This window comes from Streptomyces marokkonensis (genome assembly GCF_008312835.1).
Classification (GTDB): Bacteria; Actinomycetota; Actinomycetes; order Streptomycetales; family Streptomycetaceae; genus Streptomyces; species Streptomyces marokkonensis_A.
The window spans coordinates 170,712-227,098 of the sequence record NZ_VSKS01000001.1 but is presented as its reverse complement, the minus strand read 5'-3'; the positions used below and the strand labels follow the sequence as shown (position 1 = coordinate 227,098).

Sequence of the window (56,387 nt, the reverse complement as noted above, 5' to 3'; positions counted from 1 at the left end):
CGCGTACGTGCGCATCCCCACCCCTCCCGTTCACCACACGATGTCGTCGGGCAGCACTGCTCCCCTCCGGTTCCGGCGCGGGACACCTGCCGGTGTCCGGCACCGGAACCTTCCGCAGTGCTCCCCGCGGCCATGATGCACGGGGGGCGCACGCACGCGCATTGCCGGTTTCCGGCAAGGTTCACTAGGGTCTGCGTGCCGACGCGTCAACACGAACGCGTCAGGGACGCGTCAAGTATCGAGGGGGACCGCGTGACGGAACGAGAGATTCCGGAGCTGTATCTGGACGGCTGCGCCCGGATACTGGCCGAGGTGGCGGCGACGGGCAGGCGGCTCACCCGGGACGAGATCGCCTCACGGCGGGCCCTGGGAGAGCGGGCCGCGGAGGCCGGTTTCGGACTGCGGTCCCTGGTCAGCGCACATCTGACCGCCGCCCGCGGGGCGTGGCCGCGCGGCGCGGACTCGGCGGACGGCGCGCTCGCGGCCGTTCAGCAGGTGGTGGACGCGTTCGCCGAGGGGTACGAGCGGGCCCAGCGGCTGGCTGTGCGTCAGGAGGAGGCGGCGCGGCGGGAGTTCATTGACGACCTGCTCTACGGCCGCAGCGATCTGGGCCGGCTCGCCGAGCGCGCCGAGCGCTTCGGTCTGCGGCTGTCCCACGAGCACGCGGTCGCCGTCGCGCGGGGGCCGGTGGCCTACGAGGAGGGCGACCCCGTACCCCGGCAGGTGGAACGCGCCCTGATATCCCGCTTCGGTGACCGCAGCATCCTGCTCACCACCAAGGACGGCCGGCTGCTGTGCATCGCGCCCGGGCACCAGACCGAGGTGCTCACCCACTTCGCCAAGCAGGCGCACGCCGCCACCGACGGCGGCCAGGTCGCCATCGGCCGCCCGCAGCCGGGCCCCGGCGGGGTCGTCCAGTCGTACGAGGAGGCACTGAGCTCCCTGGAGATCGCCGAGCGGCTGGGGCTGGACGATCCGGTGCTGCGCGCCGCCGACCTGCTCGTCTACCCGGTGCTGGCCCGCGACCGCCAGGCCATGGCCGACCTGGTCCACAACACCCTGGGGCCGCTGACCACGGCGCGCGGCGGTGCCCGGCCCCTCCTCGACACGCTCACCGCCTACTTCGACTCCGGCTGTGTCGCCGCGGAGGCGGCCCGGCGGCTCTCACTGAGCGTACGCGCGCTGACGTACCGTCTGGAGCGCATCGGCAGGCTCACCGGCGCCAACCCCTCCGACCCGTCGCACAGGTACATGCTCCAGACGGCGGTCATCGGCGCGCGTCTGCTGGACTGGCCGGCCGGCGACGGGTGAGCCGTCGGCCGGACCCCGGGTCCGCCTCATGTGCCGGTCGTCAGGACTGCCTCGCGCAAGGCGTCGGGTCCCATCGCCACCAGACGGGGGAGTTCGGTGTTCCATCGTGCGGCCAGTTCGTCCAGGGCGCCGGCCAGGGACCGTTGGAGGCGGCTTCGGGCCAGGCGGAGGGCGACGGCCGCCACCGGACGGTACAGGCGCCGGCCCCGGAGGCGTACGGTGACCGTCACGTCCCAGCGGCCGTCGAGGCGGCCGGGTGCGGGTACCACCCGCAGTTCCGCCCGGGCCGCGCCGCACTCCGCCCGCGCCCGCAGGGGTGCCGTACGCGCGGAGCGGCCCGTGTCCGCGGCCGCCCACCAGTCGTCGCACCGCAGCCGGGCCCCGCCGCTCACCCGGGACAGCGGGGACCACACGTTCTCCACCCGGGCACGCCCGCCGATCTCGACGAGGCGCGGACGGTCCGGCCGGTGCAGGGTGCCCCGCACCGCGGCACCAGCGTCCGGCGCCGACACGGCGAGCGCGAGCCGCAGCGCACGCCTGCGGTTCCACTCCCCCACGGTGATCCGTACCGGCTCCCCCGCCTCCACGTCCCCGTCGCCGGTGCTCTCGTACACCGCTCCGGGCCGAAGGTGACGCCCTTCGGCCAGCCGTACGTCCGGCACGGTCCGCCCGTCCCGCAGCACCAGCCGCCCCGCTTCCGCGCGCGTGCTCTCGGCCAGGTCCAGGAGGACGGCGACGGCATCGGCGAGCCAGGGGCGCGGGACGGGGGCGAGGACCACCGTGTGACGGAGAGCGACCATGGGGCCAGCGTGACGAACCGGCCGCGGGCCGGTCCACGTCCGGACCCGGCAGTACCGGTGCCGGGGTCCTTCCGGCCCCCGGCAGCCGGTGTGGGCCGGAAGGAACCCCGGCAGCCGGTGTGGGCCGGGGGACGCCGGTCAGGCCTGGAGCAGGGTGACGTCCTGGTTTCCGACGGCGTGGAAGACGGGCTCCAGGAGGATGCCGTCGGGGCGCAGTTCCACCACCGTGGCCTCGACGTGCGCCCGGCCGGCCTTCAGCACGTCGCCGGGTGCGCGGCCGGTGTTCTCCCAGCGGTGCTCCTCGCCGTCGCACACCGCGCGGGTGCCGCCGATGCCGTACCGGATCGTGGGCGTGGACTGGCTGACCGAGGAGCCGATGAGGACCGGTCCGGTGCCGGCGAGGCAGCGGTAGGTGCCGGAGAGGGTGACGGAGCCGTCGGCGGCGATCCGCCCCTCCGCGTCCACCGTCACGGTCTCCGTTGGGCCGGCCGACGCGGCCGCCGAGGGGGCTGCCGCGGCGGTGCCGAGCAGCAGGAGCGCGGCAGCGGCCGCCGCGCCGAGGAAGGGACGTGCAGGCACGGGGAAACCTCCGGAATGAGCGGAATGAGGCTCTCCACCAGTACCCGGTGCACGGGCCCGCGGCCACTCATCGTCACCCTTCGGTGGCGGAGCCGCACCGGCCGTGGGGGAACCGTCCCGGGATCGTCCTGGAGCTGTCACGCTTCACGGCGGGGTGTTCCGGTGCGTGCACCACCGGGCGCATGGTCGTTCCGTACGACCCCTTCGGACCGTTCCACCGACGTGGAGGTGCGCCATGTGTGCCCACCAGCCTTCCTGCCCCCGGACCGGGTCCCCCGCCCCGCACGTGGTGGCCGCCCGCCCCGAGCAGGGCTGGACCCTGCTCTGCGACGGTTCGGTCGTCTTCGACGACACCGGCGAGCTGCTCCCCGACGGCCGGGTGATCGCCCCGCACCGGGCGCCCGCCGGCCGGCTCGTGGTCGCCGCCTGACCCGGTCCCGCCGCTCACCCCTCCGCGACGAACCACCGCAGCAGGGAGGCGAGCCGCCGCGGCCGGTCCTCGGCGATCAGCGTCCGCGTGTCGGTGATCTCCACCAGCCGGCCCCGCGGAAGCAGTTCGGCCAGCAGGCGGCCGTGCTCGCGGGGCATCATCCGGTCCTCGGTCGCCCAGACGACCAGCGCGGGCCGGTCGAAGTACCGCAGCCCCTGGGCGGCCTCGAGCAGTTCGGTCCGCCGGACGTGGGTCCCGTAGTGCCGGAAGTCCCGCCGGATCGCCGGGTCGGTCCGCAGGGGGCGCAGCCAGCCGTCGACGATCTCGTCCGGCACCGGGCGCTTGGTGAGCGCGCCGAGGCCGACCGGGAGCCTGCGCAGCGGTTTCAGACCCAGCGTGCGGACCATGAGCGGGATGCCGCCGGGCACCCTGCACGCCAGGCCGATCATCTTGCCGGGCAGCCCCGGCGGGTAGTTGTCGAAGGCCTCGCAGGAGATCAGCACCAGCCGCGCCAGCCGCTCGGGGTGGCGGGCCGCGACCGTCTGGGCGCGTCCGCAGTCGCTCTCCACGAGGGTGACGTCCCGCAGGTCCAGCCGGTCAAGGAACTCCGCGATCAGCTCGTTGACCAGGTCGGGCGTGGGCGGCCGGGTCATCGGCCTGCGGTGCGAGCCGTACGGCAGGGTCGGCGCGAGCAGCCGGTGGTCGGTGCGCAGTTCGGCGATGACGTGCCGCCAGACGGAGGAGTCGTGCACGAGTCCGTGCAGCAGGACGACGACCGGCCCCTCACCTCCCGTGTCCTCGTACTCGACGGTTCCCGCGCTGAGTTCGATCTCCGGCATGGCGCCAGGCTACGGGGGCCCGGCGGTTCAGGGCAGGAGGGCGAAGCCGTCGAGTTCCACCAGCGCCCGTTCGTCCCACAGACGGACCACCTGGACGACCGCCATCGCCGGGTAGTCGCGGCCGGCCAGTTCCCGCCAGGTCCGGCCGAGTTCGCGGGCGTGACTGCGGTACGCGGCGACGTCGGTGGCGTAGACGGTGACACGGGCCAGGTCGGCCGGGGTGCCGCCGGCGGCGCGCAGGGCGGTGAGCAGGTTGGTGAGGGCCCGGGTGAACTGTTCGGGCAGGGTGTCGCCGGCCACCTTGCCGTCGGGGTCCAGGGCGGTCTGGCCGGCCAGGAACACCAGCCTTGAGCCGGAGGCGACGACGGCGTGCGAGAAGCCGGCCGGCGGGGAGAGTTCGGGCGGATTGACGCGCTCGGCGGTCACCGGTCCTCCTGGTTCTCGTGAGACCCCTTGTACGACTCGTTGTCCCTGTACAACTCCTTGGCGATGATCCCCCGTTGCACTTCGCTCGCCCCCTCGTAGACACGGGGCGCGCGGACCTCGCGGTAGAGGTGTTCGAGCAGGTGCCCGCGTTGCAGGGCACGCGCACCGTGCAGCTGGACGGCCCGGTCGACGACGTACTGCGCGGTCTCGGTGGCCAGCAGTTTCGCCATCGCGGCACGCCGGGGGACGTCGGCGGCGCCCCCGTCGTACGCCGTTGCCGCCGCGTACACCATGAGCCGGGCCGACTCCGTGCGCAGGGCCATCTCGGCGACCTGGTGGGCGACGGACTGCAGGTCCTTCAGCTTGCCGCCGAACGCGTCCCGCCGGGCGGTGTGGCCGAGGGTCGCGTCCAGGGCCGCCTGGGCCATGCCGACCGCGAAGGCGCCGACGCTGGGCCGGAACAGGTTGAGGGTGTCCATGGCGACCCGGAAGCCGCCGTCCGGCTCGCCGAGTACGTCGTCGGCGGTCACCGGTACGCCGTCGAAGCCGAGGGCGCCGATGGGGTGCGGGGAGAGCATGTCGAGGCGGTCGCCGGTGAGGCCGGGGCGGTCGGCGGGGACCAGGAAGGCGGTCACGCCCCGGGCGCCGGCGCCGGGGGTGGTGCGGGCGAAGACGGTGTAGAAGTCGGCCTCGGGGGCGTTGGAGATCCAGCGCTTCTCGCCCGTGAGCCGCCAGCCGGAGGGGCCGTCGGGGTGAGCCGTGAGCGACAGTGCCGCCGCGTCCGAGCCGGCTCCCGGCTCGCTGAGTGCGAACGCCGCGACGACCGTGCCGTCGCTCACCCCGGGGATCCAGCGGTCGCGCTGGGCGGGGGTGCCGTGGGCGTGCACCGGGTGGGCGCCCAGGCCCTGGAGGGCGAGGGCCGTCTCCGCCTCGGTGCAGGCGTGGGCCAGGGACTCGCGCATCAGGCACAGGTCGAGCGCGCCGGAGGCGAACAGACGGGGCAGCAGGCCGAGGGCGCCCAGTTCGGCCACCAGGGCGCGGTTGACCCGGCCGGGTTCCCCCTTCCCGGCGAGCGGGCGCAGCCGTCGCGCGGCCAGCGTGCGCAGCTGAGCGCACCAGGCGAGTTGTGCCCGTTCGAGCGAGAATGCGGTCATCGCCGGTCCCTTCCCTCGCCGCTGGGCCACTCCCGAGGTTATCGCGAACCGTTGACTGCCGTCACCAACACGATACGCTCCTGATGCGAGCCCACCACGCCGAGGGGGCGGATCGTCATGAATCCACGGGCCACCGCGCACGTCGACACCTTCGCCCGCGACCATCTCCCGCCACCCGGCCAGTGGCCCGAGCTCCGCTTCGGCCTGCCGGAACTGCGCTACCCCGAGCGGCTGAACTGCGCCGCGGAACTGCTGCACGGCCCGCCCGGCGACCGCCCGGTGTTCCGCGCGCCCGACGGCACGACATGGACGTACGGCGAACTGCGCTCCCGGGTGGACCGGCTCGCACACCTCCTCACCGGCGACCTCGGGGTCGTCCCCGGCAACCGGGTGCTGCTGCGCGGCCCCACCACGCCGTGGCTGGCCGCGTGCTGGCTGGCGGTGCTGAAGGCCGGAGCGGTCGCCGTCACCGTGCTGGCCCAGCAGCGCGCGCACGAGCTGAGCACCATCTGCTCGATCGCCGAGGTCCGCCACGCCCTGTGCGACGTCCGGGCCGTGGACGACCTCGCCAAGGCGGAGATCCCGGACCTGAAGGTCGCCACGTACGGCGGCGACTCCCCGGACGACCTGCTGAACCGTCCGGCGCCCGGCACACCGTACGAGGCCGTGCCCACCGCGGCGGACGACGTGGCGCTGATCGCCTTCACCTCCGGCACCACCGGACGGCCCAAGGGCTGCATGCACTTCCACCGGGACGTCCTGGCGATCGCCGACACCTTCTCCCGGCACGTCCTCAAACCCGTCCCGGACGACGTCTTCGCCGGCAGTCCCCCGCTCGGCTTCACCTTCGGTCTGGGCGGCCTCGTGGTCTTCCCGCTGCGGGCCGGCGCGAGCGCCCTGCTGCTCGAACAGGCGCACCCACGGCAGTTGCTGGAGGCGATCGCCGAGCACCGGGTGTCGGTGCTGTTCACCGCGCCCACCGCCTACCGCGCGATGCTCGGTGAGACGGCCGGCCACGACCTCTCCTCGCTGCGCCGCTGCGTCTCGGCGGGCGAGAACCTGCCGGCCGCCACCTGGAACGCCTGGCACGAACGCACCGGCCTGCGCATCATCAACGGCATCGGCGCCACCGAACTGCTGCACATCTTCGTCTCCGCCGCCGACGAGCACATCAGGCCCGGAACGACCGGAGTCCCCGTGCCCGGCTGGGACGCCCGCGTGCAGGACGCGGACGGCACGCCCGTGCCCGACGGGGAGCCGGGGCTGCTCGCGGTGCGCGGACCCGTCGGCTGCCGCTACCTCGCCGATCCGCGCCAGCGGGACTACGTGCGGGACGGCTGGAACATCACCGGCGACACCTACGTCCGTGATCCCGACGGCTACTTCCGGTACGTGGCCCGCGCCGACGACATGATCATCTCGGCCGGGTACAACATCGCGGGGCCGGAGGTCGAGGACGCCCTGCTGCGGCACCCGGACGTCGTGGAGGCCGCCGTGGTCGGGCGGCCCGACGAGGCGCGCGGCCAGGTCGTGGTGGCGTACACGGTGCTGAAGGAGGGCGCCGGACGCGACGCCGAGGCCCTGCGCGCCTTCGTGAAGTCGGAACTCGCGCCGTACAAGTGCCCCCGCGAGATCGTCTTCATGGAGTCGCTGCCGCGCACGGCCACCGGCAAGCTCCAGCGGTTCCGGCTGCGCGCCCCGGCGGGGGACGACCGGGGCTGATGCCGGGGAACGACGTCCGTCCGTACGACCTAAGATGATCAACGTGTCCGACCAGCATGCTCCACGGTCTCTCATCGTCACGCTCTACGGCGCGTACGGCCGCTTCGCGCCGGGCCCGGTGCCCGTCGCCGAGCTGATCCGGCTGCTGGCCGCGGTCGGCGTGGACGCCCCCTCCGTGCGCTCCTCGGTGTCCCGGCTCAAACGGCGCGGGCTGCTCGTCCCGGCGCGCACCGCACGCGGCGCCGCCGGGTACGAACTGTCCCCGGACGCACGCCAGTTGCTGGACGACGGCGACCGCCGCATCTACGCCACCGCCCCGCCGCGGGACGAGGGCTGGGTGCTCGCGGTGTTCTCCGTGCCGGAGTCCGAGCGGCAGAAGCGGCACGTGCTGCGCTCCCGGCTGTCCGGCCTCGGCTTCGGCACGGCGGCGCCGGGTGTGTGGATCGCCCCCGCCCGGCTGTACGACGAGACCCGGCACACCCTGGAACGCCTGCGCCTCGACGGGTACGTCGACCTCTTCCGCGGGGAGCACCTCGGCTTCGCGCCCACCGCGGACGCGGTCGCCCGCTGGTGGGACCTGGCCGGGATCGCGGGGCGGCACGAGGCGTTCCTGGACCGGCACGCGCGCGTGCTGCACGCCTGGGAGCAGCGCACCGACACCCCGCCCGAGGAGGCCTACCGCGACTACCTCCTCGCCCTGGACTCCTGGCGCCACCTCCCCTACACGGACCCGGGTCTGCCCGCGGCCCTGCTCCCCGGTGACTGGCCCGGTACCCGCTCGGCGGCCGTCTTCCGGGCGCTGCACCAGCGACTCCGCGACGCGGGGGCCGTCTACGCGGCGCTGGAGTCGGGGCGGCCCGAGCCGGCCCCGTAGGTGTTCCGCGTCACACGTGCCCCCGCCAAGGGAGCCCTCAGCGGCTTCTGACCCTCTTCTTAGGTTCGGCACCTAGTGTGGCGCCGCATGAGTCTCCTGCGCAGCGCGAACCGGGCCCTCGCCGCCACCACCGCCCTCCAGGTGCGGCGGGCTCCGCACAAACCGTCCCCGAAGCCGGCCCTGAATCCCGCCGAGCGCCCGGCGGCCCCCTACCGGTGCCCGTCGGCGGGAGAACGGGCGGCCGACCGGTTGCTGCGGCAACCGGTCTTCGTCATCTCGTCCATCCGCTCCGGCTCCACACTGCTGCGCATGATGCTGGGCGCCCACTCCCGACTGCACGCCCCGCACGAACTGCACCTCGGCGCGATCGACGTCACCTGCGCCAACTGGTTCTCGGAGCGTGCCATGAAGGCCCTCGGCCTGGACCGCGGCGACCTGGAGCACCTGCTGTGGGACCGCGTCATGCACCGCGAACTGGTCAAGGCGGGCAAGGAGTTCATCGTCGAGAAGACACCCGCCAACGCCTACATGTACCGGCGCCTGCGGGACTGCTGGCCCGACGCCCGCTTCGTCTTCCTGCTGCGCCACCCGGAGTCCGTCGCCCGCTCCTGGCACGAGAGCGACCCCGCGAAGCGGCCCTACGACAAGGCCGTCACCGACGTACTGCGCTACCTGAACGCGGTGGAGGAGGCACGCACCACCGGCCCGGACGGCTGCACCGTGCGCTACGAGGACATCACCGCCGACCCCGAGCGGGAGATGCGCCGCCTGTGCGGCTTCCTCGGCGTCGACTACGAGCCGGCCATGCTCCACTACGGCGGGAAGAGCGGCGGCGAACTGGTCAGGGGCCTCGGCGACTGGCGGGAGAACATCCGCAGCGGCACGGTGCAGCCGGGACGTCCGCTGCCCCGGCAGGAGGAGGTCCCCGAACGGCTGCGCGCGATGTGCGAGGCGTGGGGCTACGCCTCCTGAGCGGTGTCAGTCGCCCAGCGTGAGCCGGGGCTTGGGCGCGTCGGTGCGTCCGGTCCGCGGAGGGCGGCTGCCCGCACGATACGGCGCCGGCCAGACGACGCCCGGACCCTCGTAGCCCTGCTCGGCCGCCGCGTGCAGCGTCCAGTGCGGGTCGTAGAGATGGGGCCGGGCCAGGGCGCACAGGTCCGCACGCCCCGCCAGGATCAGGGAGTTGACGTCGTCCCACGAGGAGATCGCGCCGACCGCGATCACCGGGACGCCGGCCCGGTTGCGCACCCGGTCGGCGAACGGGGTCTGGTACGAGCGGCCGAACTCGGGTTTCTCGTCGGCCACCACCTGACCGGTCGACACGTCGATCGCGTCCGCGCCGTGCGCGGCGAAGGCACGGGCGACGTCGACCGCGTCCTCGGCCGTGAGGCCGCCCTCCGCCCAGTCGGTGGCGGAGACACGGACGGTCATCGGCCGGTCACCGGGCCAGACCGCGCGCACCGCGTCGAAGACCTCCAGCGGGAAGCGGAGCCGTTTCTGAGGTGAGCCGCCATAGGCGTCGGTGCGGTGGTTGGTGAGCGGGGAGAGGAAACCGGAGAGCAGGTAGCCGTGGGCGCAGTGCAGTTCCAGCAGGTCGAAACCGGCTCGCGCGGCCCGCACGGCGGCGGCCGTGAACTGCTCCCTCAGGTCGGTGAGCTGGGCGCGGGACAGTTCCCGGGGGACCTGACTGCCCGGCTTGTACGGCAGGGGCGAGGCGGCGACGAGGGGCCAGTTGCCCTCGTCGAGCGGCTCGTCCAATCCCTCCCACATCAGCTTGGTCGAGCCCTTGCGCCCGCTGTGGCCGAGCTGCACGCCGATCGCCGTGCCGGGCGCGCGGTCGTGCACGAAGTCGGTGATCCGCCGCCACGCCTCGGCCTGCCGGCCGGTCCAGAGACCCGCACAGCCGGGGGTGATGCGGCCCTCCGGGCTGACGCACACCATCTCGGTCATCACCAGTCCCGCGCCGCCCAGCGCGCGGGCGCCCAGGTGGACGAGGTGGAAGTCGCCGGGGACGCCGTCGGCCGCCGAGTACATGTCCATGGGCGAGACGACGACCCGGTTGCGCAGGGTCAGGCCGCGCAGCCGGAACGGCGTGAACATCGGGGGCGTGCCGGGCGGGCAGCCGAACCCGCGCTCCACCGCCTCGGTGAACCGGGCGTCGCGCAGCCGCAGGTTGCCGTGGGTGACGCGGCGGCTGCGGGTGAGCAGGTTGAAGGCGAACTGGCGCGGCGGCTGCCCGAGATACAGCGGGAGGTTCTCGAACCACTCCAGGCTGGCCCGGGCCGCGCGCTGGGTGGAGGCGACGACGGGACGGCGTTCCTCCTCGTACGCGGTCAGCGCGCTGTCGAGGGTGGGTTGTTCGCGCAGGCAGGCGGCGAGCGCCAGCGCGTCCTCCACGGCGAGCTTGGTGCCGGAGCCGATGGAGAAGTGGGCGGTGTGGGCGGCGTCGCCGAGGAGCACGATGTTCCCGTGCGACCAGCGTTCGTTGACGACCGTGCGGAAGGTGGTCCACGCGGAGTTGTTGGACCTCAGGGGGCGCCCGCCGAGCGCGTCGGCGAAGACCTTGGCGCAGCGCTCGACGGACTCCGTCGCGTCCGTCTCGTCGAATCCGGCGGCGCGCCACACCTCTTCGCGCATCTCGACGATCACGGTGGAGGCGCCGGCCGCGTAGGGGTAGCCGTGCAGCTGCATCACGCCGTGCCCGGTCTCGGCGATCTCGAAACGGAAGGCGTCGAAGGCGAAGTCCGCGGCGAGCCAGATGTAGCGGCAGCGGTGTGCGGTGATCCGGGGCCGGAACACGTCCGCGAAGGCCTCACGCGTGGTGCTGTGCACCCCGTCGGCGGCCACCACCAGGTCGTACGTCTCCGCCAGCCGGGCCGGGTCGGGGACCTCCGCCCGGAAGCGGAGCTCGACGCCGAGGGAGCGGCAGCGCTCGTGCAGGATCTCCAGGAGGCGGTGGCGGCCGAGGGCGGCGAAGCGGTGCCCTCCGGAGGTGTGGCGGGTGCCCCGGTGCACGATGTCGATGTCGTCCCAGCGGACGAAGTCCCGCTCGAGGGCCGCGTAGACCCGCGGGTCGGCGTGTTCGATCCCGCCCAGGGTCTCGTCCGAGAGGACGACGCCGAAGCCGAAGGTGTCGTCCGGGGCGTTGCGCTCCCAGAGGGTGACCTGCCGGCCGGGGACGAGGCGTTTGAGCAGCGCGGCGGTGTAGAGCCCGCCGGGGCCTCCGCCGATGACCGCCACGCGGAGGGGGCGGGTGTGCTCGCCGGGCGGCTGCGGGCCGTCCGCGGCTCGTCGCGCCCGCGCGGATGCGGTGCCCGGCGCCCCCGGGGCGGGTGTGGTCCCCTTGACCGGGAGCATCCGCTACCTCCCCCGCCACTTCGGGGAGCGCTTCTCCATGAAGGCCGCGTGGAACTCCGCGTAGTCCTCGCCGTTCATCAGGAGTGCCTGGGTCGACGCGTCCAGTTCCACCGCCGCCGCCAGGGGCATGTCCAGTTCGGACGTGAGGAGGGCCTTGGTCTGGGCGTGGGCCAGGGCGGGACCGCCGGCGAGCCGGCGTGCCAGGGCCCGGGCCGCCTCGTCGGCGTGGCCCTCGTCGGTGAGCTCGCTGATCAGGCCGATCCGCTCGGCCTCCGGTGCGCGCACCGGATCGCCCAGCATCAGCAGCCGCGTGGCGTGGCCCAGGCCGACGACCCTCGGCAGCAGGTACGCGGCGCCCATGTCGCCGCCCGACAGGCCGACCCGGGTGAAGAGGAAGGCGAAGCGGGCGCTGGGATCGGCCACCCGGAAGTCGGCGGCCAGGGCGAGGACGGCGCCGGCGCCCGCCGCGACTCCGTGCACCGCGGCGATCACCGGGAAGGGGCACTCCCGTACGGCGCGCACCACCTGGCCGGTCATCCGGTTGAAGTCCAGCAGCTGGGCGGTGTCCATCGACAGGGTCGCGCCGATGATCTCGTCGACATCGCCGCCGGAGCAGAAGCCGCGCCCCTCGCCGGCCAGTACCAGGGCCCGTACGGCCCGCTCCCGGGACAGCTCGGCGAGCAGGTCGCGCAGGTCGGCGTAGGCGCCGAAGGTGAGCGCGTTGAGCTTGTCGGGGCGGGCGAGGGTGACCGTGGCGACGCCGTCGGCCAGGTCGACGCGGAGATGCTCCCAGCGGGCGGTGCGGGCGGCGGAGCCGGTGAAGGGACTCATGAGGGCGGCCTCCTCGGGCGGCGCTGCGCTGCTCACTGAGCTCTGCACCATGAAGTTATCACTCTTTGGTGACTGTCGTCATGGGTGCGCGATACGCCGTTCGAGGGGGCCGTCACATCCGTCACGGCTCGTCGACATGCCGGTAACGGTGGGACCGGGCGTGCGAGGCGCGGCACCGGCGTGGGTAGGCCGCCCGTTGCCGGGGCCGGACGCCCCGGACGGCGCCCGGACAGGCTCCGGGGCCCGCCCCCTCGAAGGGCGGCACCGGGTGCGCCGTACCATTGTCGGTTGAACGCAGGAGCACCCGCTCCATGAACGGACCCGCTGTGCACGAACCCCCCGCCGCTTCCACCTCCTGGCGCGTCGCGCTGCCGCACACCACCGCGGCAGTGCCCGTGGCGCGTGCGCTGGTCCGCACGGCGCTGGCCGAGCGGGAGCACTCCGCCGACAGCGACACGGCGGAGCTGCTGACGGCGGAGCTGGTGGCCAACGCCGTGGAGCACACCTCGGGGAGCGCCCCGATAGAGCTGGTGGTGCGGCTTCTGCCGACCGGCTTCCAGGTCGAGGTGCACGACGCCGACCCGGCGCCGCCCGGCGACCTCACCCGCCCGGTGTCCGGCGCGCCGGACCCCTGGCAGGAGCACGGGCGCGGACTGCTGCTGATCCGCACCCTGAGCTCGTCCTGCGGCCACCGCCCCACCGAGTCCGGCAAGGCGGTCTGGTTCCGGCTGCCGGGTCAGCGGCGCCCGCTCTGAGGGGGCCGGGGCGACCCGCTTCAGGCCAGGGTGGCGACCAGGACCGCCTTGATCGTGTGCATGCGGTTCTCCGCCTCGTCGAAGACCAGAGAGTGCGCAGACTCGAACACCTCGTCGGTCACCTCCAGCGACTCCAGGCCGTGCGCCTCGTACACCTCGCGGCCCACCTCGGTGCCGAGGTCGTGGAAGGCGGGCAGGCAGTGCAGGAACCCGACGTCCGGGTTGCCGGTGGCGCGCAGGACGTCCATGGTCACCGCGTACGGCGCGAGGGCGGTGATCCGCTCGCCCCAGACCTCCTTGGGCTCGCCCATGGACACCCAGACGTCCGTGGCGACGAAGTCGGCGCCCGCGACGCCCTCGGCGATCTCCTCGGTGAGCGTGACGCGGGCCCCGCTGGACGCGGCGAGCCCGCGGGCCCGGTCGACGACCTCCTGGGCGGGCCAGTAGGTCTTCGGGGCGACGATGCGCACGTCCATGCCCAGCAGGGCCGCGGTGACGAGGTAGGAGTTGCCCATGTTGAAGCGGGCGTCACCGAGGTAGGCGAAGGCGATCTCCGTGAGCGGCTTGGTGCTGCGCTCGGTCATGGTGAGGACGTCGGCGAGCATCTGGGTGGGGTGCCAGTCGTCGGTGAGGCCGTTGTAGACGGGAACGCCGGCGTACCGCGCCAGCTCCTCCACCTTGGCCTGGCTGTCCCCGCGGTACTCGATGCCGTCGTACATCCGGCCCAGCACCCTGGCCGTGTCCCTCACGGACTCCTTGTGGCCCATCTGCGAGCCCGACGGATCGAGGTAGGTCGTCGAGGCGCCCTGGTCGGCGGCCGCGACCTCGAACGCGCAGCGCGTGCGCGTCGAGGTCTTCTCGAAGATCAGCGCGATGTTCCTGCCCCGCAGGTACCGGCGCTCGGTCCCGGCCCGCTTGGCGGCCTTCAGCTCGGCGGCCAGCTCCAGCAGGCCGAGGAACTCCTCCGCCGTGAAGTCCACCTCCTTGAGGAAGTGGCGGCCGGCGAGGGCGGTCGGGACAGTCGCCATGGGACGCTCCAGGGACGAGGGACACGAACCCTTGGAAGTGTATACGAGGATTTGTATTTCTATACGGCGTCTCGCTCTACGGGACAGCTCATGCAGCGCGGCCCGCCCCTGCCCCGGCCCAGTTCGCTGCCGGGGATCTCTATCACCTCGATGCCCTGCTTGCGCAGATGCGTGTTGGTGGTGGAGTTGCGTTCGTAGGCGACGACGACGCCCGGTTCGACGGCCAGCACGTTGCAGCCGTCGTCCCACTGCTCGCGCTCGGCCGCGTGGACGTCCTGGGTCGCGGTCAGCACCCGGATCTCGCTGAGCCCGAGCGCGGCGGCGATCGCGCGGTGCATGTGCTCCGGCGGATGGTCGGTGACCTTGAGCTCCTTGTCGTCCGCGCCGGGCTCGATGGTGTACGAGCGGAGCATGCCGAGACCCGCGTACTGGGTGAAGGTGTCGCCGTCGACCATGGTCATCACGGTGTCGAGGTGCATCAGGGCGCGTCTCTTCGGCATGTCGAGGGCCACGATCGTACGGGCCGAGCCGGCCGCGAAAAGTTTGTGCGCGAGCATCTCCACGGCCTGCGGGGTGGTGCGCTCGCTCATCCCGATGAGCACCGCGCCGTTGCCGATGACCAGCACGTCCCCGCCCTCGATGGTGGACGGGTAGTCGGCCTGCCCCTCGGACCAGAGGTGGAAGGACTCCCCGCGGAACAGCGGGTGGTGCCGGTAGATCACCTCGAAGTGCACGGTCTCGCGCTGCCGGGCGGGCCAGCGCATCGCGTTGATGGAGACGCCGTCGTAGATCCAGGCGGAGGTGTCGCGGGTGAAGAGGTGGTTGGGCAGCGGGCGGAGCAGGAAGTCGTCGAGCTCCATCACGTGGAAGCGCACGGAGGTCGGCTCCGGGTGGGCGTCCAGGAACTCCCGCTTGGTCATCCCGCCGACCAGCACCTCGGCCAGTTCGGGCGCCGGGAGCGTCTCGAACGCGGCGCGGAGGTGGTCCGTGGCCAGCGGGCCGTACTCCTTCTCGTCGAAGACGCGGTCCAGGACGAGCGCGCGGGCCGCCGGGAGCGCGAGCGTCTCGGAGAGCAGGTCACCGAAGAGGTGGACGGTGACGCCGCGGTCGCGCAGGACGTCGGCGAATCCGTCGTGCTCGGCGCGCGCCCGGCGCACCCAGAGCACGTCGTCGAAGAGCAGGGCGTCCTTGTTGCTGGGGGTGAGCCTTTTGAGCTCGAGATCGGGCCGGTGCAGGATGACGCGGCGCAGCCGACCGGCCTCGGAGTCGACGTGGTAGGTCATGCCTCCATCCTGACCACCCGGCCGCCCGTTCACCCCTCACTCGGGCCGATCTGCGGTCCCGCGTCGGTCACCCGGTGCTCGGCCCCGGCGGCAGCAGCTCCGGCCGGGCCGGCATCCGCCGGGCGCCCGGGCCGGTTCCAGCGCCGCCCGGGCGACGATCCGTCCGGCGAGCGGATGCGGGTCCCGGGGCTCCCGTTCCAGCTCCTCGGCATACCGCTTGACGGCGGCCCCCGGGTCCCCCACGGCGAGGAACTCGTCCGCGGTGCGCGGCTCGGCGGGCGGCACGGCGAAGGCGTGGGTGCGGACGTCCGGCCAGGAGGCGCGGCCGGACCGGAAACGGAGGCCGTCCGGCTCGGCGGACGCGCCGGCGGCGGGGCCCCCGGGTGGCACGGAGTGCCCTTCCGGGCCGGGGGAGGCGGCGTGTCCTGGCAGGGGCGGTGGGGCGATCTTGCGCAGGCGCCACTCCGTGCGGTGCGGGGCGGCGGCGGTGCGGGCCCGGGCGGGCGGGGCGACGGGTTCGCGCAGCCAGGTGTCCAGGGTGCGGGCGAGGCCGGTGACCAGGGCGTGACCGGCCTCGGTGAGCCGGCCGCTGGTCAGGAGGGTACGCACGACGAGGCGGCGCAGCGCGGTGGACGTATGACATACCCCGGCCCGGTCCGTACGGGGCGTGGACTGCACGCCCCGTACGGACCAGGTGCGGGACGTGTCCGCTACAGGCGGGGGTCCACCGGTTCGGACTCCAGCGCCAGTACGGCGAAGACCGGCTCGTGGACGCGCCACAGCGGCTCGCCCTCGGACAGGCGGTCCAGGGCCTCCAGGCCGAGCGCGTACTCGCGGACCGCGAGCGAGCGCTTGTGGTTCAGGGAGCGGCCGCGCAGGCGGGCCAGGTTCTCCGGGCGGGTGTACTCGGGGCCGTAGATGATCCGCAGGTACTCGCGGCCACGGCACTTGACGCCCGGCTGCACCAGGCGGCCCGACGGGTCGCGGACCAGGGCGCCGACCGGCTTGACGACCATGCCCTCGCCGCCGCGTCCGGTCATCTCCAGCCACCAGTCGACGCCGGCCCGCACCGACTCGGGGTCGGCGGTGTCGACGTAGAGGCGCCGGGTGGTCTGCAGCAGACCGGTGGCGTCGTGCTCGACCATGCGGTCGATCAGGGCGAGCTGCTCGTCGTGGGGCAGGGCCGCGAGGCTGCGGCCCTGGACGGCGAGGAGCTGGAACGGCGCCAGGCGTACGCCGTCCAGGCCGTCGGTGGTCCAGCAGTAGCGGCGGTACGCCGCGGTGAACGCCGAGGCGTCGTCGGCCCGTTCGCGCTGCCGGTCCAGCAGGTCCCGCACGTCGACGCCCCGGGCCGCCGCGCCCTCCAGAGCGGCCAGGGCGCCCGGGAAGACCGCGCCGGAGGCGGCGCCGACCGCGGCGTACTGGGACCGCAGCAGTCCGGACGCCTTCAGCGACCACGGCATCAGCTCGGCGTCCAGCAGCAGCCAGTCCGTGTCGAGTTCGTCCCAGAGCCCGGCCTCGGCGACGGCCGTGCGCAGGCGGGCGAGGATCTCCTCCGTGACGGCGGCGTCGTCGAAGAACGGGCGGCCGGTGCGGGTGTACAGGGATCCGGTGGGACCTTCCGCCCCGAAGCGCCTGCGGGCCGCGTCGGCGTCCCGGCAGACCAGGGCGACCGCGCGGGAGCCCATGTGCTTCTCCTCGCACACGACCCGTGCGACGCCGTCCTGACGGTACTGGGCGAACGCCTCGACCGGGTGCTCCAGAAAGGGTTCAGCAGCGGCCGGGCCGCGGGCCTCGAGGTGCGAGGTCGCCGTGGGCGCCATGGTCGGCGGGAGGTACGGCAGCAGGCGCGGGTCGATCGCGAAGCGGCTCATGACCTCCAGGGCCGCGGCGGCGTTCTCCTCGCGGACGGAGACGCGGCCCGCGTGCCGGGTCTCGACGACGCGGCGGCCGCGCACGTCCGCCAGGTCCAGCGGGCGCCCCTCGTGGCCGCCGGGTGCCTCGGTGCGCAGCGGACGGGCCGGTTCGTACCAGACCCGCTCCGCCGGTACGTCGACCAGTTCCCGCTCCGGCCAGCGCAGCGCGGTGAGCTTGCCGCCGAACACCGCGCCGGTGTCCAGGCAGATGGTGTTGTTGAGCCAGGTGGCCTCCGGGACCGGGGTGTGGCCGTAGACGACCGCAGCCCGGCCTCGGTAGTCCTCGGCCCACGGGTAGCGCACGGGCAGGCCGAACTCGTCGGTCTCGCCGGTGGTGTCGCCGTACAGGGCGTGGCTGCGGACCCGGCCGGAGGTGCGGCCGTGGTACTTCTCCGGCAGACCGGCGTGGCAGACCACGAGCCTGCCGCCGTCGAGGACGTAGTGGCTGACCAGACCGTCGATGAACTGCCGTACCTCGGCGCGGAACTCCTCGCTCTGGCTCTCCATCTGCTCGATGGTCTCGGCGAGCCCGTGGGTGTGCTGGACGTTGCGGCCGCGCAGGTGGCGGCCGAACTTGTTCTCGTGGTTGCCGGGCACGCAGAGCGCGTCGCCCGACTTCACCATGGCCATCACGCGGCGCAGCACGCCGGGGCTGTCCGGGCCGCGGTCGACGAGGTCGCCGACGAAGACGGCGGTACGGCCCTCGGGGTGGACGCCGTCGTCGTAGCCCAGCTTGCCGAGCAGGGCCTCGAGTTCGGCGGAGCAGCCGTGGATGTCGCCGATGATGTCGAAGGGGCCGGTGAGGTGGGTGAGGTCGTTGAACCGCTTCTCGGTGACGACGGTGGCGTGCTCGATCTCCTCCACGCCGCGCAGCACGTGCACCCTGCGGAAGCCCTCGCGCTCCAGGTGGCGCAGTGAGCGGCGCAGTTCACGGGTGTGGCGCTGGATGACCCGGCGCGGCATGTCGGCGCGGTCGGTGCGGGCCGCGTTGCGCTCGGCGCACACCTGCTCGGGCACGTCGAGCACGATGGCGACGGGCAGGACGTCGTGCCGCTTGGCCAGGTCGATCAACTGCCGCCGGGCGTCCTGCTGGACGCTGGTGGCGTCGACGACGGTGCGGCGGCCGGCGGCGAGGCGCTTGCCGGCGATGTAGTGCAGCACGTCGAAGGCGTCACGGGACGCGCTCTGGTCGTTCTCGTCGTCGGCGACGAGGCCGCGGCAGAAGTCGGAGGAGATGACCTCGGTGGGCTTGAAGTGCCGGCGGGCGAAGGTGGACTTGCCCGATCCGGAGGCGCCGATGAGCACCACGAGGGAGAGGTCGGTGACGGGCAGGGTGCGGCCCTGCGCCGTGGGGGTGGTCCGGCTGGTCATGCGGCCTCGGCCTCCTTCGCGGTCCCGGCCTGGAACACGGCCATCTGGGTGGGCGGTCCGACCTCGGGGTCGTCCGGCCCGACGGGTACGAACTCCACGCCGTAGCCATAACGTTCGGCCACCTTCCGCGCCCAGGCGCGGAACTCCTCACGGGTCCACTCGAAGCGGTGGTCGCCGTGCCGGACGTGGCCGGCCGGCAGGCTCTCCCAGCGCACGTTGTACTCGACGTTGGGGGTGGTCACGAGGACGGTCCGGGGGCGGGCGGCGCCGAACACCGCGTACTCCAGGGCGGGCAGCCGGGGCGGGTCGAGGTGTTCGATCACCTCACTGAGCACGGCGGCGTCGTAACCGTCGAGCCGCTTGTCGGTGTACGCGAGGGAGCCCTGGAAGAGCTGCACGCGCGCCGCCTGCCGCTCCCCCATGCGGTCCAGCTTCAGCCGCCGGGAGGCGATGGTGAGCGCCCGCACCGACACGTCGACGCCCACGATCTCGGTGAAGGACGGGTCCCTGAGCAGCTCCTGGACCAACTGCCCCTGGCCGCAGCCGAGGTCGAGCACCCGGGCGGCGCCGCGGGCGCGGAGCGCGGTGAGGATCGCGTCCCGCCGCAGCGCGGCGAGCGGGGTGGGCTTCTCCTCCTGCTCGGCCTCCGCCGCGACGGCGTTGTCGATGTCCTCGACCTCGCTGTCGTCGGCCTCGGCCAGCCGGACCAGCTCCAGCCGCTCCCATGCCTGCCGGGTCAGCGACCAGCGGCGGGAGAGGTACCGGCTGGTGATCAGCTTCTGCTCCGGGTGTCCGGGCAGCCAGCCCTCGCCGGCCCGCAGCAGCTTGTCGACCTCGTCGGAGGAGACCCAGTAGTGCTTGGCGTCGTCGAGGACGGGGAGCAGCACGTAGAGGTGGCGCAGCGCCTGGGCGAGGGTGAGCGTGTTTGCGTCCAGGACCAGGCGTATGTATCGCGAGTGGCCCCACTGCGGGAACTCGGCGTCCAGCGGGACGGGTTCGGCGGTGACCGTCCAGCCGAGCGGTTCGAAGAGCCGGCGGACGAGTTCGGGGCCGCCGCGCGCGGGCAGCGCGGGCACCTCGACGCGCAGCGGGCGCGGCCGGTCCGGGAGCTCCGGGCGGGCGTTGCACACGCCGCGCATCGCGCTGGAGAAGACACCGCTCAGCGCGACGGCGAGCAGGGAGGAGGCCGCGTACGGGCGGTCGTTGACGTACTGCGCGAGGGCGGCGTCTGGGGCGCCGCCGCGGCCCCTGCCCTTGCCGCGCCTGACCAGTGCCACCGCGTCCACCTCCAGCAGCAGCGCCGCAGTGCAGCGCTCGGCGCCGGCCTCGGGGTAGAGGACGTGTGCCGTGCCGTAGGACGTGGAGAACGCCTGCGCCTTCCCGGGATGCTTGTGCAGCAGGAATCCGAGGTCGGTCGCCGGGCGCTCGGCGGAGCCGGTGGTACTGATCGTCAGGAACACGGTGGTCACACCTCGAAACACCTGGTGAACTGCGGGTATGCACCGGGACTCCGGCGCGTCCGGTCAACGTACAGCGAAGGCGTCCCGGGGTCTGGGGAATTTCGGGGTGCCGGCGGCGGGGAGCCGCCCCGGCGGGAGGCGGTCCCCCGCCGGGCGCGCGTCACGGCAGCTGCGACTGGACCTCGGAGGAGATCAGCTCCAGGTGGTCGAGGTCGGAGAGGTCGAGGAGCTGGAGGTAGATGCGCCGGGAGCCGGTCGAGGCGTAGCGGCCGATCTTGTCGACGACCTCGGCCGGGGAGCCCGCCAGGCCGTTGGCCCTGAGTTCGCCGGCCTCGCGGCCGATCGCGGCGGCCCGGCGGGCGACCTCCTGGTCGTCCTTGCCCACGCAGACGACGAGGGCGTTGGAGTAGACGAGGTCGTCCGGGTCGCGGCCGGCCTCCTGCGCGGCGTCGCGGACCCGCCCGAACTGGCGCGCGGTGTCCTCCACCGAGGCGAAGGGCATGTTGAACTCGTCCGCGTACCGGGCGGCCAGGCGCGGGGTGCGGATCGCTCCGTGGCCGCCGATGAGCACCGGCACCTTGGCCTGGGCGGGCTTGGGGAGCGCGGGGGACCTGGTGAGGTCGTAGTAGGTGCCGTGGTGGTCGAAGGTCTTGCCGGGCTCGGTGGCCCACAGGCCGGTGACGATCTCCAGCTGTTCCTCGAGGCGGGCGAACTTCTCCTTGGGGAAGGGAATGCCGTAGGCCTTGTGCTCCTCCTCGAACCAGCCCGCGCCGAGGCCCAGTTCGATGCGGCCGCCGGACATCTGGTCGACCTGGGCGACCTGGATGGCGAGCACGCCGGGGAGGCGGAAGGTTCCGGCGGTCATCAGGGTGCCGAGCCGGATGCGCCGGGTCTCGCGGGCGAGGCCGGCCAGGGTGATCCAGGCGTCGGTGGGGCCGGGCAGGCCGTCCACGGAGCCCATGCTGAGGTAGTGGTCGGAGCGGAAGAAGGCGTCGAAGCCCAGATCCTCGGTGGCCTTGGCGACGGTGAGCAAGGTGTCGTAGGTGGCCCCCTGCTGGGGCTCGGTGAAGATGCGAAGATCCATGTCTCCATCCTGCACGCTTCCGGGCCGGGGCCGCTCCGCCCGCCCTTCCGGCGTGCCACGGGCCACGGCCGGGTGAAATCGGCCGGGGCCGGTGGTGCGGTGCGACCGGCCCCGGTGAAGATCGTTGGCTCGGGCGGAGCCGGAGCGCCCGGCTCGCGCGCCGGCCGGTGTGCGCCGGGGTGTCACCGTGTCGGTCCTCGGGTCCTGTCGCCGCCTGCCCGCCGTCCGCCCGCCGGGCAGGCCGGGGGGTGACGGCGGTGCCAGGGGCCACGGGCCGGGGAGGCCGTCATGTCCCAGGAGAACGTGCCGCAGCGGGGTGGGGTGGCCGAGGGGCCGCCGAGGGGGCTGTTGCGGCAGATGGAGGAGCTGATGGCGGCGCTGAACGCGGACCTGTCGGCGCTGGGCGCGGATCTGCGGGCGGCGAGGCCGGTACGGGGCGGTGGAGCCGACGGCGCGGGTGCCGAGGACGGGAACGAGGGCCGCTGAACCTGCGGAGCGGGAAGGCCGGTGGGTTCATCCGGCCTCCCGCTCCGTCAGGACCGCGTCGCGGTCCGCCAGTCTGCGGAGCATCTCCAGGACCCGGTCCCGGGACTCGTCCGCCGCGTCGATGGCCTCCATGCACTGCCAGTAGGTCGCCTCGTCGTCCGCGGAGCAGGCCATGCCGACCAGGGCGATGCCGACCTCGCCGAGCAGACCGCCGAGACACATCAGGGACTGGCGGGCCTCGCCCAGTTCGGTGAGCTGGGCCGCGCGCAGCTCACCCGGTGCGAGCTCCGGGGTGCCCAGCACACCGCAGCCGCGGCCCGCGAGCTCGGTCAGTCCCAGTGCCTCACCGCGCAGTTCGGGCGGTCCGGCGACCGCGAGCCTGCTGCCGATCGCCTGCGCCAGGGCCTGCGCCTGCCAGACCTCGGTCAGCTGCTCCGGCACGCCCTTGCTCGCGGCCAGGGCCCTTCTGCTCGTCACGATGAGCCGCACAGCGTCCATGCGCTGCCCCCGTCTGTCCGACGCGCTGCCCACGCGTCCGCATCCGTTGAACTCCCATGTTCACTACCCAGAGTGAGGGGGCGTGAGACAAAAAGCCAGAGGAAGACCGAAATCTGTGGACAACAATTCGAGCGGGGTCGAGTTTTCGAACACGGAGAGTAAAAGTGGAGCCTTATGCTCCTTCACGGGGACCCGCGGTCCGGCTTCCCCGCCGGGAACCTGTGCTCGTTCCGGTCGATCTTGGCGGCGAGCGCTGCCAGCGGGTCGACATCGAGGACCCCGCACAGCTGGAGCAGATAGGCGAGGACATCGGCGACCTCGTCGGTGACGCGGTGCGCGGTGTCCGGGTCGTCCATGACGCGGGCGGACTCCTCGGGCGTCAGCCACTGGAAGATCTCGAGGAGTTCGGAGGACTCCACGCTGAGCGCGGCGGCGAGGTTCTTCGGGGTGTGGTACGGCTGCCAGTCGCGCGCGGCGGCGAAGTCGGCGAGCCGGCGCTGGAGTCCGGCGAGGTCGAGGGGGCGGCGCGCGGCCGCGTCGTCGTGCGGATCAGTCACGGTCCAGGTGTACCACCGTCACTCCGGGCACTCCCGCGGCCCAGGAGGCGTCGCTCACCGCGCCGGCCAGGCGGATGTGCCCGCGCGCGCACATCCGCGCGGCCAGACGGAGCAGTTCCGTGCGCTGTCCGGGGTCCAGGGACCGGTCCAGGCCGTCGGCGAGGACCGTGAGGGTGCGCAGCGCGGCCGGGACCTCGCCGGGCACGTCGGTCTCCAGTACGCCGGGGCCGGTGAGCAGCACCAGCGCGAGCGCCGTGTACCGCAGCTCGCCGTCGCCGAGCCGCCGCAGCTCGGTGCGGGTGCCGTCGCCCCGGTCGAGCAGGGCGCGGACCAGGCGGCCGGCGTCGTACGGCTCGGAGAGCAGGTCGGTGACCGGCCCGGCGCATCCGGCGCGCACCGCCTCGACGAGGAGCGCGTGCCGGCGGGCGCACTCGGCGCGGGTGCGCCACAGCACGTCGGCGAGGTTGCCGCAGCCGCCGAGCAGCCGGCCGGATCCGGCCGGCACCGGCTCGCGCATCCGGTCGGGACGGGGGTCGCAGGGGAAGACGGAGCGCAGGGCGACCACCATCTGCTCGGCGGCGGCGAGCACTCTGCGCTGACCCGGCGTCTTGCCGGCGACGCGCAGCGGCAGCAGCGCGGTGCCGAGCCGGTCGTCCGGCAGCGGGGCGCGGGTCACCGGGGCCGCCCCGGCCGTGTGCCAGGCGGCCTGCACGGCGCGGCGGCGCGGGTCGCGCAGCGCGGTCTCCAGCAGGACCTGCCCGTCCGCCGTCAGCCGCTCCCCCACGATCCGCAGCTCGGGCTCGGCCTGGACGGCGACCTCCAGGCGGACCGGTCCCCCGGGGCCGTCGGCGGTACAGCCGATGCGGAATCCGCGGCGCCGCTGGGCGTCGGCGCGGGCCCGCTCCGGCACACAGGCGCCGGGCTCCGGGAAGGCCTCCCCCAGTTCGGCCCCGCCACCGAGCCGGGCGAGCGCCTCGTAGGCCCGCAGCGCACTGGTCTTCCCGCTCCCGCTGGGCCCGGCGATCAGCGTGAGCGGCCCGAGGGGCAGTCCGACGCCACGGTGCCCGGCGAACGCGGACAGCAGCAGCTCGGTGACCCGGGGCAGCCCCGGGCGGCCGCTGTGCGCGGAAGCGGCGGGTGCCGGGGCGGTGGTGTCCGGGCGGGGAAGAGGTGGTGAGGTCATGGGCGGGACGCTAGGGGCCCGCAGCGGGGCGAACCGTTCCGCTTGACCGGGCTTCCTACGAACGGGCGACGCGAGCGGCGCGGCCGCTCACGCCCCCGGAACCCCCATCCCCTCCATGAGCCCCGTGACCTCCGTGCCGGACGGGGTCAGGAGGAAGACGTTGCGGTCGACCCGGTGCATCCCGCTGGCCAGGCCGAACACGACGCCCGTGCTGAAGTCCAGGACGCGCTTGGCGACATCGGACTCCGCGCCCGTCAGGTCCAGCAGCACGGGTATGCCGGACATCAGCGTCTCGGCGACGTCGCGGGCGTCCGCGAACACGTTCACGCGCAGGACGACGAAGCGGCGCCGCGCCTCCGTCTCGGCCTCGGGCAGGGCACGGTGCCCCACCGCGGACGGCCACGCGTCGCGGCCCCGCAACGGAACGACCTGAGCGAGCCCCTCCCACTGTTCGTCGGTGACATCGTGGCTGCTCACCGGCATGCTCCGTCCCCTGTCGCACTGGCTGTCTGCATCGGGCAATTCTTACCCATGGTCACCCGTTCAGCCCAATAACGACACGCTCCGCCATCGCGGCACGCGCACCGGGAGGCGTCTGCGCGGCACCACGGGCGGCGTGTTCGCCGGACGCCTGCAGCTTCCGGCAGCCGCCGCCCGGCGTCACCGTGCCGCGTACGGCCGGGGCGGCCGGCCCCTCCCCCCGCGCCGGGACCGGCCGGCCGTCGCGGTCGCCCGACTGCCGGGCCGGGCACCCGCGTTGACCGGGATCCCGCCGGCCGGTTGCATGGGCCCATGGCTGATGAAGCGGACGGTGTGGTGGGGCCGGTGCGCGCCTTCGGGACGCAGGCGGACTGGGAGGAGTGGCTGGCGGAGCATCACGGCGACCCCGGCGGGGTGTGGCTGAGGATTCCGCGGAAGGGATCCGGGATCGCCGGGGTCGACTACGCCACAGCGCTGGAGTCCGCGCTGTGCTACGGCTGGATCGACGGGCACAAGAAGAAGCTGGACGACACGTACTGGCTCCAGCGTTTCACTCCCCGGCGGCCGCGCAGCCGATGGTCGGCGGTCAACCGGCAGAAGGCCCTGGACCTCATCGAGCAGGGGCGGATGCGGCCGCCCGGCCTGCGGGAGGTGGAGAAGGCGCGGGCGGACGGCCGCTGGGAGGCCGCGTACGCGAGCCCGAGCACGGCGACCGTCCCCGACGACCTGCGGGCCGCGCTGGACGCGGCACCCGGCGCCCGCGACTTCTTCACGACCCTGGACAGCCGCAACCGCTATGCGATCCTGCACCGGATCGAGGAGGCGAAGCGGCCGCAGACCCGGGCGGCGCGCATCGGGAAGTTCGTCGCCATGCTCGCCGAGGGGAAGACGATGCACCCCTGACCGCCGGGGCCGCGGCGGCGGGTCAGCCCGCGACGACCGCCTCCGCGGCCGCCACGCCGCACACGCGGGCCGCGCCGTGGGTGGCGACGTGCAGGGCGCCGCGCGGCGCGGACTGCGGCACGCCCATCTCCACGACCACGGTGTCCGGATCGGCGGCGAGCAGCGTGTCCACGGCCGTGCGCATCCACGGGTGCCGGTGCTCGTCGCGTACCACGGCGACGACGCGCCGGCCGGCCGCCGCCCTCAGCGCCCGGTCACCGGCGTCGGGGCCGGTGAAGCTGCCGGTGGCCGTGCCCGGCAGCAGCCGCTCCAGCTCCGCGCCGACGCCCCACGGGGTCTCGTCGCCCACGGCGATGTTCGGGGCCGGGCTGAAGGTGGCTACGTACAGCGGTCCGGTGACCGGCGCGGCGGCCGCGGCTCGGGTGACGGTCACCGCGCGGCGGGCCGCCATGAGGCCGATCCCCGGCTCGGGGGCGGCCGTCGCGGCCGGGGAGCGCCGTACGCCGGCGGTCCATTCGGCCAGGGCGCGGACCCGGGCGGCGGCGTCGGCGAGCCGCTCCTCCGGCAGTTCGCCGGAGCGCACGGCGTTCACCAGCGCGTCCTGGAGGCTCTGCACCGTGCCCTCGTCGCACAGCCCGCCGCCCACGCAGATCGCGTCGGCGCCGGCGGCGATGGCGAGGACGACCCCGTGCTCCAGTCCGTACGTGCCGGAGATGGCGCGCATCTCCATGCCGTCGGTGACGATCAGTCCGCGGTAGCCGAGCTCGCCGCGCAGCAGGTCGGTGAGGATGCGCCGGGAGAGCGTGGCCGGGCGGTCCGGGTCGAGGACCGGCACCCGGATGTGCGCGCTCATGACGGCCCGGGTGCCGGCCGCGATCGCCGCCCGGAACGGCTGGAGTTCACGCTCGTGCAGCGTCGTGGCGTCGAGGTCGATGTGCGGGAGAGCGTGGTGGGAGTCGACGCTGGTGTCGCCGTGGCCGGGGAAGTGCTTGGTGCAGGCGGCGACGCCGGTGGACTGCAGGCCCTCGACGTAGGCCGCGGTGTGCCGGGCGACCAGGGCGGTGTCCCCGCCGAAGGAGCGCACGCCGATCACCGGGTTGTCGGGGTTGGCGTTGACGTCGGCCGACGGGGCCCAGTTGAAGTTGACCCCGCACTCGGCGAGCCTGCGGCCCAGTTCGCGGGCGACGCCCCGGGTCAGGCCGGTGTCGTCGACGGCGCCGAGGGCGTGGCTGCCGGGGAAGGAGGAACCGGTGCGGACCTCCAGGCGGGTGACGTCGCCGCTCTCCTCGTCGATGGCCACCAGCAGGTCGTCCCGCTCGGCCCGCAGTTGCGCGGTGAGGGCGGTGACCTGCTCGGCGGTGGTGACGTTGCGGCCGAAGAGGGCGACGGAGGCGAGGCCCTCGCCCAGCCGGCGGCGCACCCAGTCGGGCGCGGTGGTGCCGGCGAAGCCGGGCTGCAGCACGGCGAGCGCGTCCCGGGTGAGGGTGTCGGTGCCGGTGGTGAATGTCGTCATCGGGTGGCGTTATCCCTTCACGGCGCCCGCGGTGAGGCCGCTGACGGCCCTGCGCTGCAGGAAGACGAAGAGGATCAGGATCGGGACGGCGAACAGGGACGAGGCGGCCATGGTCGCGCCCCAGTCGTTGCCGAACTGGGTCTGGAAACTGGAGAGCCACAGGGGCAGGGTCTGCGCCCCGGCGTCCTTGTTGAGCACCAGCACGAGCGGGAACTCGTTCCAGGCGGTGATGAAGCCGAACATCGAGGTGGACATCAGGCCCGGCGCGAGCAGCGGCAGGATGACCCGGCGGAAGGCCTGGGCGCGGGTGCAGCCGTCGACCATCGCCGACTCCTCCAGCTCCTTCGGCACGGCGGCGACGAAGCCGCGCAGCGTCAGGACGGTGAAGGGCAGGATCATCATCATGTAGAAGGCCGTGAGGGGCACCAGGCTGTTCAGCATCGAGGCGTCCCGCACGATCATGTAGATCGCGATGACCATGACCTCCCACGGCGCCATCTGGGCGAGCATGAAGCCGATGACGAAGCCGCGCCGGCCCTTGAACCGCATGCGCGCCAGGGCGAAGGAGCCGGCCAGCGCGATGATCAGGGAGAAGACGACGGCCAGGCCGGTGACGGTCAGCGAGTTGCGGACGTACGTCCAGAAGTGGTCGGCGTCGGTAGCCGTCCTGAAGTGCTCGAACGTGACCTCGGTCGGGAACCAGACGGGAGTCTCCGAGATGATGTCGCCGGTCGGTTTGAACGCCGTGGCGAACATCCAGTACACGGGGAAGACGAAGACGACGAACAGGACGACGGCCGTGGCGTTGGGCCACAGGCGGCCGAAGAGCGAGCGCTTCACAGCTCGTCCTCCTCTTGCTTGAGCACGATCCTGAGGTAGTAGGCGGTCAGGCCGAGCATGATCAGGACGGTCAGTACGGCGATCGCCGCGCCCATGCCGTAGTGCTGGTTGCCGACGCCCTCGATGTAGGCGTAGACGGGCAGGATCTCGGTGAGCCGGTCGGGGCCGCCGCCGTTGAAGGTGAAGACCTGGACGAACGCCTTGAAGATCCAGATGATCTCCAGGAACGTCGTGGCGTAGAGGAACGGCCGCAGGACCGGCAGGGTGACCGTGGTGAAGCTCCGCCAGGCGCCGGCGCCGTCGAGGGAGGCGGCCTCGTACAGTTCGCCGGGGATGGTGGTGGTCGCCGCGTAGAGGTTGATCGCGACGAACGGGATGGACATCCAGACGATCAGCAGGGTCACGACGAAGAACGTCGACATCTGGCTGCTGGTCCAGCTGTAGTCGGCCATGGAGTGCCAGCCGAGCTTGTCCAGGACCCAGTTGACGACGCCGAAGCGCTGGGCGAACAGCCACTGGTAGACGGTGGTGGCGGCCACCACGGGCATGGCCCAGGCCAGCACCAGGCCGATCAGCAGGGTGAACCGCATGCGCTTGCCGAGGCGGGCGAGCAGCAGGCCGGTGAGCGCGCCGAGCACCATGGTCAGGACGACGTTGACCGCCGTGAACAGGATGGAGCGGAGGGTGACCCGCCAGAAGTCCTCGCCGGTGAGGACCTCCTTGTAGTTGTCGATGCCGTTCCACTCGGTGACGTGCTGGATCAGCTGCGCCATGTTGAGGTTCTGGAACGACAGCAGCACGTCCTTGAGCAGCGGCCAGCCGAGCAGCAGCACGGTGGCCGCGCAGGCGGGCAGCAGCAACAGGTACGGGGCGAGCGCGCCGGCGCGCGACGCGGCTCGCGGTGTGGGCCTGCCGGATCCCCCGTCGTCCGTCTTGCGGACGTCCGCCGGGCCGGAGGGCGGCCGTTCGGTCTGCACGGTCATGCTCGCGATCTCTCTTCTCGGCCTGTTCAACGCCGGGGCGGGGACCGTCGTACGGCCGGTCCCCGCTCCGGTCGGAGTGCTTGCGCTTCTACTGCTGCTGCGCCAGGCGCTTGTTGAACTCGCCCTCGACCTGCTTCGCGGCCTCGGCCGGGGACTTGCCGTTCAGCACGGCGGTCAGGTACGTCTTGATCGGGTTGGGCGCGTTCTCGACCGCGGCCCACTCGGGGATCAGCGGCGTGGTGCCGCCCACGGCGGCGGCAGGCGCGGCGGCCTCGGCGGGGGCGTTGCCCTCGAGGTTGCTCTGCAGCGACTCCTTGTTGGGGATGACGCCGTTGAGCTTGGCCAGCTGGCCCTCGAACTTGTCGGAGAGGGCGATCTTCAGGAACTCCTTGGCGAGGTCCTGCTTCTTGCTGCCCGCGGCGACCGCGAGGTTGGAGCCGCCCAGGAAGACGCCCTCGGGCTTGTCGGCGGTCTCACCCGGGATGGTGAAGTAGCCGATCTCCTTCTCGATCTTCGGGTTGGCCTTGATCGCGATGCCGGCTTCCCAGCCCATGCCGATGAACGCGCCGGTCTTGCCCTTGGCGAAGACCTCGCCCTGCTGCGGGGTGGCCTCGTCCTTGTCCTTGGGCGCCTCGGACAGCGCCTGGAACTTCTTGTAGGTCTCCGCGGCGGCGGCGACCTTCGGGTCGTCGAGGTTGGAGACGTACGTGTCGCCGTCCTTCTTGACCAGCTCGCCGCCCTCGCCGATCACCAGACCGACGAAGTGGTACCAGTTCTGGCCGGGCAGGTAGATCGGCTCGGCGTCGGTCTTGTCACCGATCGTCTTGAGCGCGTCGTAGAACTCGTCGCGGGTCTTCGGCGTGTCCTTGAGGCCGGCGTCCGCCCAGACCTTCTTGTTGTAGAGGACGACGCGGTTGGCGAAGTACCAGGGCGCGGCGTACTGCTTGCCCTCGAAGATGGACGACTCGTTGAGCGACTCGGTCCACTCGCCGCCGATCTCGGACTTGAGGTCGGCGAGGTCGGCCAGGCCGCCGGTCTTGGCGTAGGCCGGGGTCTGGGTGTTGCCGATCTCGAAGACGTCCGGGGGGTTCTCCTCGGACAGCGCGGTGGTCAGCTTCTGCTGGATGCCGTTCCACTGCTGGACCTCGAACGTGACCTTCGCCTTGGTCTTCTTCTCGAACTCGGCGGCGAGGTCCTTCTGCCACTGGTCCGGCGACGAGCCGTCCATCACCCACACGGTGAGCGTCTCGCCGGCGTAACCGTCCGCGCCGGCCTTCTTGCCGCCGTCACCGTCGTCGCCGCCGCACGCGGCGACGGAGAACAACATGCCCGCGACCCCGATCGCGGCTATCAGCTTGCGCTTCACGCGCCACCCCTCCTCAGGAATGCCTTGCACACCCACGCCCTCGGCGGTGACCCTCACAACGGCGCAACAGCTCGGCGGGCTGGGACCCGGCTTCCTCTAAATGGTTTAGACCAGCAAGGGGAGCTTGGCCTAGACCTATGGCTCTGTCAAGGGTCGCGGACCCACGCCCGGATAACGGCTCGGACACCTCCACGGGACCGCAGAACTCCACCCAAAGGCGGGCGGGTCGACCGTTGGACTAGACCAAAGCGAGAACTCACGGTTATAACGGGATCGCCGAGCGTGCGGCGCCGAACCCGGCCGTCCGCCGACGTGCACCGCGGCCGGCCCCCGCCGTCCGCGCGCCGGACACCGCAGCCGGAAGGCAGGTCATGAGCACGGACGTCAGCAGCGCCCAGGCAGACACGGGGGCGCCGGGCCGTATCGGTCGCGTTCCGAAGTACTACCGCATCAAGCAGCGGTTACTGCAGATGACCGACGAGCGCGCACCGGGCTCCCCGATGCCCGCCGAGCGCCTGCTCGCCGTCGAGTTCCGCACCTCCCGCACCACGGTGCGCAAGGCCCTGCAGGAGCTGGTGGGAGAAGGCCGGCTCGACCGCATCCAGGGCAAGGGGACGTTCGTCGCCCGCCCCAAGGTGTACCGGACCCTCCAGCTCACCTCGTACACCGAGGACATGCGGGCCCAGGGGCTCAACCCCGCCTCGCAGGTCCTGGACATCGGCTACGTCCCCGCCGACGCCGAACTGGCGGCCCTGCTCGAGATGGAACCCGGGGACAGGGTGCTGCGCGTCGAGCGGCTGCGGCTGGCCGGCGGCGAGCCGATGGCGATCGAGGCGACCCACCTGTCCGCCCGGCGCTTCCCCCAACTGCGCCGCAACCTGTCGCGCTACACCTCGCTGTACACCACCCTCGCCGAGGTGTACGGCGTCCGGCCGGCGGAGGCCGACGAGACGATCGAGACCTCCCCGGCGACACCGCGCGAGGCCGGGCTGCTCGACACGGACGTGGGCCTGCCGATGCTGCTGCTGTCCCGCCACTCGCGCGACGAGACGGGGACGCCGGTGGAGTGGGTCCGCTCGGTGTACCGCGGCTCGCGCTACAAGTTCACCGCGACCCTGACGCGTCCGAGGCCCTGACCGGGCCGTTCGTCGTCAACGCGGCGCGGTGCACCGGGAGTTCGCGTGTCCGTTCCTTGACACACTCCATTGGTCCAGTCCACCATCGCATTGGTCTGAACCATTCGTGGCGCGTTCCTCTCGCATCCGCCGCGTGCACACCCCCGCACGGAGGTCCCGCATGACCGAGAGCAGCCACCCGCGACTGCTGCGGTGGGCGCACTCCGTGCTCCAGCCGGGCTTCGAGGGGACGACGGTGCCCGACTGGGTACGCCGCCGGATCTCCGAGGGGCTCTCCTCCGTCGTCCTGTTCGGCCGGAACATCAACGGTCCGGAACAGGTCGCGGGGCTCACCACAGCCCTGCACGCGGAGAACCCCGGCCTCGTCGTCGCCGTCGACGAGGAGGCGGGCGACGTCACCCGGCTCGAGGCCCGCACCGGGGCGTCCCGTCCGGGCAACCTGGCCCTCGGTACGCTCGACGACATCGATGTCACCGAGCAGGTCGCCCGGGACGTCGGCCGGGAACTGCACGGTCTCGGCATCACCCTGAACTACGCGCCGAGCGCCGACGTCAACACCAACCCGCTGAATCCGGTGATCGGGGTGCGCTCCTTCGGGGCGCGCCCCGACGTGGTCTCACGGCACGCCGCCGCCTGGGTGCGGGGGCTGCAGTCGGCGGGTGTCGCCGCGTGCGCCAAGCACTTCCCCGGCCACGGTGACACCGTCGTCGACTCCCATCACGGGCTGCCGCGGGTCTCGGCCGGCGCCGGCACGCTCGCGCTGACCGCGCTGCCGCCGTTCATCGCGGCGATGGACGCGGGCGTACGGGCCGTGATGACCGCGCATCTGCTCGTCCCCGCCTACGACGACCGGTGGCCGGCGACCCTGAGCCGCCCCGTCGTCGGTGACCTGCTGCGCGGCGAACTCGGCTTCACGGGACTGGTCGTGACCGACGCCGTGGAGATGGGCGCCGTGGCCGACCGCTACGGCATGGCGGGCGCCGCCGTCCGGGCCGTCGCCGCCGGTGCCGACACGGTCTGCGTCGGCGGCGGGCACGCCGACGAGGCGACCACGGCCCGGCTGGCCGGCGCCCTGGTGAGGGCCGTACTGGACGGGCACCTGCCGGAGCGGCGACTGGCCGAAGCGGCCGGGCGGGTAAAGGAGTTCGCCGAGTGGGCGGGCACCCTGCGACGCACGGCCCCCGAGCCCCGCTGCACCTCCCCCGGCCTCGGTCTGGCGGCGGCCCGGCGGGCCGTCCACATCCACCACAAGCCGGACCTGGACACCCTGTTCCCGCTCGTGGGCACCCCCCACGTGGTGGAACTGGCCCCCGACACCACCCTCGCCATCGACCCCGGGACCCCCTGGGGTGTGGCGGAACCTCTCAGGACGCTGCGCCCGGGCACCACGTCCGTCCGGCTCGGCGAACCGCAGCTCCGGGACGGCGACGAGGTGCTGGATCTGCTGGCGCTCCGCCCGGCGGACGGCCGTCCGCTGGTCGTGGTCGTCCGGGACGCCGCCCGCTACGGCTGGATGACCCGCGCGCTCGCCCGCCTGGTCCGCCGCCGTCCCGACGCGTGCGTCGTCGAGATGGGCGTACCCGTGGGTGCGCGTCCCGGTGCGGTGTATCTGGCGACGTACGGGGCCACGCGGGTGTCGGGCATCGCCGCGGCCGAGGTCCTGGTGGGACACACCGGACCGTAGGGCACCGGCCTTCCTCCCTCTTTCCCTCCTTCTTCCCTCTTCCCTCCTCCTTCCCTTCTTCCTTCCGTCCTTCCGTCCTTCCGTCCTTCCTTCCGTCCTTCCTTCCCTCATTCCTTCGGTCCGCACGCCGTGAGTGATCCCGATCTCCGGAGTACCGCATGACGACGCACCACCGCTACTTACACCGCGCCGCCTCCGAGCGCCCCTACTTCAGCGCCGACGGTGAGACCTACCTCGCCGAGACGCAGCTGAGGCATCTGACCAAGGACCTGCCGCTGCGGGTGCTCTCCGAGGAGCAGTTCGCGTCCTGGCAGAACCACGGCTACGTGGTGGTCCCGGAGGCGATCTCCCCCGACGCGGCCAAGCTGCTGCTGGAGTTCGCCTGGGAGTTCCAGGGCCTCGACCCGCGGCGCCCCGACACCTGGTACCGGGAGCGCACCTTCCGCTCGGACCTCGACCGGGACCTGTTCGTCTACGGCTTCGTCGAGGCGTACCACCACCAGCTGATCTGGGACAGCCGGCAGACCCGGCGGGTCCACGACGCCTTCGTGGACGTCTGGGACTGCGAGGAGCTCTGGGTCACCCTGGACCGGCTCAACCTGAATCCGCCCAACGTGAGGAACCGCTCGCGCTCCCTGATCGATCCCGCGGACGAGGGCTTCGACATCGAGCTGCACTGGGACGTGGACACCACGGCGAGTGTGCCGCCGCAGCGGGTGCAGGGCATCATCGCGCTCACCGGCACGGAACCGGGCCACGGCGGCTTCCAGTGCTCTCCGGAGCTCTTCCGCCGGTTCGACGAGTGGAAGGCCGGGCAGCCCCCCGGCCGGGACCCGATCCGGCCCGGGGCCGACCGCACGGAGTTCCCCGTCGTCCGGCCCCGGCTCGAGGCCGGTGACCTGCTGATCTTCAACGGGATGCTGGCGCACGGCGTGGCCCCCAACACCTCGGCCGACGGGGTGCGGGCGGTGCAGTACCTGTCGATGATGCCCGCGCTCGAGGAGCACGAGATGCTGCGCCGGTCGCGGGTGGAGTCCTGGCGCACGCTCAGCACGCCCGACTGGAACGCGACCCTGCTCGGCGACGCGGAGCGGCACGAGTCCCTGCGCTACGGGCCGGCCGAACTCAACGGCCTGGGGCGCACGTTGCTGGGGCTCGACGCCTGGCACGAGGGGACACGATGAGGCGGGGAACCGACGTGCACCGGATATGCCTGGCCCTCCCGACCAACAGGGAGTGCTCCGCGGCCATCACGGCCATCGGCGCCGAAGCCGCCCACGCCGTCCGGAACTTCGACGTCGAAGTGCGTCTGCTGATCCTCGACTCCTGCGACGAAGCGACCCTGGCCGCCCACGCCCGGACGGTCGCCGCACTCCCCGAGGTGCCGCACGTCGTCGTGCACCACCTCGACGAGACGGCCCAGCGGGACTTCCTGCGCACGGCGATCGAGCGGTCCGCGCTCCCCGGGCCGGACCGGCTGCTCGACCTCATGCTCCCGGACGCCGTCTCCTACGGCGCCTGCACCAACCGCGCCTTCCTCGTGGCGGCCGCACTGGGCTGCCGCTCGGTGCACCGGCGGGACTCCGACTCCCGTTATCAACTCCTCGACGGAGAACCGGTCTTCCCCGTCCACCACGAGCTGGCGTCCCTGGGCCGACGCGCCTCGGAGGCCGTGACCGCGGTGTCGGAGGTGGCCCTCGACCCCGCGCTGGCCCATCGCCCCGTCTCGATGGTGGGCGCCTCCTTCATCGGGGAACTCTCCGTCGACATCGGCGAGATCCAGGAGCTCGACAAGGAGGTGTACGAGGAGGTCGTCGGCCTGTGGGCGCCCGCACACTGGCCGGACGAGGAGAAGCGGGCCCTGGTCGAGGAGTCCTTCAGGGGCGCCGGACCGGTGCCCTTCACGGGAGACCACTCGACGCTGACGCTGGTCGACCCGATGCGCGTCGACATGTCCAACATCGCGTTCACCCGGGACGTGTACGAACGGCTGCCGCTGCCGCCGGCCACCGCGACCATCGGCAGCGACTACTTCCTCATCCACGCCGTGTACGACGCCGAGCTGCCCGGGGTCCTGCACAACCGGCACATCGAGAACTACTACACCGGGGAGCGCCGCACCCACGCCGGATTCCTGGCGTACCAGACCCGGTTCGTGAAGTTCCTGCTGTCGATGCCGTACCTGCACCACGTCTACGACCGGATGGCCGGGGCGGGAGCCGGGCTGCTGGACGACGAGGGGCGCCTCGACCCGGCGCCGTTCGCCGCGTTCCTCACCGAGAGCGTGGGACTGGACCGCACCGGGAACGCGCACCGGCTGGACACCGTCGAGGCGGCGTACACCCGGCTGGGCGGTAAGTACGCCGAGTTCGCGCGCGGCATGGCGGCGGACCGGGAGCGGCTGCTGGAGGAGGCGGCGCGCGACACCGAGGACTTCGTGCTGCTGATCGAGTCCTGGGAGGCCCTGGTCACAGCGAGCGGGGGCGTCGAGGTGCGGGGAACCCCCCGGTGAACGGGGCCCTGCGTTCCGCTCTCGCGGCCGCCACCGAGGACGCGCTCGTCTACGACCTGGACGGGGTGGCCGCCCGGTACGACACCCTGATCGGGGAACTGCCCGGCGTGGACGTGCGGTTCGCCATGAAGGCGTGTCCGGTTCAGGAGGTCCTGGCCCGCCTGGCGGGCCGGGGCGCCGGTTTCGACGCGGCGAGCCCCCGGGAGATCACCCTCGCTCTGGCGACGGGTGTGCCGGTGCACCGGATCCACTACGGCAACACGGTCAAGTCCGACCGGAACATCGCCGAGGCGCACCGGCTCGGCATCCGGGACTTCGCCACGGACAGCGTGGAGGACGTGGCGGCGCTGGCCGGACACGCGCCGGGCGCACGGGTGTTCTGCCGGGTGGCGACCACCGGTGAGGGCGCGCTGTGGGGGCTGAGCCGGAAGTTCGGGTGCTCGGCGGACGACGCCGTGCGGGTGCTGGAGACGGCACGGGACGCGGGCCTTGTCCCCGCCGGGCTGTCGGTGCACGTCGGTTCCCAGCAGATGACCGCCGAGGCGTGGCAGCAGGCCTTCGCGACCCTGGCCGACGTCCTCACGGCACTGCACGGGCGGGGGATCGTGCCGGACCACGTCAACCTCGGCGGCGGGCTGCCGGCACTCGGTTACGTCGACCGCCGGGGCGCACCACTGGACCCTCCGCTGGACAAGATCTTCGCCGTGCTGCGCGAGGGCATGGAGCGGCTCGCCGGCCTCTCGCCCCGTCCCCTGGGCTTCGTGGTGGAACCGGGCCGCCATCTGGTCGCCGGCCACGGAGCGATCAGGGCCCATGTCGCCCGGCTGACGTCACGGCTGCAGCCGGACGGGGAGCGTGAGCACTGGCTGTATCTGAGCTGCGGCAAGTTCAACGGGCTGTACGAGATGGACGAGGTGCAGTACCCGCTCGTCTTCCCGTCCCACCCCGGCCTGACCGACGCGGACCTGGTGCCGGCCGTCGTCGCGGGCCCCACCTGCGACAGCGACGACGCCTACGCCCACGAGCACCGCCGGGTACGGGTGCCGCGGGAGGTCGCGTCGGGCGACCCGGTCTGGGTGCTGTCCACCGGCGCCTACGCCGCCAGTTACACGACCGAGGGCTTCAACGGCTTCGGTCCGCTCCCGCGCGTCTGCGTGGGCGGTGACGGTCCGGACGTACGCATCCGTGCCGTCACCGAGGGCGACTGGCCGCGGATCGCCGCCCTGGAGGCGGAGGCGTACGCGCCTGCCTCCCTGTCCGAGGGGGACCGGGCGCTGCGCTCCCGGGGCCGGGCGTCCCCGGGGACCTGCTTCGTCCTGGAGACCGGGGACCGTGTGGCGGGCTACGTCCTCGCCCTGCCCTACCCCCGGTTCCGCTACCCCGATCTGACCCGGCCGGAGGAGCGGACGTTCGACTCGCGCAATCTGCACCTGCACGACCTCGTGATCGCGGACGACCTGCGCGGCCGAGGGCTGGGGAGCAGGCTCCTGCGCCACCTCACGGCGGTCGCGGGCAGGTCGTCGTACGAGCGGATCTCGCTGATCGCCGTCGGCGGGACGGAGAGCTTCTGGGTCCGGCACGGCTACCGGCCCGACCCGGGGGCCGAGCTCCACGGGAGTTACGGCGACGGCGCCGTCTACATGTCCTGCCCGGTCCAGTACCACCGCTCCGGCGGCCCGGAAGAGGGGTCCTGACGCTCATGCTGTCCACACTCGGCGATTTCCGCCGTGACCAACTGGCGACGGCCGCGCTGTTCTGCTTCCTCGGCTTCCAGTACGCCACCTGGGCCTCCCGGCTGCCCGCCCTGAAGTCCCGGTTCGGCCTGGGCGAGACACAGGTGGGTCTGCTGCTGATGGTGTGCGGGGTCGGGGCCGCGGTGGCCTTCCCGCTGATCGCCCATCTGATGCGGCGGCTGGGCTCACGGCGGCTGGCGCTCTGGTCCGCCCTGGTCATGGTGGCGGTGCTGCCCGCGCTGTCCACGGCCGGCAGTTACCCGCTGGTGCTGCTGGTGATCTTCGTGGACGGGGTGGCCGTCGGCTGCCTCAACGTCGCCATGAACGCGCAGGGCGCCGCACTGGAGTCCCGTCACGGGCGGGCCGCGATGGCCCAGCTGCACGCGACGTTCAGCGGCGGCTCGCTCGGGGGCGCGCTGCTGGCCTCCGGCATGAACGGCGTGACGCACTCCCTGACCGCGCACTTCGCGGTGGCGGCGGCGCTGTCGGTGCTGCTGCTGGCCGGCGCGCGGACCCGCCTGTCGCCCGACGACCCGGCTCCCGCGCCCGGGGAGCGGCCCACGGAGGAGAAGAAGGGCCTGCGGAGCCTGTCCGGCGCCTCGCGCACGGCCCTCTGGCTGGGCTGCGCCATGGTGTTCGGCACGGTCGTCGAGGGCGCCATGAACGACTGGTCGGCGCTCTACCTGACGGAGGAGACCGGCGCGTCGGGGCAGCTGGCGCCGCTGGGCATCGCCGTCGTTTCGGTGATGATGGTGCTGGCGCGGCTGCTGGGGGACGGCTGGCGGAGCCGCTGGGGCGACGCGCGCCTGGTCCGGGTGGGCAGCACCGTGGCCGGTGCGGGACTGGCCCTCGCCCTGCTGGCCGGTGGCACCTGGCCCGCGCTCATCGGCTTCGCCTGCGTCGGTCTGGGCATGGCGACGGTGACCCCCTGTCTCTACGTCGCCGCGGCGGCCGAGGGACCGGGCGCCCTGGCCCTGGTCGCCGCCATGGGCACCACCGGCCTCCTCGCGGGCCCGGCCCTCATCGGCTTCGTCGCCGGACACACCGATCTGACGGTCGGCATGGCGGTGGTCGCGGCCTCCGCGGTGCTGGTGGCGGTGTGCTCGCGGTGGGTCGGCTGGAGGGAACGGGAGGGCGAGGCCGTACCGCGCTGAAACGGCGTCGGCCCCCCGTACGGATGCGAGGGCCCGGCCGTGCCGTCAGGGGGCGAGCTGCGGACGGCCGTCGAGCGCGGGAGGGGGGAGGTGACGGAGCCGGGCCCCGGGCGGGGTACCGGCCGGGGATGATCCGGGCCATGAGGACGAGAGGGGCCGGCACGTAGGTGGTGCGGCTCCACGCGGTCACCCCGCGCTCCTGCCGGCGGTCACCGTCCGGGGTGTCCTCCTCCGCGGCCGGCTCGGTGTCGGGTCCGGGCAGGCCGCGGGCGTTCTGCGCGACGTCCGTGACCGCGTCCATGGCCCCGGCGAGGAACGACGCCGCCGCGAACAGGGCCAGGGAGCCGGCCGGACCGGCGGCCGGTGTGCCGGCGCCCGTCAGCAGCGTGCCGAGCACGGCGTCACGCGCCGGTCCCAGCCGGCGGACCAGCGCCCCCGCCCACGTGGGGAAGCTCGTCATGCACCCCCAGGTGTGTGCACGCGGCCGTCCGCCATGACCAGCCGGACGCGTCGCAGTGCCTGGAGATCGGTCAGGGGATCGCCGCCGACGACCAGGAGGTCCGCGCGGAGACCGGGCAGGAGGCGGCCCGTGACCCCCCGCAGCCCGATCGCCTCCGCCGTCTGGCAGGTGGCCAGGTCCACGATCTCCGCCGGGGTGCAGCCCAGATGGGCGAAGAACTCGAGGCTGGACACGAAGTCGTCGAAGACCGCCCGGCTCACGCCCGCGTCCGTGCCGGTGAGCAGCCGCACGCCGCGCTCACGCATGCGCCGGATCCCGCCGAACATCTCCGCCGCGCGCTCGGCGCCGCAGCGCTCGGCGAAGCCGCGCCAGTCGGGGCTGGCCGCCGGGCAGACCCGGATGTCACGGGCGGCGATCTCGTCGACGACGTCGTCGAGGAGCCGGAACCCGTCCCGGTCGACCCAGGTGCAGTGCTCGATCGTGCTCACACCGGCCGCAACCGCCGCGACAATGCCCTCGGTGCCGTGCGCGTGCGCCGCCACCGGCAGGCCCGCGCGCGCCGCCTCCTCCACGACGGCCCTCAGTTCCCCGGCCGTGAACTGGGGCGCCCAGATCGGCGGACCGCCCTTGGTGATGCCCCCGCCCGTGGCCATCACCTTGACGAGGTCGGCGCCCCGCTCCACGTTGCGGCGGACCAGCGCCCTCACGGCGTCCTCGCCGGACACCTCGCCGCCCAGGAACCAGCAGTGTCCGCCGGGTGCCGTCAAGGGAGTGCCCGCCGCCAGGACACGGGGGCCGGGCAGCCGGCCCGCCCCGACGGCGTCGCGGAACTCCGTCACCAGCCCGTTGCGGTCGCCGAGGTCCCGCACGGTGGTGACCCCCGTGCTCAGCAGGCCGAGAGCACGCTCCGCGATGCCCTTGGCCACGGTCGCGTCGTCCGCCCCGCACAGCGCCGTGACCGGGTCGGGCCCGGCGTCCAGGGCGAGGTGGACGTGCGCGTCGACGAGGCCGGGCAGCAGCGTGCCGTCGGGGTGGTCGTGGCGGGGGACGCCCGCCGGGGCACGGGACTCCACCTCGCGGCGTGGTCCGGTGTCCGCGATGACGCCGTCGCGGACCAGCACGGCGCCGTCCGCCAGGACCTGGGAATGAGGTCCGGCCACCACGCGCCCGGCCGTGATCAGGGTGTCCACTGTCGCTCCTCGTTCAGGACTGTGCGGCCAGCGCCTCGGAGAGGCGGGTCAGCTGCCGTACGTCGGCCGCCAGTCCGGAGTCGCTCCCCTCGGGCAGGGCGACCGGGACGGCCCGGGAGGGCGCCGCCGCGCCGGAGGCGTACGCCCGCAGCGCGGTCCGCAGATGACGTGCGGCGACCTCGGGCGGGAGGGGCGCGTCGGCGTCGGCCGCGGCCGCCTCCAGCGCCAGGTAGGGACTGATCCTCACGAGACCGTCCCGGCACTCGATGACGCGGCGGTAGTAGCGCCGGCGCGCTCCCCGGGGACTCAGCACGTTCCAGCGGCGCCCGGAGGGCGTGCGTTCGAGCGCGTCCTCCGGGAACGCGGTGTGCAGTGCCGTCCACAGCGGGGCGAGCCGGCGGTGGACACGGCCGTGGTGCCACCACAGGCGGATGCTGGCCCAGCGCGTCACGAGCCCCGGCCAGACCACGCCGGCCACGAAGAGCGGAATCGCCAGGTCGAGGAGGAGCTTCGCCCCGGTGATCACGGGTCGGGGCACCTCCCCGCCGAGCAGCCGGACCAGGGTCAGCCCCTCCCGCGCCGTCGAGGCCAGCACCATGCCGGCCAGGGCGGCCGCCACCATCCACAGTCCCGTCACCAGGGGCCGGCCCGCCAGTCTCGCGTACCGCACCGTCCAGAACAGCGCCATCGCCAGGGCATAGGTGAGGTAGGCGCCGGCCGAGAGGTAGAAGACCGCGACACCGGGGACCCGCATGTCCGCCGTCGCGTACGTGTGGCCCCGGTCGGCGTGCGGCGTCACGGCCATGGCCGCGGAGACGACCACCGCGGTGGCGGCGAACGGCACCACCTGCCGCCGTACCCGTGCCCGGGCGTCCGCGGGGCCGGACGCCGAGTGGATGAAGAAGCATCCGAGGAAGTGCACGGCGCCCAGCAGGCAGAGGTTCTGCAGCAGCTTGGCGGCACCGTCCCCGGTGAGCCCGTCGACGACGCGGACGCAGGCGGGCAGGCCGAACGGGAAGGACAGGCCGGCGCAGAGCAGGCAGCGGAACACCGCGCGCAGCAGCCGGTCGGACGGATCGCACAGCACCTGACGCACGGTCCACAGCAGCGAGCCGTACAGGACCACGGCGAGTACCAGGGACAGCACGGTCACAGCCACCCCTGCCGGTCGGCCAGCGCCGTGTGCACCCGCCGGGCCGAGACGTCACCGGGGGCGCGAGGGGTGATCCGGTCGAGGACCGACGCCCACTCGAGGATGATCGTGGCCACGAGTTCGGCCTCCCGCTCACGCGCCTCGCCGTACGAGGTGCGCCGCAGCGCGCGGTTGACCGCCTCGGCCGAGAGGTCCGGCAGCAGGTCCTGCCAGACGGCGTCGTCGTCCCCGTCCCCCCGGTGGTCCGCGAGGATGTGCCCGACCTCGTGCAGCACGATGTGGTCCTGGTGCGCCTGGCTGGTTTCCTTCTGGTGGAAGACGTAGTCCGCGTGCGAGCCGGCGATCCACAGACCGTAGGGCCCCGGCACGGGCAGGGAGTACGGGATCAGCCGGATCGGCCGCCCCCGGTGCTCACCGAGGAGCCGGCACAGCTCGGGGACCCGGAGCGGCGGGGTGATGCCGAGTTCCCTGAGGATGCTCCGGCATCGCCTGCGTAACGCACGTTCGTTCACGAGCCAACTCCGCTGGTGGATCTCTCCGGTCCCGAGATGCCATCCAACGGGCTGAAGCAATCATGTTCCAGGGACATTTTGGTCATCGTCGTCCCGGACGAGGCCGCGCTCCGCCTGCTCCAGGCGGTACACCACGTCCAGCAGGTCCATCACCTGCTTGCGGTGCTGCCGGGACAGCTGCCCCGCCCGCATCGCCATCAGCTTCACGTCGCTGCCCTGGGACGCCTCGTGCAGCCGGGCCTGCTCGGCGGCGAGCGCCGAGAGCTGCTCCTCGATGCGCGCCGCGGTCGAGTCGTCGACGAAATAGGCCGTCGGCACGCCGAAGTACTCGGCCAGCGCCTGGAGGTGACGGAGCGTCGGGTTGGTCTTCCTGCCCTTGCGGAGCTGCCAGATGTAGCTCTGCGAGATCGACACCCCGGCGGCGCGGATGGCGGAGGCCACCTGCTCGTTGCTGTACTCGTGGGACGGATCCGGCCTGACGGTCTCGAAGAGCCGGTTCAGCTTGTCGGCGAAGCTGTTGTCCGTTTCCTCCGGCATGGCGTCCACCCCCTGTCGGGCCCGGCTCGTGTCTCCACTCAGGTGAAGCGGTGCAACCCCCACTCTGGCGACGACGGTTGAAGCGCGTCAAGCCGCGGGCTACGGTACGGCTGCACCGGCCGTCGACCGACGTGAAAGGACCGCTCACCGAGACATCGACTCGGATCGACGCCGGACCAGGGGGAACGACGCGGGCGTGACCGGCTCCGAACCGACCACACGGAGCCTTCCCACTCACGGTCCGCGTTCCCTGCCCCGGCGTGCCGTCGGCATGGTGCGAGTGCTTGAGCACAACTTGAGCCAGAAGGGGGAGCAACACATGTCAACTGCTTCGGGAGCGGCCGACATCCGCCACCACAGCAGTGCCACCGAAGTACCGCTCTACGCCCGGATCCGGGCGCGACTGAGGATGGACATCGCGTCGGGCCGCTACGCCCAGGGAGAGCACCTTCCGCCCGCCGACCAGCTCGGCAAGGAGTACGGCGCCAACAAGAACACCATCCTGCGGGCGTTGCGCATGCTGCGCAGCGAGGGGGTCGTCGACTTCGGGCGCGGACGGGGCGTCGTCGTCCTCCCCGCAGCGCGCCCGGTGGCCCTCGACGACCTTTCCGACCAGCTCCAGCGGGTCGTCAACCTCGCCGACGTCTCGGGCATCCCGCGCGCCGCCATCATCTCCGCCATCGAACGGATGCCACGGGTCGCGGCGCGCCACGGGAGGGCGCACCGCGGGGTGTCCGGCGCGAACCACCGCCGGCCGGGCTGGAGCCAAGGAAGCTCAGGCGGAGAGTGACCAACAACCCAAGAAGACCACGGTGATCCCTCGCACGGGGACCGGCGGATCCGCCGGCGCCCGGCCGCCTTCCTCCCAGGTGGCGGCCCCTCACGAGGGGGTGCCGGACGGCCCGGCGCCGTGACCACGCACCGTGATGGCCACCGGCCGCTCCTTGAGCGGCCGGTGGCACCCGGCCGAGGATCATTCCCAGGCGGCCACCGCAATCCCGGGAAACGGGGCCGTCTCGCCAGAAACCCACGCGAGAAGGGATGAAACCATGGCCAGGAAGGTCTACGAGGTTCCGGCGCTGTCCAAGGCCGGCGACTTCCGCAAGGACACCGGATTCCTGAAGCGCGGACCGCACGAGCCCAAGGTCCGCCTGCCCCTGGGCTGGTAGTCCGATGACAGGCCACGGCGAGGGATGGTTCGCGCTGTTTCCGGACTGTGGGGCCGCCCTCGCCGTGGCCTCCCGCCTCGGGACACGCGCCGAACGCACCATCACGCACCCGTCCGGGAACCCGTTCGTCGTGGGCGACTGGACCGGATCCGCAGAAGCCCGCAACGACCACGGGATCTTCGTGGCGCTGATCGGGCACACCCCGGTCGGCGCACGCGAACTCGCCGCGCACATCGCCGGACTGCGCGACGTCGACGCGGTCGACCGGCTCACCACCCGCCTGCCCGGCGACTTCCACGTGGTCGTCGAGGCACACGGCGAGATCCACGCACGCGGCACCGCCTCGGGGATGCGCCGCCTCTTTTACGCCACCGAGGACAAAACCACCGTCGCCGCCAACCGCGCCGACGTCCTGGCCCGGCTCCTCGACGCGCCGGTCGACGACGACGTCCTCGCCCTGCGCCTGCTGGACTTCGTCCCGCATCCGCTGGGTGACGTCCCCCTGTGGCGCGGCGTCCACGCGGTGGTACCCGGTGAGCTCCTCCGCTTCGGCCGTTCCGCCCCGCGGACCGTCCGCTGGTGGGAGCCGCCGCGGCATCACGTCCCGCTCGCCGAGGGCGCGCAGGCGCTCCACGACGCGCTCGACCAGGCGGTGCGGACGCGGGTGGACGCCGCCGGGAGCGTCAGCGCCGACCTCTCCGGCGGTCTCGACTCCACCACCGTCTGCGCGCTCGCCGCCGGAGTGAGCCGCGAGCCGTTACCCGTGCTCACCATGCCCAGCAGGGACCCGGGCGACGACGACGTGCACTGGGCCCGCCTCGCCGCCGCCGAGATCGACGGCCTGGAGCACATCCTGCTCGACATCGACGACATCCCGCTGTTCTACAGCGGCCTGCTGGACGTGCGCGGTCCCGTCGACGAGCCCCTCCCCACCATCCTCGACCAGCCGCGCCAGCTCGTCGGCCACGACGGGCTCCTCGCCCGCGGATCGCGCCTCCACCTCACCGGCATGGGCGGCGACCACGTCCTGTGGGGGCACCCCGCACACCACCGCGACCTGCTGACCACCCGCCCGCTCACGGCCCTGCGCAGCATCCGCGGCTACCGCGCCCAGAACCGCTGGTCGCTGCGGGAGACCCTGGCCGTCCTTACCGACCGCCGGCCGTACGGCCAGTGGCTGGCCGACGTCGCCGACGACGTCACCGCGCCCCGGCCCGCGCCGCACAGCCCGGACGTCTTCGGCTGGGACATCCCGCCGCGCCTGCCGGTCTGGGCCACCGCGGACGCCGCCGCCTCCGTACGCCGGAGCCTGCGCGAGGCCGCGCACACGGCCCAGCCGCGCGGTGCCGGCCGCGCTCTGCACAACGAACTGCACACCCTCCACCACGGCACGCGGGCCACCCGTGTCCTGCACCAGGTCGCCGAGCACAGCGGGCTGCCCCTGGCCAGTCCGTTCCTCGACGACCGCGTCGTCGAGGCCTGCTGGTCGGTCAGGTCCGAGGAGCGCGCCACCCCGTGGGAGTTCAAACCGCTGCTCAAGAGCGCGATGCGCGGCCGGATGCCCGACGCGCTGCTGCGCCGTACCACCAAGGGCGAGGCGTCCGCCGACGCCGCCAACGGACTGCGGGAGAACCGCGAGCGCCTCGCCGAGCTGTGGCGGGACTCGCTGCTCGCCAAGGCCGGGCTGGTCGACGCCGACAAGCTGCTGGACATCACCCTGCGGCCCTCGTCGCCCGAACTGCGGCACGGCGGCCTCGACGCCACCCTCGCCTGCGAGGTCTGGCTCCGCACCATCTGAAGGGAACCCCATGCGACTGCGTGAGGACGTGTCCGTGGTGGACACGGACTACGGCAAGGTGCTGCTCGACGGCGGCACGGGTGAGTACTGGGAGCTCAACCCGACCGGCGGCCTGGTCCTGACGGCCCTGCTCGACGGCGCCCCGGCCGAGGACGTCACCGGCCTTCTGTGCGCCGAGTTCGACGTCGACGAGGACCGGGCGCGGGCCGATGTGACCGCGCTGCTCTCCTCCCTGCGCGACGCCGGGCTGGTACGGCCATGAGCTTCCACCCCGTCCCGGAGGCCCACACCGGTACGTCGTTCCTCCAGCGTGCCGGGGCCCGCGTCGCCGTGGCCGTGGCCCGGCCCCTGCTGCTCCTGCCGCCTGCCCGGCTGGGGCGGGTGCTCGGGCTGGTGTCACGCGGAGCCCGCCCGGCCGGCCACGACCGTACCTACCGGGCCCGCCAGGCCGTCACCACGGTCAGCGCGGTCTGCGCCGGACGCGAGGGCTGCCTTCCGCGCTCGGTCGCCACCGCACTGCTGTGCCGGGCCCGCGGCGAGTGGCCCACCTGGTGCGTCGGCGTCCGCGCCGCACCGCCCTTCGGCGCCCACGCCTGGGTCGAGGCGGAGGGCCGGCTGGTGGGCGAGGAACTGCCCGAGAACTACTTCCGGAGGCTGATCACCGTGGGCTCCGGAAGCGAGGAGAGGAACGCTTGATGACCGACCACGCGGGGCCGCTCGCCGAACCCGGGACGGCGGCCGGGACCGAGGCCACGACCGGGGCCGGAGCAGCGGCGCGACCCGGGGAGGGGAAGACGGCCGGTGCCGGTGCGCGCCCGGGCGACGACGGGACCGGGGCCGCCCGGCCTGCCACCGGCGATCTGCTGCGGCTGCTGCGCGGCAGCGGCCGGACCGTGGGCGCCGCGCTCGCCCTGACCGTCGCGGGCACCGTCCTCGGCCTGTTCCAGCCGCTGCTGACGATGCGTCTGATCGACAGGGTCTCCGCGGACCAGACCGTCTCGGCGCTCGTCGCGGCGCTCGCCACGCTCTTCCTCGTCCAGGCGGGCCTGGAGGCAGGCGGACAGTACCTGCTGGACGTGACCGGCGAAAGCGTGGTCCGGCGGCTGCGCCGACGGCTCGTCGAACGCCTGCTCTTCGTCCGCGTCAGCGAGCTCGACGGCCGGCGCGCCGGCGACCTGCTGTCCAGGGTGGGCACCGACACCACGGTGCTGCGGGACATGGTCGCCGGCAGCTTCGTCCAGCTCGTCACCGTCTCCGTCACCGGGGTCGGCGCCGCCGGGCTGATGCTGTGGATCGACTGGGTGATGTTCCTCGTCGTCGCCGGGACGCTGGTGGTCGCCGCCGTCCTCGTCGCGGGTGTGATGGCCGGCATCCGGAGCAGCACCGAGCAGGCCCTCGCCGGTGTCGGCGCCATGACCGCCGACCTGGAACGCGCCCTCGGCGGCATCAGGACCGTACGGGCCGGCCGCGCCGAGCACCGGGAGGCCGAGCGCATCGGCGCGGACGTCGACACCGCCTACACCGCCGGGGTGCGCTCCGCGAAGCTCGGCTCCGTCGTGGGACCCGCCATGGAGATCGCGGTCAACGGCTCGTTCCTGCTCGTCCTGCTCATCGGCGCGATCCGGGTGTCCGAGGGTTCCATGTCCGTCAGCGAACTCGTCGCGTTCCTCCTGTTCGCCACCTACCTGGTCATGCCGCTCGCGGGCCTCTTCAACGCGCTCAGCCTCATCCAGCGCGGCCTCGGCTCGCTCCAGCGCATCGACGACGTGCTGCGCCTGCCCGTCGAGCAGGACGAGGCCGCCACGCCGCCCCCGCTCCCGGCCCCCGCCCCGGCGGACGGTCCTGCCGAGGTGCCCCTGCTGGAACTGCGCCGGGTCTCGTTCGCGTACGGCACACGGCCGGTGCTGCGCGACGTCTCCTTCTCCGTACCGCGCACCGGGCTCCTGGCCATGGTGGGGCGGTCCGGCGCCGGCAAGACGACGATCGTCTCCCTCGCCGAGAAGTTCTACGAGCCGGACGGCGGGCAGGTCCTCTTCGACGGCGCCGACCTCAGGGGCGTCGACCCACGGGTCCACCGCGCCCGCATCGGACTGGTCGAGCAGCACGCGCCCCTGCTGTACGGAACGCTGCGGGACAATCTCGTCTACGCGAATCCGTCGGCGGACGAGAGGGAAATCCGGGAGACACTGCGGATGGTGAATCTCGAAGAACTCGTCGCCCGCCTTCCGAACGGCCTGGAAACGCAAGTCGGCGACCGCGGATTCAATCTCTCCGGCGGGGAACGGCAAAGAGTCGCCATCGCCCGCGCACTCCTCGTCCGGCCCGAACTCGTCCTGCTCGACGAACCGACGTCACAACTCGACCCGATCAACGAAAGGGACCTCACCGACGTGCTCCGGGACATTTCCCGGGAACGCGCCCTGCTCGTCGTCGCCCACCGCATGTCCACCGTCCGCGCGGCCGACCGGATCGTCGTCCTCGACGACGGCCGCGTCACCTCCGTGGGCTCGCACGAGCAACTGCTCGCCGAGGACCCGTTCTACCGCAGGCTGACCACCGATCACCTCACCCGGCCGCTCGACCGGCCCGCCGCAGACAGGAGCACCGCAGCACCGTGAGCGCCACCGCCCCCCACACGCCCGCCGGTGCCCGCGCACCGGGCGCACCGCACTGGAAACCGGCCCTGGAGCGGGTCGGCCGCCTCACCCCGCGCGAGCAGGAGACCTTCCTCCTGCTCGCCGAGGGACTCTCCAACGAACGCATGGCCAGACGGCTGCACGTGACCGAGCGGACCGTCCGCGCGCACGTCGCCGCCGTCATGGAGAAACTGGAATTGAATTCACGCCTCACCGTCTGCCTGGCGTCGTACGTGTTCTCCACGGAATACGCGAACTCCGGGCGGCAGGAGACGGCGTCCCGCACCACGACCTGAAATATTGTCGCCACGGCCAATGGAACCGGCGGAAACGATTCGACAGGATTTTCCCCGACGCCGGGAACCACCCCGGCACCCCGGCGGATCAATACGCCGGGAAGAACCGTGAGAGGAAAAACATGTCGGACGCATTCGACCTGGACGCCCGGATCTCCGCCCCCGCCGCCGGCCCCGCCGGTGAGCAGGCGCCCCCGCCGTCCATCTCGACGATCGCCACCCGCACCGTCTGCACCCGGGTCGGCTGCCAGGTCACCAAGACCTGCGCCTGCACCTCCATGTGCACGATCTTCTGCGTGGGCGGCAAGTAACCACGGGCGAACGCCCGACGGGTGCTGCCGTGGTGGAGACACGGCAGCACCCGTCGTCGCAGAGCGCGAGAAGCACGCCGAACAGACAGGGACTGACCACCATGCAACTCGCCCACCACGGTACCGACAGCTGGGTCCGCGTGGCAGACGACGACCTCGTGAGCCGCGCGCGGACGGCCGTCCGGCAGGTCCTGACCCGGACCGCGACCACCGCCCAGGTCGACGACCTCGCGCTGCGCGCCGCCGAACAGAGCGACACCACCGGCGCCTGGTACCCGCCCGGTCTCACCCACGGCCACGCGGGCTCCGCGCTGCTGCACCTGTACGCCGCCCGCGCCGGGCTCGGCGCCTTCGACACGGCGCACGACCACATACGCGAGGCGGTCCTCTCCACCCAGATCGAACCCCTGGAGCACTACGGTCTGTTCGCCGGCACCAGCGGCCTCGTGCTCGCCCTCGCCGACATCACCCGCGACGAACCCCGCTTCCGCCCCAGCCTCGACCGGCTGACGGAACAACTCGCCGAGCAGGTCCTCGCCGCTCCACCGCACCGCACCGAGCGGGCCGTCAGCGACCTCGACTACGACCTCGTCACCGGTGCCGCGGGCACCCTCGCCCAGCTCGTCTCCGTCACCGAACCCTCCGAGCGGGTCGCCGAGGCCTCCGCCGCCCTCGCCGACTACCTCATCTGGCTCGCCGGACCCGCCGAGACCGAGGGCACCCCGCACCGCTGGCTCATCACGCCCGCGTCCTACCCGCCCGTCGGCGACTACCACGCCAAGTACCCGCACGGGTACCTCAACCTCGGTCTCTCGCACGGCGTCCCGGGCGTCGCCGCGGCCCTCGCCGCCGCCTGGGAGGCGGGCCACCGCCGCCCCGGCCACCTGGAGGCCGTCGCCGGCCTCACCCGCTGGCTCCGCGCACAGGCGGACACCGACGCGCACGGACCCCTGTGGGGCGACGGCACCCCCGTCGACGAGCACGGTCACGAGGTCTCCGCCGGGTGCGCCCACGACCGGATCGCCTGGTGCTACGGCACCGTCGGCGTCGCCGGCGCCCTCCTCACCGTCGCCTCCGCCACCGCGGACGAGGAGCTGCGTGCCGCCGCCGTCACCGCCTTCGAGGGCGCGCTCGCCCGCGCCGGGCAGCGCCGGCCGCTCTCGCCGACGCTCTGCCACGGCCTCGCCGGACTGGTCATGCTGACCCTTGAGTTCGCCCCCTGGAGCGCCGCCGCCCGCGCACACCTGCCGGAGCTGGTCGGGCAGCTCCTCGACCGCCACGAACCGGACCGCCCGCTCGGCTTCGCCGACCTGGAGGAACCCGGCAGGCCCGTCGACGACCCGGGGCTCCTCACCGGCGCCACCGGCGTCGCGCTGACCCTGCTCGCCGCCGTCGGCGACCAGCGGCCCGACTGGTTCCGCGCGTTCCTGGGCCGGTGACGCCCATGACCCCGTACGAGCCCGCCGGCTTCTTCCTGCTGCGCTCCCCTGTCCTGCCCGCCCGCACGTGGCTCGACGTCACGGCGGACCCCGACGGCACCCCGCAGGCCCTGATCGACCTCGCCCGCCGCCCCGACGTCGCGCGCGCCCTGCTCGTCGCCAGCGAGGACCTGACCACCGGCCTCGACCGGCTCGGCGACCTCAGCGGAAAGCGCCTGCGCCGGCTGCGCTCCGGGCTGCTGCGCTACGTGACCCGCATGGCGACCCGGCCCACCCCCTTCGGCGCCTTCTCCGGCGTGGCGATGGGCGAGTTCGGCCCCGGCACCACGGCCCGGCTCGGCCGCCCCGAGGACCACCGGCTGCGCGTGCGCGCCGACATGGGCTGGCTGCTCGCGCTGATCGAGCGCCTGGAGGAGGACGGCGATCTGCTCCGCCGGCTCCACCTCGTCCTCAACCCGATGGCGGTCCCGGCCGGCGACCGCGTCGTGCTGCCGCAGGCGGACAAGTACGGACGGCACGACGCACGCACCGTGCGCATCAGGGCCACGCCGGCCGTCGGCCTCGTCATGCGGTGCGCCGCGACGCCCGTCCCGTACGAGCGGATCACGGCCGAACTCGCCGCCGCCTTCCCCGAGGCCTCGGCCGGGACCGTCGAGGGCCTGGTGCGGCAGATGTGGGACCTCGGCTTCCTCATCGGCGACCTGCGTCCCCCGCAGACGGCGGAACGTCCGGAACACCACGTGCTGAAGAAGCTCACCGGCGTCCCCGCCGCACAGGAGACCGCCGACCGGCTCGCCGCAGTCACCGACCTCGCCGACCGGGCGGACGACACCGCGTCGCTGCGCCGGCTGGCCGCCGCGCAGCGCGACCTCGTCCCCGGCCACGACGGCCGGTCCTACCAGGCCGACACCGCCCTGCACCTGGACGAGCCCGTCCTGAACGCGTCGATCGGCGAGGCGGCGGCCGAGGCCGTGGGCCTCCTGGTGCGGCTCAGTGCCGCCCACGGCACCCGCAACCACCTCACGCGCTACCGCGAGGAGTTCACCGAGCGGTACGGCGCCGGCACCCGCGTGCCGGTGCTCGCCCTGCTCAGCCCCGACACCGGCCTCGACGCGCCGCCGACGTACACCAACCCGCCGCGCGCCATCGAGCTCCCCGCGGCGCCGCCCGACGACACCGCCCGGCTCGACGGGGCGCTCGTCGAGTTCGCCCAGCAGGCCTGGTGGGACCGGTCCCGCGAGGTCGAGCTGACCGACGCCTGGCTGGACCGTCTCGCGCCGCCCGGGCCGGTGGCCGATCCGCCGCCCGCGATGGAGGCGTACCTGCAGATCCACGCCGCCGACCGCGCGGCCGTCGACCGGGGGGAGTGGCGGGCCGTCCTGCGCTCCGACAGCCTCACCTACGGCGGCCGCACCTTCGGGCGCTTCAGCGATCTGCTCGGCGAGCCCGCCGTGGAGCGGCTGCGCGGGTACGCCCGCGCCGAGGAGGCCCTCTTCCCCGACGTCGCCTACGCGGAGCTGGCGTTCCTGCCGCCGTACGGCCGCGCGGCCAACGTCACCCTGCGCCCGGCCTTCCGCCCGTACGAGATCCCCGTCAACACCGCGCCCTCCGTGGGCCCCGACAGGGTCCTCCCCCTCGACGACATCCTCGTCGGCGTCAGCGGGGACCGGTTCCACCTGTGGTCGCGCAGGCTCGACCGCGAGGTCGTGGTCGCCCAGCACCACATGCTCAGCCCGACGCTGGCGCCGAACGTGGCGCGGTTCCTGATCGAGGTGTCCCAGGACGGCTGCGTCATGCCGGCCGGCTTCCACTGGGGCCCCGCCGAGGCGGCCCCCTTCCTGCCGCGCGTGACCCGCGGCAGGATCGTCCTGCGGCCCGCGCAGTGGCGGCTCACCACCGCGGACGCGGTCCCGGCGCGCCCCGCCGACGACCTCGACGGCTGGCGGCGGCGCTGGGACGTGCCCCGCCACGTGTACCTCGTCGAGGCCGACCAGCGGCTGCTCCTGGACCTCGACCACCCCGCCTGCCGCGCCGAACTCCGCGCGGAGCTGGACAAGCGCGGCACGCTCGTCCTGCACGAGATGCTGCCGTCCTTCGACGGCATGTGGCTCGAGGACGCCGCCGGGGAGCGCTACGCCGCCGAGGTCGTCGTGCCCGTCGTGGCCCGCGACGCCGTCCGCGCGACCCGTGCGCCACTCCCCCGGCACCGCCGCGAGGTGCCCGTGGAGCGCCATCTGCCCGGCGGCCCGTGGACGTTCCTCAAGGTCTACGCCGCCCCCGAGGGGCAGGACGAGATCATCGCCGGCCCGCTCCTCGACCTCGTCGCGGGGCTGGGCGGCGAGGGGCTCCTGGACCGCTGGTTCTACATCCGCTACGCCGACCCCTTCCCCCACCTGCGCCTGCGGGTGCGCGGCACCGACCCCGCCCGCACCCTCACCCAGGTCACCGCGTGGGGCCGGGACCTCGTGGCCCGGGGCCTCGCCCGGGACGTCGAACTCGCCTCCTACGCCCCCGAGACCGCCCGCTACGGCGGCCCGGACGTCTTCGACGCGGCCGAGCGGCTCTTCATGGCCAACAGCGAGGCCACCGCCCTGCTGCTGGCCCGGCGGCCCGACATCAGGCCGGAGTTCCTGGCCGTCGCCGCGCTGGACACCCTCCACGCCCAGTGGGGCGTCCCTGCGGACGGCCGCGCCGCCCTGGCCGGCGGGCAGGACGGGACCCACGTCCGCGACACCCGGGCGCTGTTCCGCGAGCACCGCGCCTACCTGTGCGAACTCCTCAGCCCCTGGGACCGGGACCCGCACGAGGAGGGCCGGGCGCACCGGCTGCTCCTCGAGGAGACCTTCGCGGCCCAGGCGTCCGCCGTCGCCGAGACGGCCGCAGCCGTCCGCGAGGCGGCCCGCCGGGGCGTCCTGGTCGGTTCCGAGGACTCCGTCCTCGCCAGTCTCGCGCACATGCAGATCAACCGGCTGCTCCCCATCGACCTCGACCGGGAGGCCCGCAGCCACGCCCTGTGGGCCCACGTGCTGCGCGCCGTCCGCAGCCGGACGGCCGCCACCACGGGGGAGGGCCGATGATCTGGCTGCGCGTCAGCGCGCTGTTCTGGCGGCTCAGCCCGCTGCGGGTGTCCGCCTTCACGGCCGTCTCGGTCCTCCTCGCCCTGGTGCCCGCGGCGCAGATCGGCCTGGTCGCCGCCGCCGTGCAGGGCGTGGCCGACGCCGTCACCGGCGACCCGGACGCCGGACGGAGCGCGCTCCTCGCCGGCGCCGCCCTGCTCGGGGTGGGCCTCGCCAACCACGTACTGGGCACCTGCATGCAGTACCTCGACACCCTGCTGCGGCTCGAACTCACCGCCCGCATCGGCGAGTGGGTGATGCGCAAGGGCACCATGCTCGACCTCCAGCAGTACGAGGACGCCGAGGTCTACGACAAGATGCAGCGCGCCTTCCAGGAGAGCAACGGAGGCCGCGTCTACCAGGTCTTCACCCAGCTCCTGGAGGTCGCGCGGGAACTGGTCACCCTGGTGACCGTCAGCGTGGTGCTGTTCTCCTGGAGCCCGTGGATCGCCCTGGTGATCCTGCTCTCGCCCGTCCCGTCGGTCGTCTCGTACATGTTCTTCAGCCACAAGGCGTACGAGATCGAGTACGACCGGGCCGCCGACCGGCGCCGTCTGTACTACTACCAGCACCTCACCACCACCGACCACTCCTACAAGGAGATCCGGCTCTTCCAGCTCGGTCCGCACCTGGTGGAGCTCTACACCCGCCTCGTCCGCACCTTCTTCGACATCGACCGCCGCCTCGCCCGCCGGCAGTCCGTGCTCGGCGGCGTCCTGGGCCTCCTCAGCGTCGCCGCCTCCTCCGGCGCCGTGCTCTGGGCGATCCACACGACGACCCACGCCGGTCAGGTCGGCCAGCTCGCCGGCTACCTCCAGGCCGTCGGGTCGATCCAGGTCTCCGCGCACGGCATGCTGCTCGGCATCGCCGCCCTGTACAAGGACAGCCTGTTCCTGGGCAACCTCTTCGACTTCTTCGCCCTGCCCGAGCGGCGGCTCAAGGGCGGCACGCGGCCGTTCCCGGACACGCTCCGCAAGGGCATCGAGTTCCGCGACGTCCGCTTCGTCTACCCCGGCACCGGCCGGGTCGTCCTGGACGGAGTCAGCTTCACCCTGCCCGCAGGCGAGTGCGTCGCGCTGGTGGGCCAGAACGGCGCCGGCAAGACGACCCTGGTCAAGCTCCTCACCCGGCTCTACGAGCCGACCAGCGGCCAGATCCTCGTCGACGACGTGCCGATCGAGGAGTACGACCTCGACGACCTGCAACGCCACATGGGCGTCATCTTCCAGGACTTCATCCGCTACGAGCTGCCGGTCCGCGACAACATCGGCTTCGGCCGCGTCGAGGCCCGCGAGGACACCGGGCGCGTCGCCGAGGCGGCACGCGCCGCCGGCGCCGACGCCATCGTCGAGGCGCTGCCCCGCGGCTACGACACGACGCTCGGGCGCCACTTCGAGGACGGCCACCAGCTCTCCGGCGGCCAGTGGCAGAAGATGGCCCTGAGCCGGGCGTTCATGCGCCGCGCCCCCGTCGTCGTCCTCGACGAGCCGACGGCCGCCATCGACGCGGAGGCGGAGGCGGAGATCTTCGGCCGGCTCAAGGACGTCGCCCGCGGTGCCACGTCCCTGGTCATCGCCCACCGCTTCTCCACGGTCCGGATGGCGGACCGGATCGTCGTCATGGAGAACGGCAGGGTCATCGAGCACGGTGTGCACCAGGAACTCCTGAGCGCCGACGGCGTCTACGCCCGGCTCTTCCGTCTCCAGGCCTCGGGTTATCTGACCGAGGCCACGTCCCCCTAGAGGTCGAGCGATGCACGTATCCGTCCTGTACCCCGTCATGCCGACGGACCCCCGCCCCGTGGTCCCCTTCGCCGCGCTCGTCTCCGACGGATGGGCGGCCCGCCTCTGGCAGGGGCAGTCGCTCAGCGCCGACACCCAGCAGGTCTTCGCCTACCTGGCCGGCATGGGCCACCGCGTCCCGGTCGGCACCTCGGTCGCCCTCATGCCGCTGCGGCACCCGCTGGACGCGGCGGTCCAGGCGCGCTCGCTCGCCGTGCTCACCGGGCACCGCATGGTCCTCGGACTCGGCCCGGCGACACCCGACTTCGTCGCCGGGCTGCACGGGAAGCCGTACGACAGCCCGCGCGACGCCTGCGTCGAGTACCTGACCGAGGTCCGGCGGCTGATCGGGACCGAGGACGGGGCCGCCGCGGCCGGCGACGGCGCCTCCGTCGGCCTGCCGGGACTGCCGCATCCGGGCGTGGAGGTGGGACTCGGCGTGCTCCGGCCGACGCTGGCGCGCGCGGCCGGCCGGGTGGCGGACGCGGCGGTCAGCTGGATGACCCCGCCCGCCTACGTCAGTGACACCCTGCTGCCCGCCATGGCGAAGGGGGCTGCCGAGGCGGGCCGGGCCGTGCCCCGCGTCGTCACCGTCGTGCACGCCGCCGTCGACCGTCCCGGCCGCAACGCCTACCGGCTCGCCCACGCCGCGGCCCACGTCCACCTCGCCGGACCGCACTACGCCGACATGCTGCGCCGCGCCGGCCTGCGCGTCCACCACAGCCGCCCGAACCTCGGCGCCCGCGCCCTGGTCGACGCCGGCGTCTTCCTCCACGGCACGCCCGGGGACATCGCCGCGCGGCTGGCCGATTACGGCCGGGCGGGGGTGGACGAAGTTGTCGTCAACGTCGCGGGCGTGTATGCCGAGCATGGCCAACCGGACGCCGTGCGGGACCTGCGGGACATCCTCGCGGCCTGCCGGGAGGCGACGAACTGACCCACGACCGGGTGCGACGGCCCGGGCGCGCCCGCGCGCCCGGCCGCACGCAGGGAGGAGAGGCACCGCGGTGCCCGACGACATCGTCCGCTGGCTGACCGAGCACGCCCACCCCCTGGGCACGCTGACACCCGGCGCGCCCACGCAGGACCTGAAGCCGCTGGGCGAGGCCCTGCGCGGGACGCGGATCGTCGGCCTGGGCGAATCCACCCACGGCACCGGCGAGTTCTTCCGGCTCAAGCACCGCATCGTGGAGTTCCTGGTGCGCGAGGAGGGGTTCACCGCCCTCGCCATGGAGGCCAGCCAGTCCGCGGGCCGCGCGCTCGACGCCTATGTGCGGCACGGCACCGGCGACCCCGAACGGCTCGTCGCCCGGCTGGGCTTCTGGACCTGGCGCACCCGGGAGACGGTCGACCTCGTCGAGTGGCTGCGCGCCCACAACCGCGACCTGCCCGAGGAGCGCCGGGTCCGTTTCGTCGGCACGGACCCCCAGCGCTGCGCCGACTCCGTCGAGGCCGTCACCGCCTTCCTGCGCCGGACGGCGCCCGGACGGGCCGGGGACACCCACGCCCTCGAGGTGCTCGCCCGGGCCCGCCCGGCCTCGCTGCCCGACCCGGACCGGGCGCTGATGCGGCAGGCCGAGGAGATCGAACGCCTCGTCGCGGACCACCGCGGGCGGTCGGGGCCCGGCGACGGCGCGGACGAGGCGCTGGAGCACGCGCGGATCCTGGTCCGCGCCGCCGACCTGGTGACCCGCCCCTTCGACCCCTCGGCCGGCGAGGACAGCGTGTTCGCCGCGCGGGA

At 73.3% G+C, this 56,387-nt stretch carries 52 protein-coding genes and 1 pseudogene (1 of these 53 only partly in view); 27 read left to right on the top strand and 26 right to left on the bottom strand.

What is annotated here, in order from left to right; translation table 11 throughout:
• The first annotated feature begins 252 nt into the window (after window positions 1–252).
• Entirely contained in the window at window positions 253–1,311 is a 1,059-nt protein-coding gene (locus F1615_RS01025; protein WP_149546908.1) for a PucR family transcriptional regulator, read from the top strand.
• 26 nt (window positions 1,312–1,337) lie between these two features.
• On the opposite strand, the gene F1615_RS01020 is transcribed toward F1615_RS01025, so the two are convergent.
• Both F1615_RS01020 and F1615_RS01015 read right to left on the bottom strand, forming a co-directional pair.
• Window positions 1,338–2,111: a hypothetical protein gene (locus F1615_RS01020; RefSeq protein ID WP_149546907.1), complete on the bottom strand. Its 774-nt coding sequence runs from the start codon at window positions 2,109–2,111 to the stop codon at window positions 1,338–1,340.
• 138 nt (window positions 2,112–2,249) lie between these two features.
• Entirely contained in the window at window positions 2,250–2,690 is a 441-nt protein-coding gene (locus tag F1615_RS01015) for a DUF6299 family protein (RefSeq protein ID WP_149546906.1), read from the bottom strand.
• Between the two features lie 235 nt (window positions 2,691–2,925).
• Here F1615_RS01015 and F1615_RS01010 point away from each other — a divergent pair, with 235 nt between their 5' ends.
• Entirely contained in the window at window positions 2,926–3,120 is a 195-nt protein-coding gene (locus F1615_RS01010) for a DUF5999 family protein (protein WP_149546905.1), read from the top strand.
• A gap of 14 nt (window positions 3,121–3,134) precedes the next feature.
• Here the strand turns inward: F1615_RS01010 and F1615_RS01005 are convergent, their stop codons facing one another.
• From F1615_RS01005 to F1615_RS00995, 3 genes are read right to left on the bottom strand one after another with little or no spacing between them, the layout of a single operon-like run.
• Window positions 3,135–3,959, bottom strand: coding sequence for an alpha/beta fold hydrolase (locus tag F1615_RS01005; protein ID WP_149546904.1), 825 nt, complete (start codon window positions 3,957–3,959; stop codon window positions 3,135–3,137).
• A 27-nt stretch (window positions 3,960–3,986) separates the two neighbouring features.
• Complete coding sequence (locus tag F1615_RS01000; protein ID WP_149546903.1) at window positions 3,987–4,385, bottom strand: RidA family protein; 399 nt, start codon at window positions 4,383–4,385, stop codon at window positions 3,987–3,989.
• Window positions 4,382–5,539, bottom strand: a complete 1,158-nt coding sequence (locus F1615_RS00995) for an acyl-CoA dehydrogenase family protein (protein WP_149546902.1) — start codon at window positions 5,537–5,539, stop codon at window positions 4,382–4,384. The genes F1615_RS01000 and F1615_RS00995 overlap by 4 nt, the downstream gene beginning before the upstream one ends.
• 117 nt (window positions 5,540–5,656) lie before the next feature.
• On the opposite strand from F1615_RS00995, the gene F1615_RS00990 reads away from it, so the two are divergent.
• From F1615_RS00990 to F1615_RS00980, 3 genes are all read left to right on the top strand, one after another.
• Window positions 5,657–7,261, top strand: a complete 1,605-nt coding sequence (locus F1615_RS00990) for an AMP-binding protein (protein ID WP_149546901.1) — start codon at window positions 5,657–5,659, stop codon at window positions 7,259–7,261.
• Between the two features lie 34 nt (window positions 7,262–7,295).
• The gene (locus F1615_RS00985; RefSeq protein WP_149546900.1) at window positions 7,296–8,135 is read left to right on the top strand and encodes a PaaX family transcriptional regulator; all 840 of its coding nucleotides are present in this window, start codon (window positions 7,296–7,298) and stop codon (window positions 8,133–8,135) included.
• 87 nt (window positions 8,136–8,222) lie between these two features.
• A complete protein-coding gene (locus F1615_RS00980) occupies window positions 8,223–9,107 on the top strand; it encodes a sulfotransferase family protein (protein WP_149546899.1) in 885 nt (294 codons plus the stop codon).
• A 6-nt stretch (window positions 9,108–9,113) separates the two neighbouring features.
• On the opposite strand, the gene F1615_RS00975 is transcribed toward F1615_RS00980, so the two are convergent.
• A complete protein-coding gene (locus tag F1615_RS00975) occupies window positions 9,114–11,492 on the bottom strand; it encodes a bifunctional salicylyl-CoA 5-hydroxylase/oxidoreductase (RefSeq protein ID WP_167533619.1) in 2,379 nt (792 codons plus the stop codon).
• Between the two features lie 3 nt (window positions 11,493–11,495).
• Window positions 11,496–12,323: an enoyl-CoA hydratase family protein gene (locus tag F1615_RS00970; protein WP_149546898.1), complete on the bottom strand. Its 828-nt coding sequence runs from the start codon at window positions 12,321–12,323 to the stop codon at window positions 11,496–11,498.
• A 311-nt stretch (window positions 12,324–12,634) separates the two neighbouring features.
• Here F1615_RS00970 and F1615_RS00965 point away from each other — a divergent pair, with 311 nt between their 5' ends.
• Complete coding sequence (locus F1615_RS00965; protein ID WP_167533618.1) at window positions 12,635–13,078, top strand: ATP-binding protein; 444 nt, start codon at window positions 12,635–12,637, stop codon at window positions 13,076–13,078.
• A gap of 20 nt (window positions 13,079–13,098) precedes the next feature.
• Here F1615_RS00965 and argF read toward each other — a convergent pair whose 3' ends face one another.
• From argF to F1615_RS00935, 6 genes are all read right to left on the bottom strand, one after another.
• Window positions 13,099–14,106, bottom strand: coding sequence for an ornithine carbamoyltransferase (argF, locus tag F1615_RS00960; RefSeq protein WP_149546897.1), 1,008 nt, complete (start codon window positions 14,104–14,106; stop codon window positions 13,099–13,101).
• 59 nt (window positions 14,107–14,165) lie between these two features.
• Complete coding sequence (locus F1615_RS00955) at window positions 14,166–15,389, bottom strand: arginine deiminase (RefSeq protein WP_167533617.1); 1,224 nt, start codon at window positions 15,387–15,389, stop codon at window positions 14,166–14,168.
• A 36-nt stretch (window positions 15,390–15,425) separates the two neighbouring features.
• Window positions 15,426–16,067, bottom strand: coding sequence for a hypothetical protein (locus tag F1615_RS00950; protein WP_149546895.1), 642 nt, complete (start codon window positions 16,065–16,067; stop codon window positions 15,426–15,428).
• 32 nt (window positions 16,068–16,099) lie between these two features.
• Window positions 16,100–18,676: a polynucleotide kinase-phosphatase gene (locus tag F1615_RS00945; protein WP_149546894.1), complete on the bottom strand. Its 2,577-nt coding sequence runs from the start codon at window positions 18,674–18,676 to the stop codon at window positions 16,100–16,102.
• Window positions 18,673–20,136, bottom strand: a complete 1,464-nt coding sequence (locus F1615_RS00940; RefSeq protein ID WP_149547216.1) for a 3' terminal RNA ribose 2'-O-methyltransferase Hen1 — start codon at window positions 20,134–20,136, stop codon at window positions 18,673–18,675. Before F1615_RS00940 ends, F1615_RS00945 begins: the two co-directional genes overlap by 4 nt.
• 160 nt (window positions 20,137–20,296) lie before the next feature.
• Window positions 20,297–21,220, bottom strand: a complete 924-nt coding sequence (locus tag F1615_RS00935; RefSeq protein ID WP_149546893.1) for an LLM class F420-dependent oxidoreductase — start codon at window positions 21,218–21,220, stop codon at window positions 20,297–20,299.
• A gap of 288 nt (window positions 21,221–21,508) precedes the next feature.
• On the opposite strand from F1615_RS00935, the gene F1615_RS00930 reads away from it, so the two are divergent.
• Window positions 21,509–21,706, top strand: a complete 198-nt coding sequence (locus F1615_RS00930) for a hypothetical protein (protein WP_149546892.1) — start codon at window positions 21,509–21,511, stop codon at window positions 21,704–21,706.
• A 27-nt stretch (window positions 21,707–21,733) separates the two neighbouring features.
• Here the strand turns inward: F1615_RS00930 and F1615_RS00925 are convergent, their stop codons facing one another.
• The 4 genes from F1615_RS00925 to F1615_RS00910 form a co-directional block, all read right to left on the bottom strand.
• Window positions 21,734–22,204, bottom strand: a complete 471-nt coding sequence (locus F1615_RS00925) for a DUF6099 family protein (RefSeq protein WP_149546891.1) — start codon at window positions 22,202–22,204, stop codon at window positions 21,734–21,736.
• 182 nt (window positions 22,205–22,386) lie between these two features.
• Window positions 22,387–22,761, bottom strand: a complete 375-nt coding sequence (locus F1615_RS00920) for a nucleotide pyrophosphohydrolase (RefSeq protein ID WP_149546890.1) — start codon at window positions 22,759–22,761, stop codon at window positions 22,387–22,389.
• Window positions 22,754–23,944: an AAA family ATPase gene (locus F1615_RS00915; RefSeq protein ID WP_149546889.1), complete on the bottom strand. Its 1,191-nt coding sequence runs from the start codon at window positions 23,942–23,944 to the stop codon at window positions 22,754–22,756. The genes F1615_RS00920 and F1615_RS00915 overlap by 8 nt, the downstream gene beginning before the upstream one ends.
• Window positions 23,945–24,031: 87 nt before the next feature.
• Complete coding sequence (locus F1615_RS00910) at window positions 24,032–24,427, bottom strand: cell division protein SepF (protein ID WP_149546888.1); 396 nt, start codon at window positions 24,425–24,427, stop codon at window positions 24,032–24,034.
• Window positions 24,428–24,736: 309 nt separating this feature from the next.
• Here F1615_RS00910 and F1615_RS00905 point away from each other — a divergent pair, with 309 nt between their 5' ends.
• Window positions 24,737–25,327 (top strand): YdeI/OmpD-associated family protein, encoded by a 591-nt coding sequence (locus tag F1615_RS00905; protein ID WP_149546887.1) that lies wholly within the window; start codon window positions 24,737–24,739, stop codon window positions 25,325–25,327.
• A 22-nt stretch (window positions 25,328–25,349) separates the two neighbouring features.
• On the opposite strand, the gene F1615_RS00900 is transcribed toward F1615_RS00905, so the two are convergent.
• From F1615_RS00900 to F1615_RS00885, 4 genes are all read right to left on the bottom strand, one after another.
• Window positions 25,350–26,840: a glycoside hydrolase family 3 protein gene (locus tag F1615_RS00900; protein WP_149546886.1), complete on the bottom strand. Its 1,491-nt coding sequence runs from the start codon at window positions 26,838–26,840 to the stop codon at window positions 25,350–25,352.
• Window positions 26,841–26,849: 9 nt separating this feature from the next.
• Window positions 26,850–27,680, bottom strand: a complete 831-nt coding sequence (locus F1615_RS00895; protein ID WP_149546885.1) for a carbohydrate ABC transporter permease — start codon at window positions 27,678–27,680, stop codon at window positions 26,850–26,852.
• Window positions 27,677–28,663, bottom strand: coding sequence for a carbohydrate ABC transporter permease (locus F1615_RS00890; RefSeq protein ID WP_149546884.1), 987 nt, complete (start codon window positions 28,661–28,663; stop codon window positions 27,677–27,679). The genes F1615_RS00895 and F1615_RS00890 overlap by 4 nt, the downstream gene beginning before the upstream one ends.
• Window positions 28,664–28,751: 88 nt before the next feature.
• Window positions 28,752–30,029: an extracellular solute-binding protein gene (locus tag F1615_RS00885; protein ID WP_149546883.1), complete on the bottom strand. Its 1,278-nt coding sequence runs from the start codon at window positions 30,027–30,029 to the stop codon at window positions 28,752–28,754.
• Window positions 30,030–30,400: 371 nt separating this feature from the next.
• Between F1615_RS00885 and F1615_RS00880 the strand changes: the two genes are divergently transcribed.
• From F1615_RS00880 to F1615_RS00855, 6 genes are all read left to right on the top strand, one after another.
• Window positions 30,401–31,165 carry a GntR family transcriptional regulator gene (locus F1615_RS00880; protein WP_149546882.1) on the top strand — a complete coding sequence of 255 codons (765 nt, stop codon included), beginning with the start codon at window positions 30,401–30,403 and terminating at the stop codon, window positions 31,163–31,165.
• Window positions 31,166–31,325: 160 nt separating this feature from the next.
• Window positions 31,326–32,849: a glycoside hydrolase family 3 protein gene (locus tag F1615_RS00875; protein WP_149546881.1), complete on the top strand. Its 1,524-nt coding sequence runs from the start codon at window positions 31,326–31,328 to the stop codon at window positions 32,847–32,849.
• Between the two features lie 158 nt (window positions 32,850–33,007).
• Window positions 33,008–34,033, top strand: coding sequence for a phytanoyl-CoA dioxygenase family protein (locus tag F1615_RS00870; RefSeq protein ID WP_149546880.1), 1,026 nt, complete (start codon window positions 33,008–33,010; stop codon window positions 34,031–34,033).
• Complete coding sequence (locus F1615_RS00865) at window positions 34,030–35,361, top strand: DUF6271 family protein (protein ID WP_208818224.1); 1,332 nt, start codon at window positions 34,030–34,032, stop codon at window positions 35,359–35,361. The genes F1615_RS00870 and F1615_RS00865 overlap by 4 nt, the downstream gene beginning before the upstream one ends.
• Window positions 35,358–37,055, top strand: coding sequence for a GNAT family N-acetyltransferase (locus tag F1615_RS37035; protein WP_425385609.1), 1,698 nt, complete (start codon window positions 35,358–35,360; stop codon window positions 37,053–37,055). Before F1615_RS00865 ends, F1615_RS37035 begins: the two co-directional genes overlap by 4 nt.
• Window positions 37,056–37,060: 5 nt before the next feature.
• Window positions 37,061–38,248, top strand: coding sequence for an MFS transporter (locus tag F1615_RS00855; RefSeq protein WP_149546879.1), 1,188 nt, complete (start codon window positions 37,061–37,063; stop codon window positions 38,246–38,248).
• Window positions 38,249–38,507: 259 nt separating this feature from the next.
• On the opposite strand, the pseudogene F1615_RS36070 reads toward F1615_RS00855, so the two are convergent.
• The 5 genes and pseudogenes from F1615_RS36070 to F1615_RS00830 all read right to left on the bottom strand — a co-directional run.
• Window positions 38,508–38,687: pseudogene (locus F1615_RS36070) on the bottom strand (MFS transporter); the annotation flags it as partial.
• 17 nt (window positions 38,688–38,704) lie between these two features.
• The gene (locus F1615_RS00845; protein WP_244328598.1) at window positions 38,705–39,898 is read right to left on the bottom strand and encodes an amidohydrolase family protein; all 1,194 of its coding nucleotides are present in this window, start codon (window positions 39,896–39,898) and stop codon (window positions 38,705–38,707) included.
• 13 nt (window positions 39,899–39,911) lie between these two features.
• Window positions 39,912–41,051 carry an MAB_1171c family putative transporter gene (locus tag F1615_RS00840; protein WP_149546878.1) on the bottom strand — a complete coding sequence of 380 codons (1,140 nt, stop codon included), beginning with the start codon at window positions 41,049–41,051 and terminating at the stop codon, window positions 39,912–39,914.
• Window positions 41,048–41,563, bottom strand: coding sequence for a hypothetical protein (locus F1615_RS00835; RefSeq protein ID WP_149546877.1), 516 nt, complete (start codon window positions 41,561–41,563; stop codon window positions 41,048–41,050). The genes F1615_RS00840 and F1615_RS00835 overlap by 4 nt, the downstream gene beginning before the upstream one ends.
• A gap of 60 nt (window positions 41,564–41,623) precedes the next feature.
• Entirely contained in the window at window positions 41,624–42,100 is a 477-nt protein-coding gene (locus tag F1615_RS00830) for a helix-turn-helix domain-containing protein (RefSeq protein WP_149546876.1), read from the bottom strand.
• A 319-nt stretch (window positions 42,101–42,419) separates the two neighbouring features.
• On the opposite strand from F1615_RS00830, the gene F1615_RS00825 reads away from it, so the two are divergent.
• From F1615_RS00825 to F1615_RS00765, 13 genes are all read left to right on the top strand, one after another.
• Entirely contained in the window at window positions 42,420–42,890 is a 471-nt protein-coding gene (locus F1615_RS00825; protein ID WP_149546875.1) for a GntR family transcriptional regulator, read from the top strand.
• A gap of 259 nt (window positions 42,891–43,149) precedes the next feature.
• The gene (locus tag F1615_RS35515; RefSeq protein ID WP_145828190.1) at window positions 43,150–43,269 is read left to right on the top strand and encodes a keywimysin-related RiPP; all 120 of its coding nucleotides are present in this window, start codon (window positions 43,150–43,152) and stop codon (window positions 43,267–43,269) included.
• 4 nt (window positions 43,270–43,273) lie between these two features.
• A complete protein-coding gene (locus F1615_RS00815; RefSeq protein WP_149546873.1) occupies window positions 43,274–45,067 on the top strand; it encodes an asparagine synthase-related protein in 1,794 nt (597 codons plus the stop codon).
• 10 nt (window positions 45,068–45,077) lie between these two features.
• Entirely contained in the window at window positions 45,078–45,329 is a 252-nt protein-coding gene (locus F1615_RS00810; RefSeq protein ID WP_149546872.1) for a lasso peptide biosynthesis PqqD family chaperone, read from the top strand.
• The gene (locus F1615_RS00805; protein WP_149546871.1) at window positions 45,326–45,763 is read left to right on the top strand and encodes a lasso peptide biosynthesis B2 protein; all 438 of its coding nucleotides are present in this window, start codon (window positions 45,326–45,328) and stop codon (window positions 45,761–45,763) included. Before F1615_RS00810 ends, F1615_RS00805 begins: the two co-directional genes overlap by 4 nt.
• Complete coding sequence (locus F1615_RS00800) at window positions 45,763–47,685, top strand: ABC transporter ATP-binding protein (protein ID WP_149546870.1); 1,923 nt, start codon at window positions 45,763–45,765, stop codon at window positions 47,683–47,685. The genes F1615_RS00805 and F1615_RS00800 overlap by 1 nt, the downstream gene beginning before the upstream one ends.
• Window positions 47,682–47,999 (top strand): response regulator transcription factor, encoded by a 318-nt coding sequence (locus F1615_RS00795; RefSeq protein ID WP_149546869.1) that lies wholly within the window; start codon window positions 47,682–47,684, stop codon window positions 47,997–47,999. The genes F1615_RS00800 and F1615_RS00795 overlap by 4 nt, the downstream gene beginning before the upstream one ends.
• Window positions 48,000–48,121: 122 nt before the next feature.
• Window positions 48,122–48,310 carry an FDLD family class I lanthipeptide gene (locus F1615_RS00790; RefSeq protein ID WP_149546868.1) on the top strand — a complete coding sequence of 63 codons (189 nt, stop codon included), beginning with the start codon at window positions 48,122–48,124 and terminating at the stop codon, window positions 48,308–48,310.
• 140 nt (window positions 48,311–48,450) lie between these two features.
• Entirely contained in the window at window positions 48,451–49,749 is a 1,299-nt protein-coding gene (locus F1615_RS00785) for a lanthionine synthetase C family protein (protein ID WP_244328597.1), read from the top strand.
• 5 nt (window positions 49,750–49,754) lie between these two features.
• Entirely contained in the window at window positions 49,755–52,826 is a 3,072-nt protein-coding gene (locus F1615_RS00780) for a lantibiotic dehydratase (RefSeq protein ID WP_149546866.1), read from the top strand.
• Window positions 52,823–54,607: an ABC transporter ATP-binding protein gene (locus F1615_RS00775; RefSeq protein WP_149546865.1), complete on the top strand. Its 1,785-nt coding sequence runs from the start codon at window positions 52,823–52,825 to the stop codon at window positions 54,605–54,607. The genes F1615_RS00780 and F1615_RS00775 overlap by 4 nt, the downstream gene beginning before the upstream one ends.
• A gap of 10 nt (window positions 54,608–54,617) precedes the next feature.
• Window positions 54,618–55,583 carry an LLM class flavin-dependent oxidoreductase gene (locus F1615_RS00770; protein WP_149546864.1) on the top strand — a complete coding sequence of 322 codons (966 nt, stop codon included), beginning with the start codon at window positions 54,618–54,620 and terminating at the stop codon, window positions 55,581–55,583.
• Between the two features lie 70 nt (window positions 55,584–55,653).
• Window positions 55,654–56,387, top strand: partial view of an erythromycin esterase family protein gene (locus F1615_RS00765; RefSeq protein WP_149546863.1) — the 5' portion only. It continues 493 nt past the right edge of the window; 734 of the gene's 1,227 nt are visible here — the first part of the coding sequence; its start codon is at window positions 55,654–55,656; its stop codon lies off the right edge, out of view.

Bases quoted from the DNA above. Each gene is read 5' to 3' on its own strand.
- F1615_RS00815 (WP_149546873.1), top strand. From the start codon at position 43,274: ATGACAGGCCACGGCGAGGGATGGTTCGCGCTGTTTCCGGACTGTGGG.
- F1615_RS00980 (WP_149546899.1), top strand. From the start codon at position 8,223: ATGAGTCTCCTGCGCAGCGCGAACCGGGCCCTCGCCGCCACCACCGCC.
- F1615_RS00925 (WP_149546891.1), bottom strand. From the start codon at position 22,204: ATGGACGCTGTGCGGCTCATCGTGACGAGCAGAAGGGCCCTGGCCGCG.
- F1615_RS00915 (WP_149546889.1), bottom strand. From the start codon at position 23,944: ATGACCTCACCACCTCTTCCCCGCCCGGACACCACCGCCCCGGCACCC.
- F1615_RS00955 (WP_167533617.1), bottom strand. From the start codon at position 15,389: ATGACCTACCACGTCGACTCCGAGGCCGGTCGGCTGCGCCGCGTCATC.
- F1615_RS00985 (WP_149546900.1), top strand. From the start codon at position 7,296: ATGATCAACGTGTCCGACCAGCATGCTCCACGGTCTCTCATCGTCACG.
- F1615_RS00830 (WP_149546876.1), bottom strand. From the start codon at position 42,100: ATGCCGGAGGAAACGGACAACAGCTTCGCCGACAAGCTGAACCGGCTC.
- F1615_RS00975 (WP_167533619.1), bottom strand. From the start codon at position 11,492: ATGCTCCCGGTCAAGGGGACCACACCCGCCCCGGGGGCGCCGGGCACC.
- F1615_RS00935 (WP_149546893.1), bottom strand. From the start codon at position 21,220: ATGGATCTTCGCATCTTCACCGAGCCCCAGCAGGGGGCCACCTACGAC.
- F1615_RS00945 (WP_149546894.1), bottom strand. From the start codon at position 18,676: ATGACCAGCCGGACCACCCCCACGGCGCAGGGCCGCACCCTGCCCGTC.
- F1615_RS00810 (WP_149546872.1), top strand. From the start codon at position 45,078: ATGCGACTGCGTGAGGACGTGTCCGTGGTGGACACGGACTACGGCAAG.
- argF (WP_149546897.1), bottom strand. From the start codon at position 14,106: ATGGCGACTGTCCCGACCGCCCTCGCCGGCCGCCACTTCCTCAAGGAG.
- F1615_RS00800 (WP_149546870.1), top strand. From the start codon at position 45,763: ATGACCGACCACGCGGGGCCGCTCGCCGAACCCGGGACGGCGGCCGGG.
- F1615_RS00870 (WP_149546880.1), top strand. From the start codon at position 33,008: ATGACGACGCACCACCGCTACTTACACCGCGCCGCCTCCGAGCGCCCC.
- F1615_RS00825 (WP_149546875.1), top strand. From the start codon at position 42,420: ATGTCAACTGCTTCGGGAGCGGCCGACATCCGCCACCACAGCAGTGCC.
- F1615_RS00770 (WP_149546864.1), top strand. From the start codon at position 54,618: ATGCACGTATCCGTCCTGTACCCCGTCATGCCGACGGACCCCCGCCCC.
- F1615_RS00805 (WP_149546871.1), top strand. From the start codon at position 45,326: ATGAGCTTCCACCCCGTCCCGGAGGCCCACACCGGTACGTCGTTCCTC.
- F1615_RS00905 (WP_149546887.1), top strand. From the start codon at position 24,737: ATGGCTGATGAAGCGGACGGTGTGGTGGGGCCGGTGCGCGCCTTCGGG.
- F1615_RS00910 (WP_149546888.1), bottom strand. From the start codon at position 24,427: ATGCCGGTGAGCAGCCACGATGTCACCGACGAACAGTGGGAGGGGCTC.
- F1615_RS00865 (WP_208818224.1), top strand. From the start codon at position 34,030: ATGAGGCGGGGAACCGACGTGCACCGGATATGCCTGGCCCTCCCGACC.
- F1615_RS00875 (WP_149546881.1), top strand. From the start codon at position 31,326: ATGACCGAGAGCAGCCACCCGCGACTGCTGCGGTGGGCGCACTCCGTG.
- F1615_RS00790 (WP_149546868.1), top strand. From the start codon at position 48,122: ATGTCGGACGCATTCGACCTGGACGCCCGGATCTCCGCCCCCGCCGCC.
- F1615_RS00990 (WP_149546901.1), top strand. From the start codon at position 5,657: ATGAATCCACGGGCCACCGCGCACGTCGACACCTTCGCCCGCGACCAT.
- F1615_RS35515 (WP_145828190.1), top strand. From the start codon at position 43,150: ATGGCCAGGAAGGTCTACGAGGTTCCGGCGCTGTCCAAGGCCGGCGAC.
- F1615_RS00900 (WP_149546886.1), bottom strand. From the start codon at position 26,840: ATGACGACATTCACCACCGGCACCGACACCCTCACCCGGGACGCGCTC.
- F1615_RS01005 (WP_149546904.1), bottom strand. From the start codon at position 3,959: ATGCCGGAGATCGAACTCAGCGCGGGAACCGTCGAGTACGAGGACACG.
- F1615_RS00930 (WP_149546892.1), top strand. From the start codon at position 21,509: ATGTCCCAGGAGAACGTGCCGCAGCGGGGTGGGGTGGCCGAGGGGCCG.
- F1615_RS00890 (WP_149546884.1), bottom strand. From the start codon at position 28,663: ATGACCGTGCAGACCGAACGGCCGCCCTCCGGCCCGGCGGACGTCCGC.
- F1615_RS00780 (WP_149546866.1), top strand. From the start codon at position 49,755: ATGACCCCGTACGAGCCCGCCGGCTTCTTCCTGCTGCGCTCCCCTGTC.
- F1615_RS00995 (WP_149546902.1), bottom strand. From the start codon at position 5,539: ATGACCGCATTCTCGCTCGAACGGGCACAACTCGCCTGGTGCGCTCAG.
- F1615_RS00965 (WP_167533618.1), top strand. From the start codon at position 12,635: ATGAACGGACCCGCTGTGCACGAACCCCCCGCCGCTTCCACCTCCTGG.
- F1615_RS00775 (WP_149546865.1), top strand. From the start codon at position 52,823: ATGATCTGGCTGCGCGTCAGCGCGCTGTTCTGGCGGCTCAGCCCGCTG.
- F1615_RS00970 (WP_149546898.1), bottom strand. From the start codon at position 12,323: ATGAGTCCCTTCACCGGCTCCGCCGCCCGCACCGCCCGCTGGGAGCAT.
- F1615_RS00880 (WP_149546882.1), top strand. From the start codon at position 30,401: ATGAGCACGGACGTCAGCAGCGCCCAGGCAGACACGGGGGCGCCGGGC.
- F1615_RS00855 (WP_149546879.1), top strand. From the start codon at position 37,061: ATGCTGTCCACACTCGGCGATTTCCGCCGTGACCAACTGGCGACGGCC.
- F1615_RS01020 (WP_149546907.1), bottom strand. From the start codon at position 2,111: ATGGTCGCTCTCCGTCACACGGTGGTCCTCGCCCCCGTCCCGCGCCCC.
- F1615_RS01010 (WP_149546905.1), top strand. From the start codon at position 2,926: ATGTGTGCCCACCAGCCTTCCTGCCCCCGGACCGGGTCCCCCGCCCCG.